Origin of the sequence: Massilia sp. YIM B02763, from assembly GCF_030412015.1 — a bacterium.
Taxonomy (GTDB): Bacteria; Pseudomonadota; Gammaproteobacteria; order Burkholderiales; family Burkholderiaceae_D; genus Telluria.
The window spans coordinates 114,919-171,394 of sequence record NZ_JASNRD010000010.1 but is presented as its reverse complement, the minus strand read 5'-3'; the positions used below and the strand labels follow the sequence as shown (position 1 = coordinate 171,394).

Genomic DNA, 56,476 nt, shown 5'->3' with positions numbered 1-56,476 from the left:
AGCAGGACGGCATCGCCGCCGCCAGCGTGCGCAGGGCGGCAGGCAAGCCGGCGGTGACGGTGGCCGCGTTCTTCCCCGGCCCGACGGGCGCCGAGGCGCTGGAAAAGGCGGGCAAGGAGCTGCACAGCGGGGACTACCGCTGCACGACGGTGCTGGCCGGCGGCGCCTACCAGTTCGTGACGGCCGAGGCGCCGAACGTCCCGCGCGAAGAACTCAAGACGGCGATGCGCTGGCGCCTGAAGGACCTCCTCGATTTTCCCGTCGCCGACGCGACGATCGACGTGCTCGAACTGCCGCCGGGCGAGAGCGCGGGCGCGCGCGCCCAGCAGAGCGTGTTCGCGATCGCCGCCCGCAACAGCACCATCGCGCCGCTGCAGCAGTTGTTCGCCGACGCCAAGGTCAAGCTGCGCTGCATCGACATTCCCGAGATGGCGCAGCGTAACGTGTCGGCCCTGCTGGAAGCGGATGGCCGCGGCGTCGCGATGCTGTCGTTCGGCGAGGACGGCGGCCTGCTGACCGTGTCCTGGCGCGGCGAGTTGTACCTGTCGCGCCGCATCGACGTGACGCTGGCGCAGCTGCTCGAGGCCGACCACGAGCGCAAGCACCAGAGCTTCGACAAGATCACGCTGGAGCTGCAACGCTCGCTCGACCATTTCGAGCGCCAGTTCTCCTTCATCAGCGTGGCCAAGCTGGTGCTGGCGCCGACGGGCGCGACGGGCCTCGAGGAATACCTGTCCAGCAATCTGTACACCCGCGTCGAATCGCTCGACCTGGGCGTCGTGTTCGACCTGCAGGCGGCGCCCGAGCTGCGCGAACCGGCCCGCCAGCAGCGCTTCTTCGTGGCGCTCGGCGCCGCGCTGCGCGACGAGAAGGCGGCCGCATGAGCCAGCAGATCAACCTGTTCAACCCGGCGTTCGAGCGGCAGAAGCACCTGCTGTCGGCGACCGGCATGGTGGCGGCCGCCGGCGCGGCCGTGCTGGTGCTGGCCGTGGCCGGCGCCGTCGTCCATGTGCAGACCGCGAACCTGCAGGTCGAGGCCGATGCGGGCGCCAAGCGTCTGGAGCAGGCGCAGCAACGCCTGGCGGCCGTCACCGCGGAATTCGCCCCGCGCGCCGCCGATCCGCTCGTCGCCACCCAGCTGGCGGACGCGGAAGGCCAGCGCGCGGCGCTGCAGCGCGTGCGCGGCCTGATCGAACACGGCGACCTTGGCAACACCCAGGGCTATGCCGAATATTTCCGCGCGCTGGCGCGCCAGCACGTCGAGGGCCTGTGGCTGACGGGCGTGCGCGTCAAAGGCGCGGGGCTGGACCTGGGCGTGCAGGGCAGGGCGCTTGATCCGGCCCTGGTGCCCGGTTTCCTCGCGCGCCTGCGCAACGAGCCCGTCATGCAGGGCAAGCCCGTGGGCAGCCTGCAGATCGGCCAGGCGGCCGACCTGAAAGGCGTCGACAAGGACGGCAAGGAGACGACGCTGCCCGCGCCCTACGTCGAATTCAGCCTGCAATCGGCGGGCGCCGTGGAGTCCAAGCCATGACGATGAAGCGGCGCTGGCTGGCCTTTTCCGCGCGCGTGGACGCCTTGGCGCCGCGCGAGCGCATCATGGTGCTCGGCGCCGTGATCGCCGTGCTGGCGGCGCTGGGCTGGACGACGACGCTGGGGCCGGCGCTGCACAAGCAGGAAGTGCTGCGCCGCCAGATCGCCCAGCAGCGCGACGCGCTGGCGGGCATCGAGGCCGAGACGGCGCACAAGGTCGCCGCCGGCCGCGACGACCCGGACGCGCCGCTGCGCGAGCGCCTCGCCACCACGCGCAACGACAGTGCGCGCATCGCCGACCAGCTGCGCGCCATGCAGAAAGGCCTGGTGGCGCCCGAGCGCGTCGCGCCGCTGCTGGAAGCGATCCTGCGCGCCAACGGCAAGCTGAAGCTCGTTTCGATGAAGACGCTGCCGGTTGGGTCGCTCAGCGACATCGCCGCGCAAGCCGACGATGCGGCCGCCGACGATGCGAAGGCGAATGCGCCGGTGGCCAAGCCCGAGGCCAAGCCGGCCCCCAGGGCACCCGACCTGCTGTACCGCCATGGCGTCGAACTGACGGTGCGCGGCAGCTACCTCGACATGGTCGACTACATGACGACGCTGGAGGCGCTGCCGACCCAGCTGTTCTGGGGGCGTGCCCAGCTCGACGCCGAGCAGTATCCGAACGTGCGCCTCACCCTTACCCTGTACACCCTGAGCCTGGACCCGAAATGGATGAAGCTGTGAAGCCGACGAACACCGTGACGCGCCGCGTGCTCGTAGCCGGACTTGCCTGGCTGCTGTGTGGCGGCGCGGCCGCCCAGGCGCTGCAGGATCCGACCCGGCCGCCGGCCGGCGCCATGGCCGTGGCTTCCGCCCCGTCGGCGGCGGCCAGCGGCCCCCAGCTGCAGACCATCCTGATCGGGCGCGGTCCCGGAGGCCGCCACCTGGCCGTCATCGACGGCGAGACCGTGCGTCCCGGCGACACCTTCCGCGGGGCGCGCGTGGCGCGCATCGCCGAGAACGAGGTCGAGCTGGCGAACGGGCGCGAACGCCGCGTGCTGCGCCTGTACGCGCCGGAGGCCGCCAAGGGCGGCATGACGCCGGTTGCGCGGCCCGGCGCGCTGGCCCAGGCCACCACCCGTTGAACGAGCAAGAACGCGAGCAAGACCGATGAAGACGATGCGACCCTCCCGCCCCCATGCCTCGATCGGCGCGCTGCTGGCCGCCGCCATCGCCATGGGCGGCTGCCAGACCCCGCCCGCGAACACCACCTACGACAACATCCGCAAGGAAGTCGAGGAGGCCGCGAAGCGCCCCGTCGCCGCGCCCGCGGCGCTTGCGGACAACGCGGCCGTGGCCGACGCGCTGCTGCCCCCGGCCGCGGCGCTGGCGAACCAGCTGCCGAAGGCGCGTCCGGCGCTGGAGGAGCGCTTCAATGTCTCCTTCAACAACGTGCCGGCGCAGCAGTTCTTCCGTTCGATCGTGGCCGGCACGCGCTACAACATCCTCGTGCATCCGGACGTTTCCGGCACCATCACGGCCAACCTGAAGGACGTGACACTGCCCGAGACGCTCGATGCCGTGCGCGAGATGTACGGCTACGACTACAAGATCGAAGGCACGCGCATCTCGATCAAGCCGCTCACCATGCAGACCCGGATGTTCCGCGTGAACTACCTGGTCGGCAAGCGCCAGGGCGCGTCGAACACGCGCGTGACGTCGACGTCGGTGGCCAACGCCGTGGGCCAGAACGGCAACAACGGCTACCAGAACAACGGCTTCGGCAATCAGAACGGCCAGGCGAACAATAACGGCAACAACGGCAACAATCCGAACAACCCGAACGGCCAGAACGCCTACCAGCTGGAGAGCACGGACGTCAGCACCTCGTCCGAGAACGACTTCTGGGGCGACCTGAAGAAATCCATCGAAGCGATCGTCGGCTCGAAGGAGGGCGGGCGCAGCGTGGTCGTCAGCCCGCAGTCGGGCGTGCTCGTGATCCGCGCGATGCCGGACGAGCTGCGCAACGTGGACGCCTACCTGAAGGCGACGCAGCTGGCCGTCGACCGCCAGGTGATCCTGGAAGCGAAGATCCTCGAGGTGGAGTTGAACGACAGCTTCCAGAGCGGCGTGAACTGGGCCTCGTTCGCCTCGATCAGGAGCAGCCACGACAACCGCGTCTCGGGCGGCATCGTCGCCCCGGGCGCCACGCTGACGCCGCTGCCGTTCGGCGGCGGCCAGCCGGCCGTCATCACCGATCCGTCCACAGGCCTGTCGGCCAGCAGCGGCTTCTCGCTGTCGAACGCGGCCACGACGGCGGGCTCCATGTTCGGCCTGGCCGTCCAGACCAGCAATTTCGCCGCGCTGATCTCGTTCCTGGAAACCCAGGGCAACGTGCACGTGCTGTCCAGCCCGCGCGTGGCGGCCGTCAACAACCAGAAGGCCGTGCTCAAGATCGGCACCGACGAATTCTTCGTCACCGGCGTGCAGACGACGACCAACACGACCACCACCGGCAACACGACGTCGCCGAGCGTCACGCTGCAGCCGTTCTTCTCGGGCGTCGTGCTGGACGTGACGCCGCAGATCGACGAGCGCGGCAACATCCTGCTGCACGTGCACCCGTCGGTGAGCCAGGTCTCCACCGTCACCAAGCTGATCGACCTGGGCACGGCGGGCAGCCTGAAACTGCCGCTGGCGGCATCGGCGACGTCGGAGCTGGACAGCATCGTGCGCGGCGCGAACGGGCAGGTGGTCGCCATCGGCGGCCTGATGCGCCAGTCCTCGACCAACGACGTCTCCGCCGTGCCGGGCACCACCAGCGTGCCCGTCCTCAGCACCCTGTTCGGCCAGAAGAAGCGCGTGAACCAGAAGCGCGAGCTCGTGGTGCTGATCAAGCCGACCATCGTCGAAGGCATGGGCAACTGGAACGACGACCTGCTCGACACGGGCCGCCGCATCGAGCAGCTCGATCCGCGCCAGCGGGGAGCGCGCTGATGTACACGGCGCACTTCGGCCTGCGCGAGCTGCCGTTCGGGATCACCCCGGACACCAGCTTCTTCTTCGGCAGCCCGGGCTCGCAGGAAGCCTTGAACACGCTGCTGGTGGCGGCGCGCAGCGGCGAGGGCTTCATCAAGATCACCGGAGAAGTCGGCACCGGCAAGACGCTGTTGTGCCGCAAGTTCCTGTCCACGCTGGGCCCGGAATTCGTCACCGCGTATATTCCGAACCCGTACCAGGAGCCGCGCGCGCTGATGCTGGCCCTGGCCGACGAGCTGGAAATCGCGCTGGAGCGCGACGTCGACCAGCATCGCCTGCTGAAGTCCATCACGGAGCGCCTGATGCAGCTGGCCGGCGACGGCCGCCAGGTCCTGCTGTGCATCGACGAGGCCCAGGCCATTCCCGTCGAGAGCCTGGAAGCGCTGCGCCTGCTGACGAACCTGGAGACGGAAAAGCGCAAGCTGCTGCAGATCGTCCTGTTCGGCCAGCCGGAACTGAACCGCAAGCTGGAACTGCAGTCGATCCGCCAGCTCGCCCAGCGCATCACCTTCCACTACCACCTCGGCCCGCTGTCGCGCGACGACCTCGACTTCTACCTGGCGCACCGCCTGCGCGTGGCCGGCTTCGGCGGCGCGCGCCTGTTCTCGCGCGCGGCCGTGGCGCGCCTGTACCGCGCCAGCGGCGGCGTGCCGCGCCTCGTGAACATCCTGGCGCACAAGGCGCTGATGTTGTGCTACGGCCAGGGACGCCAGCAGGTCGAGCGCCTGCACGTGAACGCGGCCGCCAGCGACACCATCGCCACCAGCCGGCGCGTTCCGCGCTTCGCCGCCTGGCGCCAGGCGGCGGCGGGTGCGCTGCTGGCCGGCGTGGTCGCCGGCATCACATGGGTGTGGATGCGATGAGCCTCATTAACAAGATGCTGCAGGACCTGGACGCACGCGGCACCCCCGCGGGCGAGGCGTATCCGATGCCGGCCCGGCCGGTGGCGCGCGAGGAGCGGGCCGTGCCGCTGCGCGCGGTGGCCGTTGCGGCGGGCATCGCCGTGGCCGGCGCGGGCGGATGGTTCGGGTGGCAGCAGTACGCATCGCGGCCTGCCGGCGTGCCGGCAATCGCCGCGCAGCCGGCCGTCGTCGCGCAGCCGACGCCGGTCGTGCCCGCGGTGCAGGCCGTGCCGGAGCCCGCGCCGTTACCGCCTGTCGCGCACGAGGCAGCGGCACCGGCGCGCGAGGAAGCCGCGCCTGCGGCCGCAACGTCAGCGGTACCCGCGACGCCGGAGGCCCCGCGCGGAAAAACCGTCGAGCCGATGGAGCCGGACGGCCCCGAAGCGCGCGAGGCGCGGCGCGTCATGACGGCCCTGCTGGCGGCGCGCCAGGCCGCGCCGGCAGCGATGCCCAAGGCGGTCGCGCGTGCCGCCGCTGCCCCGCGGCCGGCCGCCAAGGACCAGCGCGCCGCCGAACCGCACAGGCAGCAGGCGGGCGCGTCCCGTCTCGCCGAGGCGGCCTACCGCCGCGCGCTGGACCGGTTGCAGGACGGCCGCATCGGCGAGTCGGTCGCCGCCCTGGAAGAGGCGCTGCGCATCGAGCCGGGCCACGACGCGGCGCGCCAGACGCTGGTGGGATTGCTGATCGAGGACGGCCGGCCGGACGAGGCGATGCGCCAGCTGGAACTGGGCCTCGCGCGCGATCCGCGCCAGCCGGCGCTGGCGATGCTGCTGGCACGCCTGCAGATCGAGCGCGGCGGCAGCGGCATCGACACCTTGATGCGCACGCTGCCGCATGCCGGCAGCGACGCGGACTACCACGCCTTCCTGGGTGGCGCGCTGGAGCACCAGCAGCGCCACCGCGAAGCCGCCGAACAGTACCAGGTGGCCGTGCGCGGCATGCCCGCCAACGGCGTGTGGTGGATGGGCCTGGGCATCGCCCTGCAGGGCGACAAGCGCAATGCCGATGCGCTGGACGCGTTCCGCAAGGCGCGCGCCAGCGGCAGCCTGAGCGCCGAACTGGCGGCCTTCGTCGACCGCCGCATCCAGCAGCTGGGCGGCTAAGGCCCGCTCAGATCTTCGCCAGACGCTCGAGCGCCAGGTTCAGCGTCTCGTCCTTTTTCGCGAAGCAGAAGCGCACGATGCCCGACTCCGTCGGCCGGCTGTAGAAGGCCGACACGGGGATCGCCGCCACCTTGACCTCGCTGGTCAGCCACTGCGCGAATTCCGCTTCCGGCAAATCCGAGATCGCGTCGTAGCGCACGCACTGGAAGTAGGTGCCGTCGGCCGGCAGCAGCGTGAAGCGCGTGTCCGCGAGAGCGTCGCGGAACAGGTCGCGCTTCTTCTGGTAGAACGCGGGCAGCTCCAGGTAGGGTGCCGGATCGGCCATGTAGGCGGCGATCCCGTGCTGCATCGGCGTGTTCACGCTGAACACATTGTACTGGTGGACCTTGCGGAATTCCGCGCTCAAGGCTTTCGGCGCGGCGACGTAGCCGATCTTCCAGCCCGTCGTGTGGTAGGTCTTGCCGAAGCTGGAGACGACGAAGGCGCGTTCGGCCAGCACCGGATGGCGGCTGACGGACGCGTGTTCCTGGCCGTCATAGACCATGTGCTCGTAGACCTCGTCGGACAGCACGAGGATGCGCGTATCCGCCACGATCGCGGCGAGCGCGTCCAGGTCGGCGCGGCGCAGGATGCTGCCGGTCGGGTTGTGCGGCGTGTTCACGACGATCATGCGGGTGCGCGGCGTGACGGCGGCGGCGACCTCGTCCCAGGGCACGCTGTAGCCGTTTGCTCCCAGGCGCATCGATACGGGCACCGGCACGCCGCCGGCCAGCGCGATCGACGGCTGGTAGCTGTCGTAGCAGGGTTCGATGACGATGACCTCGTCGCCCGGATGCACGGCGCACAGGATCGCGGTGATGATCCCCTGCGTGGCGCCGGCCGTCACGGTGATCTCGCTGTTGGCGTCGTAGGCATGGCCGTACAGCGCGGCGATCTTGGCGGCGATGGCATCGCGCAGGGGCTGGATGCCCGTCATGAACGGATACTGGTTGTGGCCCGCGCGCATGGCGGCGGCGACGGCGTCGACCAGGCGCGGGTCGCAGTCGAAGTCGGGGAAGCCCTGGCCGAGGTTGACGGCGCCGTGCTGGTTGGCCAATGCCGACATCAGGGTGAAGATGGTGGTGCCGACGGCCGGCAGGCGCGATTGCAGGTCGGGTGTGGTCATGGCGGAAAGTGGGGCAAATGGATGTTCGCACCGTCGTCCCTGCGCAGGCAGGGACCCAAGTACTGCGTGCTTTACGGCGGCATCAGCAACATTGGGTCCCTGCCTGCGCAGGGACGACGCGGTGATGGTTCAGACCTTATATTCTGCCACGGCCGCGGCATCCAACTTGACCCACGCCTCGGGCGTCATGATGCGGAACAGGTTCTCGCGCGCGGCGCGGCGCGCCAGTTTCAACAAGGCCTTGTCCTTGGTGACGAGCACGGTGGCGTTGGCGTCGCGCGCGATCTCGAGGAATTTCTGGTCGTCGCGGTCGGTGCAGACGGGCAGGCGGATGGCGCGCGAGTCCGGCGCCACGACCTCGACCAGCGCATCGAAGCGCGCGGCCGCACGCGGGCGGCTGGCCTCGTCCAGCGGCAGGTGCGGGTAGTTCAGGACGAACAGGTATTCGTCGCGGCAGTCGGCGCGCGTGACGGCTTTCACGCGGCCGGAGGAGAGCGCGTCCAGCAGGGGCGACCAGCGCGGGTCCTCGAACACGAACAGGTCGAGACAGACATTGGTATCGATGACGATGTGTTGCACGGAAGAGAGTATCATGGAGGCAATTTTACCCGCTGCATCGTATTTTCCCGCCTTTCTTTTTATGTTGATCGTCCTCTCTCCCGCCAAATCGCTCGACCTTGACTCGCCCCCGACCACCGACAAGCACACGACGCCCCGGTTCATCGACCAGGCCGCAGAACTGATCAAGGTACTGAAACCGTATTCGCCCGCGCAGGTTGGCGCGCTGATGTCGATTTCCGACCAGCTGGCCGTGCTGAACGTGACCCGCTACGCCGACTGGCATCCGGACCACGCGACGGCGCGCCAGGCGGTGATGTCCTTCGACGGCGACGTCTACACGGGGCTCGATGCGCGCTCGCTCGATGCGAAAGGGCTCGACTACCTGCAGCGCCACGTGCGCATCCTGTCCGGCCTGTATGGCCTGCTGCGTCCGCTGGACGGCATGCACCCGTACCGCCTGGAGATGGGCACGAAGCTCGCGAACCCGCGCGGCAAGGATTTGTACGCGTTCTGGGGCGAGACCGTCACGCAGGCGCTGAACGCGGACCTGGGGGAGGCCAAGGCGACCGCGCTGGTCAACCTGGCGTCCGAGGAGTACTTCAAGTCGGTGAAGCCGAAGCTGCTCGACGTGCCGGTCGTTGCACCCGTGTTCGAGGACTGGAAGAACGGCAAGTACAAGATCATTTCCTTCTTCGCCAAGCGCGCGCGCGGCATGATGGCGCGCTACGCGGCCGACCACCGCATCACGGATCCGCAGCAGTTGAAGGAGTTCGATGTCGACGGCTATGCGTACGACGCGAGCGTGTCGACGGAGAAGGAGTGGGTGTTCAGGCGGCGGATCGAAGCATGATCAGCTTGTGACGACGTTGTCCCTGCGCAGGCAGGGACCCAATTTTTACGTGGCCTGATGGCGTGCCGTACTTGGGTTCCCGCCTCCGCGGGAACGAAGGTCATAAAAAATGCCCGCATCGCGCGGGCATTTTCTTGTTACTTCACGGCGTCCTTCGGACCCGGTTGCGAGCCCCACTTGGCCCAGAACTTCCACCACGGCGCATCGCCCGTGCCCTTGCCGCCCATGAAGCGGCTGTCCGGGTAGTTCTGGTTGAACACGCGCTGCGTGTCGTCGCGCAGTTCCGGCATGCCCAGCTTGTCGTAGCAGCGGATCATGATGAACAGCGCTTCCTCGCGCGCCGGCGACTGGGTGAACTGGGTGATCGCGCCTTGCGCGCGGTTCAGCGCGGCCAGGTAGGCGCCGCGGCGATAGTAATAGTTCGCGACGTGGACTTCGTACTTGGCCATCGCGTCGACCAGGTAGTTCATGCGCTCGCGCGAGTCCGGCGCGTATTTGCTGTTCGGGAACTTGTCGACCAGTTCCTTGAAGGCGGCGAAGGCTTCGCGCGTCGCCTTCGGATCGCGCTCGGACGGGTCCTGCGAATAGATGAAGCTCAGGAAGCCGATCTGGTCGTTGAAGTTGATCAGGCCGCGCAGGTAGTACATATAGTCCACGTTCGGGTGGTTCGGGTGCAGCTTGATGAAGCGCTCCACGGCCGCCAGCGCCTCGGCCGGATCCTGGGCCTTGTAGTGGGCGTAGGCGATTTCCATCTGCGCCTGGGCGGCGTAGGTGCCGAACGGGTAGTTCGATTCGAGGCGTTCGAACAGCTTGATGGCGGCTTCGTAGTGGCCGCCGGCCATTTCCTCTTGCGCGTCAGCGTATAATTTCGATGCTGACACGTTCTTGTTTTCGTCGGTTCTCTCCGGTAACAAACCGCAAGCGGACAAACCTAGCAGGGCGCCAGTCACTACCAATACAGACAATTTTTTTTGCATAAGCGTTTTGCAAGAGAATTTTACCGAGAGGGCGTCGACCGATTCCGGCGCGCCCTGAGCATCAACGAACGGCTGATTATAGCCGATGGAACTGACGTGATATTACCTGCTGCGCCGAATTCGGCGGAAATGCCTTTTGATACCGACCTGGACGATGATCTGGACACCGAGCTGGACACCGGCTCGGGCGCGCCCGACTATTCCCCGATCACCCTCGCGCTGGAACCCGCGCACTGCGGCCAGCGCCTGGACAAGGTCGTGGCCGGCCTGGTGCCCCAATTCTCGCGCAGCCGCCTGCAGCAATGGTTCGACGAAGGCCACATCACCGTCGACGGCAAGCCGGCCAAGGGCAAGGGGACGGCCTACGGCGACGAGACCGTCGTCGTGACGCCGCAGCCGGCGCCGGAAGACACGGCCTTCGCGCCGGAAGCGATGGCGCTGGACATCGTCTACGAGGACGACGCGATCATGGTGATCAACAAGCCGGCCGGCCTGGTCGTGCACCCCGGTTCGGGCAACTGGTCGGGCACGCTGCTCAACGGCCTGCTCGCGCATTGCCCGCAACTGGTGTCGGTGCCGCGCGCCGGCATCGTGCACCGACTGGACAAGGACACGAGCGGCCTGATGGTGGTCGGCAAGACGCTGGAAGCGCAGACGGACCTCGTGCGCCAGCTGCAGGCGCGCACCGTCAAGCGCGAATACCTGGCGCTGGTGTGGGGCACGCCGCGCCCCTACGGCACCATCGATTCGCCGATCAGCCGCGATCCGAAGGACCGTGTCAAGATGGCCGTGTCGAACGCCCCGATGGCCAAGCCCGCGATCACGCACTACGAGCTGCTGGAGTCGGGCGAGCTCGATCGCCGTCCCGTCAGCCTGGTGCAGTGCCGCCTGGAGACGGGCCGCACCCACCAGATCCGCGTGCACATGCAGTCGCTGGGCTACAGCCTGGTCGGCGATACCGTCTACGGCAAGCAGCACCTGCGTTCCTTCTTCCACCGCCAGGCGCTGCAGGCGCGCCGCCTGGGCCTGACGCATCCGGTCACGGGGGAGCACGTCGAATGGGTCGTGCCCCTGGCGGCCGACTTCGCCGAGCTGCTGGAACAGGCCGGCATCGCGGAACCGGAAGCCGCCTGATGGACAGCCTCTTCGCCGCCGGCGGCGTGCTGGTGCCCGACTGGCCCGATGCGCCGGCCACGATCGGCGCGCTGGCCACCACGCGGCGCGGCGGCACGAGCGCCGCGCCCTGGGACGACGGCCGCGGAGGCGGCGGCCTGAACCTGGGCCGCCACGTGGGGGACGACCTGCAGGCGGTCGAGGCGAACCGCGCCCGTGTGGGGGCGCTGCTGCCGGGCCGGCCCGCCTGGATCGCCCAGGTGCACGGCTGCGACGTCGTCGACGCCGCACTGGTCGGGCCGGACGCGCCCGTGCAGACGGGCGACGCCAGCATCGCCACGCGGGCCGGCATCGTGTGCGCCATCCTGACGGCCGACTGCCTGCCGGTGTTGTTCGCCGACCTGGACGGCAAGGTGGTCGGCGCCGCCCACGCGGGCTGGCGCGGCCTCGCGGGCGGCGTGCTGGGAACGACGGTGGCGGCCATGCGCCGCGCCGGCGCCGGCGAGATCACGGCCTGGCTCGGGCCCGCGATCGGGCCGGACGCCTTCGAGGTCGGGCCGGACGTGCTGGCCGCGTTCGAGGTGGCCTTGCCCGGCGAGGCGGCGCAGGCCTTCCGTCCCTATCCGGGGCGCGAGGGCAAATATCTCGCCGACATGAACGCGCTGGCGCGGCGCATGCTGGCGCGCGATGGCGTGAGCCGCGTGCACGGCGGCGGGCGCTGTACGGCCAGCGAGACGGACACCTTCTATTCCTACCGCCGCGACGGGGTTACCGGCCGCCAGGCCAGCCTGATCTGGATCAAATGATCCGCTTGCGGACGCTCATTCCTTCGGGCGTTCGCCGCTATGCTGCGAGTCTTTGTCCGCCGGCCGGCGCCGGGTGCGCCGCCCCGCGCCCATGAGGTAGAGCACGAGCGATAATGGCAAGACACCGTAGCCGAAAAAAGTCATAATGCCCCCAACAACAGTGGGCTCAGTCGCCGCCATCAGGGTTACGACGTACATCCATCCTATGGCCACGATCCACATGCGATTCTCCTGCTGCTTGATCAACCGATTCTACACAATGGATGCCCGATGAATTCGACCGACGCTTCGCAGATGTTCGCCGCACCCTGGATGTTGCAGTTCGCGCAGTTCAGCGATCCCGCCGCCTGGCAGGCGTGGATGCAGCTGCCGCAGGGCGGCAACGGCGCAGGCCAGGCGGCGGGAGCGATGCCGGCGCCGATGCTGCGCATGCTGGGCGATATTGGCGCCAGCCTGTCGCCGGCCAAGCTGGAAGCGCTGCGCGACGACTACCTGAAGAAGGCGATGCAGCTGTGGCAGGATTTTATCTCCGGCAAGCTGCCCGAACTGCACGACCGCCGCTTTGCCGCGTCCGAGTGGACGGCGAACCCCATGTCGGCCTACAGCGCCGCCACCTACCTGCTGAATTCGACCTTCATGCTGGCGCTGGCCGACGCCGTCGAGGCGCCGCCCAAGGAGAAACAGAAGATCCGTTTTGCGGTGCAGCAGATCGTCGATGCGCTGTCGCCCGCGAACTTCCTGGCGACGAATCCGGAAGCCCAGCAGAAGATGCTGGAGACGAAGGGCGAGAGCCTGACCAAGGGCCTGCAGAACATGCTGGCGGACATGCAGAAGGGCCGCATCTCGCAATCCGACGAATCGGCGTTCGAAGTGGGGCGCAACGTCGGCGTCACGCCGGGCACGGTCGTGTTCGAGAATGCGCTGTTCCAGCTGATCCAGTACACGCCAAGCACGCCGACCGTGCACGCCGTGCCGCTGCTGATGATTCCGCCCTGCATCAACAAGTACTACATCCTCGACCTGCAGCCGGAAAACTCGCTGGTGCGCTATCTCGTCGAGCAGGGCAATACCGTGTTCATGATGTCGTGGCGGAACCCGGACCAGGGCCTGGCCGGCACCACCTGGGACGACTACGTCGAGCAGGGGGCGATCCGCGCGCTGGACGTGGTGCAGGGCATTTCCGGCCAGGAGAAGGTGAACGTGTTCGGCTTCTGCGTGGGCGGCACCATCGCCGCGACGGCGCTGGCAGTGCAGGCGGCGCGCGGACGCCACCCGGCCGCCAGCCTGTCGCTGTTCACCACGCTGCTGGACTTTGCCGACACGGGCGTGCTCGACGTGTTCGTCGACGATACCCAGGTCATGCTGCGCGAACAGCAGCTGGCGCGCGGCGGCCTGATGCCGGGGCGCGACCTCGCCACCACGTTCTCGTCGCTGCGTCCGAACGACCTAGTGTGGAACTATGTCCAGCAGAACTACCTGAAGGGCAAGACGCCTCCGGCCTTCGACCTGCTGTACTGGAACGCCGACAGCACCAATTTGCCTGGGCCCATGTACTGCTGGTACCTGCGCAATACCTACCTGGAAAACAAGCTGAAGGTGCCGGGCGCGCTGACGGTGGCCGGCGTGCCCGTCGACCTGGGCAGCATCGATTGCCCGACCTTCATCTACGGCTCGCGCGAAGACCATATCGTGCCCTGGGAGGCGGCGTTCGCCTCGATGGGCTTGCTGAACCCGAAGAAGGGGCGGGCGGCAGGCAAGCCCAACCGCTTCGTCCTGGGCGCCTCCGGCCACATCGCCGGCGTGATCAATCCTGCATCCAAGAACAAGCGCAGCTACTGGGTGAACGAGGCCGGCGGCAAGAACCGCCCGAAGACGGCGGCCGAATGGCTGGCCGGCGCCGAGGAAAAGAAGGGCAGCTGGTGGCCGGAATGGGCGCGCTTCCTGGCCGAATACGGCGGCGCGGACGTGGCGCCGCCGGCCCGGCCGGGCAGCGCGGATTACGCGGCCATCGAGCCGGCGCCAGGCCGCTACGTCAAGGAACGCGCGGATTGATCGCCACGCATTGGAGATTGATAAAAAAATAACGGACTTGCACGCGATACAATGCGGAATATGCTGCGTCGCAGTGCACAACGTGGTATTTTTAGGAATATCCTCTTGGAATCGGAGACGCCACGAACCCGTTTCGTGGATGCCAGATAATAAATGCGCCTCGGCGCTGTACATGGAAACGAGATGAGCAGTACGAAAAAAAGCACCGACCGCCTGATCAAGAAATACCCGAACCGCCGGCTCTACGATACGCAGACGAGCTCCTACATCACGCTGTCCGACGTCAAGCAGCTGGTCCTGGACGCCGATGAATTCACCGTGGTAGACGCCAAGACCAACGAAGACCTGACCCGCAGCATCCTGCTGCAGATCATCCTGGAAGAAGAAGCGCACGGCGTGCCGATGTTCTCCAGCAATGTGCTGGCCCAGATCATCCGCTACTACGGCCATGCGATGCAGGGCATGATGGGCTCCTACCTGGAAAAGAACGTCCAGGCCTTCACCGACATCCAGAGCAAATTCGTCAACGCCTCTACCGGCGCGCTGGAAGGCAAGCCCTTCAATACCGAGATGTGGACCCAGTTCATGAACATCCAGGGCCCGATGATGCAGGGCATGATGAACAGCTATATCGACCAGAGCAAGAATCTGTTCCTGCAGATGCAGGAACAGATGCAGAACCAGAGCAAGGCCATGTTCGGCGCGGCGTTTCCATTCGTGCCGCCGGGGCAGGACAAGAAGTAAGCGTCACTTCCGTCGCCCCTGCCTGCGCAGGGGCGACGTGCTGATGGTCGCTTTTTAGCACCAGCATCCCTCTCTGATCCCCACTTGCTGTAAAATCGCGGATTGCCCAAAATTTTTTGCCGCACTCCGACAATGCAAGAACTCCGCCGCAATCCCCTCCCCACGACCCTGGACGCCACCGGTCATGCCGTCCCGCCGAAGGTCGGCTTCGTCTCGCTCGGCTGCCCGAAGGCGCTGGTCGACTCCGAGCAGATCCTGACGCAGCTGCGCGCCGAAGGCTACGAGACCGCCAAGTCCTACGCCGGCGCCGACCTGGTGATCGTCAACACCTGCGGCTTCATCGACGCCGCCGTGCAGGAATCGCTGGATGCGATCGGGGAAGCATTGGCCGAGAACGGCAAGGTCATCGTCACCGGCTGCCTGGGCGCGAAGAAGGATGCGGTGGGCGACGATATCATCACCAAGGTGCACCCGAAGGTGCTGGCCGTGACGGGCCCGCACGCCGTCGCCGAGGTGATGGAGTCCGTGCATACGCACCTGCCCAAGCCGCACGATCCTTTCATCGACCTGGTGCCGGACCACGGCGTCAAGCTCACGCCGAAGCACTACGCCTACCTGAAGATTTCCGAAGGCTGCAACCACCGCTGCAGCTTCTGCATCATTCCGTCGATGCGCGGCGACCTGGTGTCGCGCCCGATCCACGAGGTGCTGCAGGAAGCCGAGAACCTGTTCAAGGCCGGCGTGAAGGAACTGCTCGTCATTTCGCAGGACACCAGCGCCTACGGCGTCGACGTCAAGTTCCGCACCGGCTTCTGGAACGGCCGCCCCGTCAAGACGCACATGACGCAGCTGGCCGAGGCGCTGGGCGTAATGGCGAAGCAGTACGGCGCCTGGGTGCGCATGCACTACGTCTATCCGTACCCGCACGTCGACCAGGTGATCCCGATGATGGGCGAGCACGTCCTGCCTTACCTGGACATCCCGCTTCAGCACGCCCACCCGGACGTCCTGAAGCGCATGAAGCGCCCGGCCAGCGGCGAGAAGAACCTGGACCGCATCCTCGCCTGGCGCAAGATGAACCCGGACCTCGTGATCCGCTCGACCTTCATCGCCGGCTTCCCGGGCGAGACGGAAGAGGAATTTGAATACCTGCTGGACTTCCTGCGCGAAGCGCAGATCGACCGCCTGGGCTGCTTCGCCTATTCGCCGGTGGAAGGCGCCACGGCGAACGAGATCGCCAACCCGGTGCCGGAAGCGGTGCGCGAGGAACGCCGCGCGCGCGTGATGCTGCTGCAGGAAGAGATCTCCCTCAAGCGCCAGCAGGCCAAGGTCGGCAAGACCCTGCGCGTGCTCGTCGACGAAGTGGGCCCGCGCGAAGCGATCGGCCGCACGGCCGCGGACGCGCCGGAAATCGACGGCGTCGTCCACATCAAGCGCGCGCTCGCGCCGGGCAAGGCCAAGCCGGCCGTGGGCGAGTTCATCGACGTCGTGGTGACGAAGGCGGACGCGCACGACCTCTGGGCGACGGTAGCCTAACCCCTCCGTCGTCCCTGCGCAGGCAGGGACCCAAGTTCTGCTCGCGTTGCGACTGCACACGCAACATTGGGTCCCCGCCTTCGCGGGGACGACGTCTACTTCTGCGGAGCACAAGACGTGACCAAGAAATCCATCCAGACCCAGCTCGTCCGCAGCGACTACACCCCGCCGGCCGGCTTCGCCGCCTATCCCACCGCCATCCACCACGCGTCCACGGTCCTGTTCGAGGACGTGGCCAGCATGCGCTCGGGCGACTGGAAGGACAAGAGCGGCTATACCTACGGCCTGCACGGCACGCCGACCACCTTCACCCTGGAAGCGCGCCTGGCCGCCATCGAAGGCGGCAAGCACTGCCTGCTGGCGCCGTCGGGCCTGGCCGCCATCGCGATGATCGACCTGGCGCTCCTGAAGGCGGGCGATGACGTCCTGCTGCCCGATAACGTGTACAACCCCAACCGCGAGCTGGGACGCTGGCTGACGGGCGACTTCGGCATCACGGCGCGTTTCTACGACCCGCTGGTCGGTGCCGGCATCGCCGACCTGATCCAGCCGAACACGAAGCTGATCTGGACCGAGGCGCCCGGCTCCGTCTCGATGGAAGTGCCGGACCTGCGCGCGATCTGCACGGCGGCGAAGGAGAAGGGCGTGCTGGTCGCCCTCGACAACACCTGGGCCGCGGGCCTGGCGCTGCGCGGTTTCGACGTCGGCGCGGACATCGTCATGCAGGCGCTGACCAAGTACCAGTCGGGCGGCTCGGACGTGCTGATGGGCGCCGTGATCACACAGGACGAGGCGCTCAACGCCCGCCTGGCCGCATCGCACATGCGCCTCGGCATGGGCGTGGGCGCGGACGACGCCTATCTCGTGCTGCGCGGCCTGGAAACGATGAAGCTGCGCTTCGATGCGCACGACGCCGCCGCGCGCAAGGTCGCCACGTGGCTGAGGGGCCGTCCGGAAATCGTCAAGGTGCTGCACCCGATGTTCGAGGAATGCCCGGGCCACGCCAACTGGCTGCGCGACTTTTCCGGCGCCGCCGGCCTGTTTTCCGTGATCTTCGACGAACGCTATACGGAAGCGCAGACCGACCGCTTCGTGGACAGCCTGACCCTGTTCGGCATCGGCTTCAGCTGGGGCGGCACGCACAGCCTGGCGGTGCCGTACCGGATGCAGGGCATGCGCCGCAACTGGACGGATGCGGGCACGCTCGTGCGTTTCAATATCGGACTGGAAGATCCGGACGACCTGATTGCCGACATCGAGCGGGCGTTCGCGGTGTTGTAAAAGCATGGTGGGCACCATGTGCCCACCGCTCTGACTAAACCGGCATCGGCCGATTATTGTTCAAGTCCACGAAGCCGCGGATGATGCGGTAGGCCATCCACAGCCACACGACCGGCGTGACGATCCACACGACGAGGATGCCGATGATGCTGGCCCACAGCAGGCCGATCACGATCCACCACACGAGGTACCACCAGAACGAGCGGATCATCCACGTGTGATGGCTGTACACGATGGTGCCCGCCGTCGCCGGCCGCTTGATGTAGTTGGCGATCAGCGGCAGGATCGACAGGGTGCCGAGCGAGAAGAAGAACGTGATCGCATGGATCACGTACATGATGCGCGCGAACTGCTTGGCGTCCTCGGCGCTGCGTTCGTAGACGACTTCCTGGTTCATCGGTTCCTCCCGTTTCGTTGTTGTTGCCTCAATGGTAACAGAGTCGTTCCTTCACGCCTCAGGCCGCGCGTGCGCTTCGCTGCACCCACGCGACCAGGCTGCCCGCGTCCATCGCCCCGGCCTGGCGCGCGATCTCGCGTCCGCCCTGGAACAGCGCGATGGTCGGGATGCTGCGGATCGCATGGCGGGCCGCGAGGTCCTGCGACGCTTCCGTGTCCACCTTCAGGAGGCGCGCATGCGGCTCCAGGCGGGTCGCGGCCTGGGCGTAGGCGGGCGCCATCATGCGGCACGGTCCGCACCAGGCGGCCCAGAAGTCCACCAGCACCGGGATGTCGTTGCGGCCCACGTGGCGGTCGAAACGGGCGCTATTGACGTCCAGCGGCTTGCCGACGAAGAGTTCCTGGGCGCACTTGCCGCAGACGGGCTTGTCGGCCAGGCGCTCGGCGGCGACGCGGTTGACGGCGTCGCAATGCGGACAGACGATGTGGAACGGATCGGCCATGCTTGTTCTCCTGCTGGTTCGGTTGTCTAGAGTAAGGGTGCGCCATCGAAGGGCGCGCCGGCATATCATCGGGTGCCGGGCATCTGCCCCCTAGATGGGATCCAATGAGCAAATTGCAATCCACCGGTCCGGGCCGGCGCCTGGTCGGCTGCGCCGGCTGGAGCATTCCGAAGGACGCGGCGGCCGCGTTCCCGGCCGACGGCAGCCACCTGGAGCGCTACGCGGCCGTGTTCCCGGCCGTCGAGATCAACTCCTCGTTCTACCGCCCGCACCAGCCCAAGACCTATGCGCGCTGGGCCGATAGCGTGCCCGAGGCTTTCCGTTTTTCCGTCAAGCTGCCCAAGGCGATCACCCACGAGGCGCGCCTGCGCGACGCCGACGACCTGCTGGACCGCTTCGTGCGCGAGGCAGGCGAACTCGGATCCAAGCTCGGCTGCGTGCTGGTGCAGCTGCCGCCCAGCGGGGTCTTCGACGAAGCCGTCGTGCGCGACTTCCTCCCGCGCCTGCGCGAGCGCTTTCCCTGCATGTTGGCGCTGGAAGGGCGCCACCCGACCTGGTTCGGCGATGCGGCCACCGCGGTGCTGCGCGAGCATGGGGTGACGCGCGTCCTGGCCGACCCTGCCGCCGGACAGCCGGGCGAGCACGTGCCCACCGCCGCCGCCAGCTATATCCGCCTGCACGGCACGCCGCACGTCTACTATTCCAGCTACCCGCGCGACGCGTTGCGCCGCTTCGCGCATCAGGTCGACGCGGCCGCGCAGCAGGGAGACGTCTGGTGCGTCTTCGATAACACCGCGGAAGGGCACTCGGTGCCGAACGCGCTGGACGTGCTGCGGGGCGTGGCCGAGGAATGAAGGACACACCATGGCCTGCGCCACCTTCCGCTTCTACGCCGAACTGAACGACTTCCTCGCACCCGCCCGGCGCGGCGCCGCGTTCACGGTGCCGTGCGCGGAAAACGCCACCACCAAGCACATGATCGAGGCGCTCGGCGTGCCGCACACGGAGGTCGAGGTCATCCTCGTCAACGACCGCCCGGCCGGTCTGGACGCGCTGCTGGAAGAGGGCGACCGCGTGGCCGTCTATCCGCGCTTCGCGACCTTCGACGTGGCCGAACTGGTGCGCATCGACACGATGCCGGCGGGGCGGCTGCGCTTCGTCGCCGATGCCCACCTGGGCGGCCTCGCAAGGCTGTTGAGAATGGCGGGCTTCGACACCATCTACCGCAATACGCTGCGGGCCGGCGAGGTCGAGGCGATCGCGCTGGAAGAAGGACGCGTCGTGCTGACGCGCGACCGCGAACTGCTGAAGCGCCGCGGCATCGACCACGGCGCCTGCGTGCGCGCCCACAAGCCCCGGCAGCAACTGGCCGAGGTGTTCGCCCGTTTCGGCCTGGCCGAGCGCGCGCGGCCCTTCACGCTGTGCCTGCACTGCAATGCGCCGCTGCACGTCGTCGCCAAGGCCGACGTGCTCGACCTGCTGCCGCCGCTGGTGCGCGCGGGCCAGGACGAATTTCGCCGCTGCGACTGCTGCGGGCGGGTGTTCTGGAAGGGCACGCACTGGCAGCGCATGCGCGCGGCGCTCGATGCCGCCGGCGCCGGCCTTGATATACACTATTTCCCGAACGAGTCGCAATGATAGACAGCGTGTCCCCGACCACTGATTCCATGTTGCAAAGAGCATCGATTCCCATCATGCGCGCCGAATGCCCGCCCGGCGCCTGCGTCTGCGAGCGCGACCAGCTGCTGGACGATCCGGCGGCCGACCTGCGTCCGCTGCAGCTGACCCGCGCCGAAGAGGCGCGCCTCGTCGCGCGCATCGAGCGCGTGGAAAGCTACGAGGAGCTGCAGCGCGTGCAGAAGGCGATCCGCCGCAACCTGGGCACCGTGCTCACCATCGAACCCGGTCCGAACGAGGTGCGCACGCTGCGCGGCATCGTGATCCGCCTGGAAGACCGTCCTGGCCTGTGCCGCAAGGTGCGCCAGTCGGTGCCGGCGGCGGTGCGCCGGGTGCTGGACCAGCGGCCGGAGATCGCGTGGGCGATCCTGGATGCCGGGGGATTGTTCGGCGCCCAGTAGGCGAGGCCGGAGGGCATGCCGCCAGCCTTACAGCACGGGCGGCGGAGCGGGAGGCGATGTGCAAGCCCGCGCGGCCTGGTCGCGGAAGATGCCCACGGGGATCTCGTCCGGTCCGCCGTCCGTCCTGCGCGCCTGCACGTATTTCAGGGCGGCGTTGCAGTCCCCGAGCTGCGCACCCTGGAAGTACACCGCCGTCGCCAGCTTGTCGTCGCCGCGCTGCTCCAGCAGCAGGCCGTAGCGGTAGAACGCGGCCGGATAGCGCGCCTGCATGGCTTTGCGGTACAAGGCGGCCGCTTGCTCCTGGTCGGCGGGGCCCGCGCGTCCGGCCTCGACCAGCATGCCGAGCGCCGTGTCGGCGCGGCCGTCGGTCCTGTCGGCGGCCTTGCGGTACAGTGCCGCAGCCCGCGCGTCGTCCTGGACGTTGCCGAGACCGAGCTCGAAGCTGCGGCCCAGGTAATATTCCGCAACCGCCAGGTGCTGGTCCGCGGCGCGTGCGAGCCATGCCGCGGCCGCACTGCGCTCCGCGTCGGAGGTGGCGCGCTGCATCAGCAGGAAGCCGAGCCCGAGCTGGGCGAAGGGAAGGCCGCCTTCGGCGGATTTTCGCATCCAGTACAGTGCCTTCTCGTGGTCCGGTTTCCGGTCCTCTTGCCCCGCCATCCCCGTCTCGTACAGGCCGGCGAGATTCGCCTGCGCCCAGCCATGTCCTTGCTCGGCCGCCTTCGTGTACCACTCGGCAGCCTGTGTCAAGTCGCGCGGCACGCCCGCGCCGCGGCTGTACAGCACGCCGAGGTTGTTCTGGGCGACGGCATTGCCGCTCTCCGCCGCCTGCCGGTACCAGCCGGCCGCCTGCGCGAGATCCGTGGTGCCATAGGTGCCGCGCTCGAGCCAGGCGCCCAGCTGGTTCTGCGCCGCGGCATCCCCGGCCATGGCGCGCTCCGACGTGCCGGCGTAGAGCGCCTGGTCGGGAATTTCCTTTTTCTTCGTCGCGCCCGGGATCCAGACATACTGCGTCTTGAGCCAGCCCGTCGGCACCTGGCCGTTGGCGAGCACCGCGGGGAAGGGGCATGCCCGGATCCCCGCCAGTGCGGCCTCGTCGAGATCCGTCCTGCCGCTGGACGCGGCGATGCGCGCCTCGGCGACGCGGCCGTCGGCGCCGATCCTGACCTCGACCGTCGTCTTGCCGCCCGCACCGGATGCGAGGGCGGCTGCCGGGTAGGCGGGGCGGTAGCAGGCATTCAGGTCGATCACCATGACGTCCTGCGGATCCTGGAGGCGGGCGGCGCCGGCATGGGCGGGGAGGAGGGTGGCCACGGCGGCCAGCAGGGCGAAGGCGGTTTTCATACCGGCTAATGTACGCTGCAATACCGGGCCACAAATGCGCGGATTGTCACTGGTACGACCGCAGGCTTCCATATTGCCGGTGGCATGCGGAGTAGCGCGCGCCGATACCACCGGTGCCGCGATGCCGTACGATCGCATGGATCGTCGACGTCCGGAACATGGTTGGCCAGAATGGGCCGTCGTCATCCTGTATCGGCCTTGACATGAGACTATCCGCCGCAGCCTTGTTTCTTGCCGTCCTGTTTCGCTGCACCACAGCCGAAGCCGTAACCGTCCCCGTCATCGAGCAGGGGATTTATCGACCGGCGCCCCCTTTCGTCGACCTGAAGCAATCGATCTATGTACGCGAACGCGAACGGCCGGTATTGGGCCTGGTGACGGACGCGAGCACTTCCATCGTCCGCTACCTGCTGGAAGTCTTCGCCTCGACCGTGGTACATCCGGGTGCCCCGATGCCGCACGTGCTTCCCGATGCGCGCGCTGCGATGCGCTTGCCGCCGCTTGTCAGTACCGGCGGCTCCGGCAGGTACGTGGCGATGACCTTGTATTGCTGGACAAGCGACGCCGACAACCAGTTGAGCTTCCTGATCGAGTGGGCCGACATCACGACGCATGCGCGCTACACGGATTCCTACGTGTTTGAACGGCGTGGCCAGACATGGTATTTCGCGGGACACGGGAATATACGCCCTTGGCACTGGACGCAGACCGAACGGTACTTCCAGCGCGCGTGTCCGGTGGAGGCCGGCAATCTTCACACCGATGTGCCGTGAGTCGGGCACCCGCGCGGCTCACCGTATCGGCGGCTCAGGACGACTCGCCCAGCAGCGCCGACACGTACAACAGCAGCCGGTCCTCGCTCCTGCCCAGGTCCAGCCCCGTCAATTCCTCGATGCGGCGCAGCCGGTAGTCGAGCGTATTGCGGTGGATGTGCAGGGCGGCCGCCGTCGCCGTGGCGCTTTCGCCGTTGGCGAACCAGGCGTCCAGCGTGCGGCGCAGCTGGCTGCCGCTGCGCTCGCGGGACAGGCGCGCCAGCGGCTCGCGCAGGCGCTCGGCCTGCCAGCCGGCGGCCAGGCCGGACAGCAGCACGGGCAGCGCCAGGTCGTAATAGCTGGTGTGGTGGCGGTCGGTCGCGCCCAGCTGGATGTCGCGGCGGCGCCCGATGCGGGCGGCGCTGCGGGCGCTCTGGCAGGAGATGGCGGCCGCGTCGATGCCGGACAGCGCCAGCCCCATCGTCAGCCGGAACGGGGTGCTGCACAGTTCCTGCAGCAGGGCGCCCAGTGCCTGGTGGCGGCGGCGCGCCTGTTGCTCGATGACGGCCGGCTCGGCATCCAGCACGTCCAGCAGCACCAGTTCGTCCGGGCCCGTGGCGGCGCTCAGCAGGGCCGGCTCGCGTCCCAGCAGCGCCAGTTGCAGGCTTTGCAGCTTGGCCAGCGCGTCGTCGCCGTCGCTGTCGTCCAGCTCGACGAGGAAGACGACCTGCACGCGGCCGAAGTCCAGGCCCAGGCGCCGGCCCCAGGCCTGCAGGTCGGGGCGCTCGCCCGGTTCGTCGCGGATCAGGTTCAGCACGAAGGCTTCGCGGTGGCGGCTGTCGCGCTGCAGCTCGCCGGCCAGGCTGGCCTGTTCCAGGATCATCTCGGCGGTCAGGCGCACCAGCTCGCCGAACTGGCGCACGGCATCCGGTTCGCCCGACAGGCCGACGGCCCCGCACAGCTGGCCGCCGACGACCAGCGGCAGATTGATCCCCGGCTTGGCGCCGTGCATGCGCGCGGCGGCGGCGCTGTCCACTTCCACCGTGGCCTGGCGGCCCAGCGCCAGCAGGGCGCCGTCGTGCAGCGCGCCGACGCGGCTTTCGTCGCCGCTGGCCAGGATGACGCCATGCGCGTCCATCACGTTGACGTTGAACGGGATGATGCGCATCGTGCGGGTGACGATGTCGTGGGCGAGGTGCGGGCTGATGTCGATCATGCGGTAAGGCGGCGAGGAGAATGATCCGGTCACTGTAACGGATCGCGTCACTTGTGCCAAGTGCCGAGCCGCCAGGACGGCATCGCCGCAAACCCGCCAGCGCTTTGTGCATTTGCCCGAGAGCGCTGCTTGAGTATCCTGCAACAATCGTGCCGTGCTCCGAGGCTTTGGGAGCGCGGGCGGAGGATAATGCCGGTATCGTCCGCCGTGATGGCGGATATATCGGAGACTCATATTATGAGCAACAGCATGAGCGCGGGCGCGCCGCGCCAGGCCGCCGCGGCCGACCCCGGCATCCTCGAACGGGGCTACCGCAAGGCCACCTTGCGCCTGATCCCCTTCATCTTCGTCTGCTACCTGTTCAACTACCTGGACCGGGTCAACGTGGGCTTCGCCAAGCTGGAAATGCTCGATGCGCTCAAGCTGAGCGAAACCGTGTACGGCCTGGGCGCGGGCATCTTCTTCATCGGCTACGTGCTGAGCGGCGTGCCGAGCAACCTGATCCTGCACAAGCTGGGCGCGCGGCGCTGGATCGCCGTCATGATGGTGCTGTGGGGCGCGCTGTCGGCGGCGATGATGACCGTCAGCAGTCCCGCCTCGTTCTATGTGCTGCGCTTCCTGACCGGCGTCGCCGAGGCCGGCTTCTTCCCCGGCATCGTGTTCTACCTCACCAACTGGTTCCCGTCGCAGAAGCGCGGCCAGGTGATGGCGCTGTTCATGTCGGCGATCCCCGTGTCGGGCGTCGTCGGCGGCCCCCTGTCCGGCTGGATGCTGGCCCATTTCTCGGCGGGCCAGGGCGGCCTGGCCGGCTGGCAGTGGCTGTTCCTGCTGCAGGGCCTGCCGACCGTGCTGCTCGGGATCGCCGTGCTGTTCATGCTGTCCGACGGCTTGCGCCAGGCGCCCTGGCTGAAGCCCGAGGAAAAGGCGGCGATGCTCGCCGAGCTGGAAGCCGACGAGGCATCGCGCCGCGCCAGTGCCCACGCCGTGCACTCGTTCTCCGCCGTGCTGCGCAACGGCCACGTGTGGATGATGGGCCTGATCTATTTCAGCATCCAGATGGGCGTGTACGCCATCAACTTCTGGCTGCCGTCGATCATCAAGGGCCTGGGCGTGGCCAATGCCACGACCGTGGGCTGGCTGTCCGCCATTCCCTACCTCTTCGCCGGCGTGTTCATGGTCGTCGTCGGGCGCTCGGCGGATGCGCGCCGCGAGCGCCGCTGGCACGTGTCCGGCCCCATGTTCGTGGCGCTGGGCGGCCTGCTGCTGGCCGCGAACTTCTCCAGCAATATCGCCGTCGTGATGGTCGGCCTCGTGCTCGCGACGATGGGCGCGCTGTCGGCCTTGTCGATGTTCTGGCCGCTGCCGGCCGCCTTCCTGGGCAGTGCCGCCGCCGCCGGCGGCCTGGCCCTGATCAACTCGCTGGGCCAGGTGGCGGGCTTCGTCAGCCCCTTCCTGGTCGGCTGGATCAAGGACGCGACGGGCAGCACGGATACCGCCTTGTACATCCTGTCGACGGTGATGCTGGTGGGCGCCTTCCTGGTGCTGCGCATCCCCGCACGCCTGGTCAACCGCTGAGGAGACAGCCATGAAGATCGTGATCGCGCCGGATTCGTTCAAGGAGAGCCTGACCGCGCTGCAGGTGGCCGGCGCCATCGAGGCCGGCTTTCGCGAGGTATTCCCGCACGCGGACTACGTCAAGGTGCCCGTCGCCGACGGCGGCGAAGGCACCGTGCAGGCCATGATCGACGCCACCGGTGGGCGCCGCGTCGCGCACACGGTGACGGGGCCGCTGGGCGAACCGCTCGCCGCCTTCTACGGCCAGAGCGACGGCCTGGCCGTGATCGAGATGGCCGCCGCCAGCGGGCTCGAGGCGGTGCCCCGCGAGCGGCGCAATCCCTTGACGGCGACCAGCCGCGGCACCGGGGAACTCATACGCCTGGCGCTGGACGCCGGCGCGCGCCGTTTCGTGCTGGGCGTGGGCGGCAGCGCCACCAACGACGGCGGCGCCGGCATGCTGCAGGCCCTCGGCGTGCGCCTGCTGGACGACGCGGACCGCGAACTCGGTCCCGGCGGCGCCGAACTGGCGCGCCTGGCCCGCATCGACGTGTCGCAGCTGGACCCGCGCGTGCGCGACGCCGAGTTCCACATCGCCTGCGACGTCAGCAATCCGCTGGTCGGCCCGCGCGGGGCGTCCGCCATCTTCGGGCCGCAGAAGGGCGCCACGCCCGAGATGGTCGTCCGGCTCGACGCCGCGCTGCGCCACTACGCCGCCATCGTCCGGCGCGACCTGGGCCAGGACATCGCCGACCTGCCGGGTGCGGGAGCGGGCGGCGGCATCGCGGCGGCGATGGTCGTGTTCCTGGGTGGGCGCCTGCGTCCCGGGATCGAGATCGTCACCGAAGCCGTCGGGCTGGACGCGGCCGTGCGCGACGCCGACCTCGTCGTCACGGGAGAAGGACGCATCGACGGCCAGACGGTGAGCGGCAAGACGCCGATGGGCGTGGCGAACGTGGCGGCGCGCCATGGCAAGCCGGTGCTGGCCATCGGCGGCTCCCTGGCGCCGGATGCGGATGCCGTCCATGCGCACGGCATCGCCGCCGTGTTCGCGGCGGTGGCGCGTCCGTGCACGCTGGCCGAGGCGCTGGCCGCGGCCGACGTCAATGTGCGCCATGCCGCGCGCAACGCGGCTGCCGCGCTGGCGCTGGGGGCGCGGATGGGCGCGGCGATGGGAACGGAAGCGAACAGCCGGGCGGCGGCAAGCGCCGCCTTCACGCCTTCCTTGCAGTCAGCGTGACCCAGGCGACGCCGCCCAGCGTCGCCAGTCCCGACAGGGCGCTCCTGGCCGTGACGTGCTCGCCCAGCAGCAGCACGCCCAGCAGCGCGCTGATCACCGGCACCGACAACTGCACGGCGCCGGCGCCGATCGCCGTCATGCGCGTGCGCACCCAGTACCAGACGGCATAGCCGAGTCCTGACGTGACGCTGCCCGAGACCAGGGCATAGACGGCGCCCGCCGGGTCCGGATGCAGGCCGCCCGGGTGCGCGGCGCCGGTCACGAGCACCAGCACGGCCGCCGGCGGCACGGCCCACAGGAAGCTCGTCGCCGTGTTGGCGATGGGCGAGCCGCTCGCCTTGCCCAGCAGGGAAAAGCCGCCCCAGGCGAAGCCGGCCAGCGCCATCATGGCGGCCGGCAGCAGCGGCGGCGCCGAGGCCGACGGCGCCAGGAACACGGCCAGCCCGCCCAGCGCCAGCAGCAGTCCCCAGGGGCTGGCGCGCTCGCCCTTCGACAGTCCATACGAAATCATCAGCAGTTGCGCGCAGGCGAACAGCACGAGCGCGCCGGCGCCCGTGCCGATGCCGCGGTAGGCGAAGGTGAACGCCGCCACGTAGGCGAACAGCAGCAGCGCGGACAGCCAGCCCGTGCGCGTGCGCTCCAGCCGGCCGCCCTGCAGGCGCAGGACGATCAGCAGCGTCGCTGCGCCGCCGGCCACGCGGATCGCCGTGAACGAGGCCGCGTCGATGCCCGTCGTCTGCAGCGCGGCGCGCGTGAGCAGGGAATTGGCCGCGAACGCGACCATCGTCAGGCAGGTCAGCAGCAGGATGGTGAGCGATGCGCGGAGCGCGCGCGGAGCGGCTTCAGCGTGCATGGCTACCCGCGATACCGGGACTGGCGGGGAGGGCTGGCGTGATGACGACCGGTCGGCCACGAAGCACGGCCGTCGCGAATGCCTTCATTCTGCCATCCATTGCTGTCTCCCTTGTTTTTGTACGGTGGCCGCCGGCGGGCCGCGAAGTAGCGGATCGTATCGATTGTAGGATGGCGACCCGGCGACGGCAACGCCTTGTCGTGGCGCGGCGCAGCATGCCCGGCCTCCGCCAAGCTGCATCCGGCCGGCAAGAGCGTGCCGGCGTGCGCCGGGGCGAAAAAAAAGCCGCGCCGAGGCGCAGCCCTTGTCGCGATGCGACCGGACGGTCAGCGATGGCCGCGCGGACCGCCGTGCCAACCGCCGCGGTGGCCGCCGTGCCAACCGCCGCGCGGGCCGCCGTAGTGGTGGCCGTGGCCCCAGTTGCTCCAGCTGAAGCCCAGGCCGATCGAGATCGGCGGGTACCAGAACGGATCGGCATAGATCGGGGCCGGGGCATACACGGGCGGCGCCACGTACACCGGCGCGGCGCCGTAGGCGACGGCGGGCGCCTGGCTGTAGGTGGTGATGGGCATCGAGGTCACGACGCCGCCGTTGGCGGAACTCGCCCCGGTACCGACGGGAACGGGGGTGACCGAGACGACCTGCCAGCCGTCGGCATCCGGCTGGGCGGCGGGGACGTAGGCGCGCGAACCGTAGTTGGCCGGGCCCGGGTAGGTGGTGGCACAGCCGCTCAGGGCGGCGAGCGAAAGAATGATGGTTAGCGTTTTCATGGCGGTTCTCCTCACCTGCTAGTCTACGGATTTTCGCCCCCCGTGCGCGCGGAATTACAGGCTGTTACACCTGCGGGATCAACGGAAACGTCCGAACGGGCGCTATCCCGTCGTTCCCGCGGAGGCGGGAACGCATACCGAGCAACCGGATTCCGTACGTTGGACACGCCGCGACGTCATTGACGCACCGGNGGCGCTATCCCGTCGTTCCCGCGGAGGCGGGAACGCATACCGAGCAACCGGATTCCGTACGTTGGACACGCCGCGACGTCATTGACGCACCGGCTTCGGAGCTTCAGCATGGGTTCCCGCCTGCGCGGGAACGACGGGTTGAGTGCGTCCACTTACGTCACAGCGTCACATCCACCCGCGCATACCACGACCTGCCGTTGATCCCGAACGGGCACGTCTCCCAGCAATACGTGAAGCCCATCTGCGGGAACGGCGCCGCCCGCACGGGATCCCAGCGGGTCGGGAAGGTATTGAAGATGTTGTTCGACCCCACCGTCAGGCTCGCGTTCTTGTTGAACGCATAGCGCAGCGTGGCGTCGGCGATCCACTTGCCTTCCCAGGTCTGCACGAACGGCGCCGTGAAGCCCTGGCCCTGGACTTCGCCGTACCAGTTCGCGCGCACGGTGCCGTTCCAGGCGCCGCGGGTGTAGTCGGCCGACAGCACGTGGTGCTGGCGCGGCTGGCCCCGTTCGATCAGCGTGACCTGGGCGTCGTCGAACAGCTGGGCGCCGGTCAGCACGGGCGAGAGCGAGTGACGGTCCTTGACCTCGGTGCGGTTGAAGTCGAACTGGCCGGACAGCACCAGCGTCGACCCGGTCCACTTCGTCGTGTGCTCGGCCACGATGTCCAGGCCGCGGGTGCGCGTGTCGATGGCGTTCGTGAAGAACTGGGCCTGGCCCACCTTCAGCGGGTCCAGGATCGCGCGGATCGGGCAGGCGGCCGGCGTCGGGCAGGCGCCGGATTCGGGCGCGATATTGGACGAGAACACGATGCGGTCGTCGATGTCGATGCCCCACACGTCGGCCGTCAGCGAGAAGTTCTGTGCCGGGCGCAGCACGATGCCGACGCTGGCGTTCTTCGACGTCTCTTCCTTCAGGTTCGGGATCCCGAAGGCGCGCGTGACGGCGCTGCCTTCGCGCGCCGTCAGCGTCTCGGTCAGGACGCCGGCCCCGTTCAGGTTGGTGGACACGGAGCTGTAGAACTTCTGCTGCACGCTGGGGGCGCGGAAGCCCGTCGACACGGTGCCGCGCAGGCCCACGGTGCGGTTCGGGTCCCAGCGCAGGCTCAGCTTGCCCGTCGTCGTGCTGCCGAAGTCCGAGTATTTTTCCCAGCGCGCGGCGGCGCCCAGCAGCAGCTGCGGCGTCAGGTTGTGCTCGACGTCGGCGTACAGCGCGACGTTGTGGCGGCTGTCGTCGACGACCGTGGCGGGCGTCCAGCCGGGGAAGCCCTGGGTGCCGGACGCCGCCACGCCGCCCGCCTGGTCGCGGATGACGACGGCCGGATTGTTGGTGCGGCCGTACTGGTAGGAGACGGGGTCGCCGGCCTCGATCGCATAGCCGTCGCGCCGGTATTCGAAGCCGGTGGCGAACGACAGCTTCCGGCCGAACAGCTCGACGGGGCCGCGCACGTCGGCGTTCACCGTCGTCTGGCGGAATTTCAGGGCGCCCGTATCCGCTTCCAGCGGCGACTCGGCGTAGATGCCGCCGCCCGGCTTCGGTTCGTACCAGTAGCTGACGTTGATCGTGTTCCCTTCGCGGAAATCGAGCTCGCTGCGGCCGTGGTTGACGGACAGGTCGAGTTTCCAGTCCCGGGCCAGGTCGCGCCGCCAGCCGAAGGCGGCCGACGCGTCCTTGACCGTGGTGCGGATGGCGGGCAGGAAGCCGTCCGGATACACGGCCGGCACGTTGCGGCCGTCCTCGGCGGGGCGGAAGAAGCCGGCCGAGTCGCCCGTGCGGTGCGAGACGCCGCCGAAGGCATAGAATTCGCCGCCGCTGCCGCCCGCCAGGGGCAGGCCGGCGTTCCACCAGAAGTACTTGTCCTTGGCCAGGCTGTCGCCGATGCGCTGGGTCACGCGCGGCGGGTCGACGCGCAGCGTGTCGAGGCCCGCGCGGTTGGTCTCGCCGCGGCGCCGGCCCTCGGCGGTCAGGTTCACGAAGCCGCCGTCGCCGATCGCCCATCCCGTATTGGCGCTGCCCGCGGCGAGGTGGCCGCCGCCCTCCGTGGTGCCGCCGGCGCTGGCCGACAGTTGCGTGGCCGTGCTGTCCTTCAGCACGATGTTGATTACGCCGGCGATGGCGTCCGACCCGTACTGGGCCGCCGCGCCGTCGCGCAGCACCTCGATGCGCTGGATCGCGGCCATCGGGATCGCATTGATGTCGGTGCCGGCCGAGCCGCGCCCGATGGTCTGCTGCACGTTGACGAGGGCCTGCTGGTGGCGGCGCTTGCCGTTTACCAGCACCAGCAACTGGTCCGGGCCCAGCGAGCGCAGCGTGGCCGGGCGGATGATGTCGGTGCCGTCGCTGATGAAGGTCGTCGAAAAATTGAACGACGGGTCCAGCGTCTGCAGCAGCTTGCCCAGTTCCTGCGGACCGGCCATCTGCATGTCCTTGGCGCCGATCAGGCCCACGGGCGCGGCCGAGTCGAGGGCCGTGCGGGCCGCCGAGCGCGAGCCGAGCACGACGACGGAGGCCATATTGCCTTCGGCTGCCGTTGCCGGCTGGGTGGCGGAGGGGGCCTGCGCCGCGGGGGCGGCGGGCGCTTCCTGGGCGCGGGCGGGCCCGAAGGCCAGCAGCAGGGCGGTCGCGAGGACGGTACGGTGCAGCATGGGCATGGCGCGGTGATCGAGCATCCTGTCTCTCCTTGTCGTTGTTGTCCGCCGTCCGCACCACCACGGTGCAGGCCGGCGCGCGATCCAGCATAGCCATACTGGACAGGTATGCACAATTGTGAATTTATTGACTGTTGTTAAATTGATGACAAGCGCTCAATGTTGCTTGTCACGCTAGACGGCGCTGGGCTATGCTGGAGACGATTGCGGGCCGTGCGGCCGCGGTGGGGCCAGGCGCCATGTCACAAAATTGTTGGAAGGTTATGTGCTGGCCGAGCAAGACGGACCCGGGCCGGTGCCCGCGCCGGTCGCGTGGCGCTTCCGGCCGCATCGCGCGGGCGATGGCCGGCAGCCGGCATCGAGCCATCGGGTGGCCGCGCCGGCAGGCATGCGGGCCGATGCGGCTCGACCTGCCACGCCGTGTTCCGCCAAGGAAGGCGGTTCAGCCCAGGACGGTCAGCAAGCCATCCAGTCCGCTGAAGTTGAGCGCCACGTCCGCCTGGGCACGCACGACGGGCTTGGCGCGGAACGCCACCGACAGGCCGGCGATGCCCATCATCTGCAGGTCGTTGGCGCCGTCGCCCATGACGATGGCGCGGCGGGTGTCGATGCCGAGCTCCGCGCACACGCGTTGCACGGTGCGCATCTTTTCGGCGGCGTCGACGATGCCGCCCGCGACCCGGCCCGACAGGACGTCGCCATCCGCTTCCAGGACGTTCGCATGCGCGTAGTCCAGGCCCAGGCGCGCCTTCAGGCGTTCGGTGAAGAAGGTGAAGCCGCCCGAGACCAGCAGCGTCTTCAGGCCGGCCGCCTGCACGGCATGCAGCATCGCTTCGCCGCCCGCCGAGATGCGCAGGCGCTCGTCGTAGACGCGGCCCAGCGCCTCGGTCGGCAGGCCGGCGAGCAGGGCCACGCGGCGCTTGAGGCTTTCCGAGAAATCCAGTTCGCCGCGCATCGCCGCTTCCGTGATGGCCGACACCTGCGGCTTCAGGCCCTGCATGTCGGCGATCTCGTCGATGCATTCGATGGTGATCAGCGTGGAATCCATGTCCATCGCCACCAGGCCGAAGTCGGCCAGGGTCAGGTGCGCGTCGACGAAGCTGGCGTCGATGCCGGCCGCGAACGCGGCGTCGTCGACCTGGCGCTTCAGTTCCGGCGTGAAGTCGATGCCATCGCAGCGCAGGGCGTGCGCGTGCAGGTCGGTGATGCGGGCGGGGGCGGCGAGGGCGGCAACGCGCGCGAGGACGGCCTGGTCCGCGCCGGGACCTTGCAGGATCAGTTTCTTGGACATGGCGTTGGCGGCCTTCTCGTTCAGGCTAATAATTGTTTGATGGTCTGCTTGACCTGGTTCACGCGGCTGGCCAGGTCCGGCATGGCCGCCGTGATGCGCAGCTTGTCCTGGCCGGCCAGCTTGACGTGGCGGTTCTTCTGGATCAGCGTGATGATCCTGATCGGGTCGATCGGCGGCTTTTCCATGAACTGCAGGCTGGCGGCCTCGCCGTGGGCGTCGATCTTGACGATGCCGACCTGCCTGGCCGCGATGCGCAGGCGGTGCGTCTCGATCAGCGCCTTGACGGCGTCCGGCATCTTGCCGAAGCGGTCGATCAGCTCTTCCTGCATGTCGTCGATGCGGTCCTGGGTCTCGCAATTGGCCAGGCGCTTGTAGATCGACAGGCGTTCGTGCACGTCGCCGCAATAGTCGGCCGGCAGCAGCGCCGGCGTGTGCAGGTTGATTTCCGTCGTCGACGACAGCGGCGCGCTCATGTCCGGCTCGCGGCCCGCCTTGAGGGCCTTGACGGCTTCGTTCAGCATGTCGGAATACAGCTGGAAGCCGATCTCCAGCATCTCGCCCGACTGGTTCTCGCCCAGCACCTCGCCGGCGCCGCGGATTTCCAGGTCGTGCATGGCCAGGTAGAAGCCGCTGCCCAGTTCCTCCATCTGCTGGATCGCGTCCAGGCGGCGCTGCGCCTGCTTGGACAGGCCCAGCACGTCGTTCACGAGCAGGTAGGCATAGGCCTGGTGGTGCGAGCGGCCCACGCGGCCGCGCAGCTGGTGCAGCTGGGCCAGGCCGAACTTGTCGGCGCGGTGCATGATGATGGTGTTCGCCGTCGGCACGTCGATGCCCGTCTCGATGATCGTCGTGCACAGCAGGATGTTGTAGCGCTGGGCCACGAAGTCCCGCATCACCTTTTCCAGGTCGCGCTCGTGCATCTGGCCGTGGGCCACGCCGATCCGCGCCTCCGGCAGCAGCTCGCGCAGCATGGCCAGGCGGTTCTCGATGGTCTCGACCTCGTTGTGCAGGAAGTAGATCTGGCCGCCACGCTTCAGTTCGCGCAGGCAGGCTTCGCGGATCACCGAGCCGTCCTCGCTGCGCACGAAGGTCTTGATCGCGAGGCGCTTCTGCGGCGCGGTGGCGATGACGGAGAAGTCGCGCAGGCCTTCCAGCGCCATGCCCAGCGTGCGCGGGATCGGCGTGGCCGTCAGCGTCAGCACGTCGACCTCGGCGCGCAAGGCCTTCAGCGCTTCCTTCTGGCGCACGCCGAAGCGGTGTTCCTCGTCGATGATGACGAGGCCCAGGCGCGTGAACTTCACGTCCGGCGACAGCAGTTTATGCGTGCCGATCACGATGTCGACGGTGCCGTCGGCCATGCCCTTGATCGCATTGTTGATTTCCTTGCCGGTCCGGAAGCGCGACAGTTCCGCGATCCTGACGGGCCAGTCGGCGAAGCGGTCGGAGAAGGTCTGCGCGTGCTGCTCGGCGAGCAGCGTGGTCGGCGCCAGGATCGCCACCTGCTTGCCGCCCATGACGGCGATGAAGGCGGCGCGCAGCGCGACCTCCGTCTTGCCGAAGCCGACGTCGCCGCACACGAGGCGGTCCATCGGGCGGCCCGAGGTCATGTCCTGCATCACGGCGGCGATGGCGGCGCGCTGGTCCGGCGTCTCGTCGAAGCCGAAGCTCTGGGCAAAGTTCTCGTAGTCGACGTTCGAGTATTCGAACGCGTGGCCCTGGCGCGCGGCGCGGCGCGCGTACAGGTTCAGCAGCTCGGCGGCGGTGTCGCGCACCTGCTCGGCGGCCTTGCGCTTGGCCTTGTCCCACTGGCCGGAACCGAGCGTGTGCAGCGGCGCATCCTCGGGCGAGGCGCCGGAATAGCGCGAGATGACGTGCAGCTGGGAGACGGGCACGTACAGTTTCGACTCCTTGGCGTATTCCAGGTGCAGGAACTCCGTCTCGCCTTCGCCCAGGTCCATGCTCATCAGCCCCATGTAGCGGCCGATGCCGTGGTTGATGTGCACGACGGGATCGCCGACCTTGAGTTCGGACAGGTCGCGCACCATCGATTCGACCTGGGTGCCCGCTTCCTGCTTCTTCTTGCCGGCGCGGCGGCCGCTGCCCGCGTACAGTTCCGTCTCCGTGATGAACACGAGACGCCCGCAGGCGGTATCCATCAGCTCGAAGCCCGCCTGCAGGGGCGCCACGCCCAGCACCACGCCGGCGTCGGTCGCGCACAGGCCGGCGTAGCCCTCGACGAGGGCCAGGTCGAACTTGTATTCGTTGAAGTACTGCTGCAGCGTTTCGCGCCGGCCCGCCGATTCGGCGCAGATCATGACCTTGGTGCCGGGTTCGTTCGCCGTGTGCGCGAGATAGCCGCGCAGGTTGGCCAGCGGGTCGTCCAGGCGGCGGTTCACCGCGATGTCGGGGATGGGCGCCGACAGTTCCGACGCGCCGGCGTCCGGGTTGCGGGCGATGGCCCAGCGGCCGTACTGCTTGGCGTTCGAGAAGAACTGCTCGGCGCCGAGGAAGATTTCCTTCGGCTCCAGCACCGGGCGTTCGCGGTCGCTCTTGAGGAATTTGTAGCGCGATTCCGTGTCGACCCAGAAGCGCTGGATCGCTTCGTCGATGTCGCCGACGAGGGCCAGGCTGGCGTCGGCGGGCAGGTAGTCGAACAGCGTCGCCGTGTCGTCGAAGAACAGCGGCAGGTAGTATTCGATGCCGGCCGAGGCGATGCCGTTGCCGATGTCCTTGTAGATCGTCGAGCGGGTCGGGTCGCCCTCGAAGCGCTCGCGCCAGCGGCTGCGGAACGCCGTCCTGGCCTGCTCGTCCATCGGGAACTCGCGGCCCGGCAGCATGCGCACGTCCTTCACCGGATACAGCGAGCGCTGGGTATCGGCGTCGAAGGTGCGGATGGTCTCGATCTCGTCGCCGAACAGGTCGAGGCGGTAGGGCAGCGCGGACCCCATCGGGAACAGGTCGATCAGGCCGCCGCGCACCGAGTATTCGCCCGGCGACATCACCTGCGACACGTGGGTATAGCCGGCCAGCGTGAGCTGGGCCTTCAGCCTCGCCTCGTCCAGGCGCTCGCCCTGGCGGAAGAAGAAGGTGTAGGCGGCCAGGAAGGACGGCGGCGCCAGGCGCACGAGGGCCGTCGTCGCCGGCACCACCAGCACGTCGCAGCGGCCGTTCTGGATTTCGTGCAGCGTGGCCAGGCGCTCGGACACGAGGTCCTGGTGCGGCGAGAAGGCGTCGTAGGGCAGCGTTTCCCAGTCGGGCAGCAGGTGGCAGGCGAGCTTGCCGTCGGCGAACCAGGGAATCTCGTCGAGCAGGCGCTGGCCGTCGCTGGCGTTCGCGACGACCACGGTCAGCATCTTTTTCTGGTCTTTGAGCACGAGGGCGGCCTGGGCGAGCGCGTAGGCGTCGCTGGAGCCGTGCAGGTGCGGCAGGGCGAAACGGGTTCCGGTTTTCGGTAGGTGCTTTTTGAGATCGAAAGGCATTGACGCGTGCTATCCAGGATCGGAAAAACGAGCGTCCATTATAGTCGAACGGCGCCGTCCGGCCGCCTGCTGCGCGCGCCTACGCTTCCTCCGCGTCGAGGCGTTCGAGGACGCGCGACGCCGCCGCGCCCAGGCCGGCAAGCGTCGGGTCGCCAGGGACCAGCAGCCCCGCGTCGAGCAGCAGGCGCAGCCTGGCCACGCGGTCGGCCTCGCCGAGCGCCTCGCCCAGCGGCTGGGTGGCGCTGCGGCCGGCGCGGAAGATGGCGGCTGCCACCGGCGGCGGCAGTTCCCAGTGCAGCGCGATGCGCGCCGACAGTGCGCGCGCGCCGTCCAGCACGGCCGTGGCAAACGCCTCGTCCTGGGGCACGAACGGGCCCTCCAGGATGCGGTCGGCCAGGCGGAAGGCGACCACCAGGCCCATGTCGTGCATCAGGCCGGCGAGGTAGGCCTCGAACGGGTCGGCGCCCAGGCCGGGGGCCAGCAGCGCGCCGGCGCGGGCGCAGTGTTCGGCGTGGCGCCACAGCCGCGGCGCGGCCTGGCGCGCGCAGCTGCCGGCGGCCAGGCCGATCACGGGGCGGAAGGCGACGCGCGCCAGCAGCATGCGCAAGCCGTTCTGGCCCAGCACCATCACGGCCGCGTCGACGGTGCGTACCGGCTTGGCGGGGCGGTAGCAGGCGCTGTTGGCTTCGCGGATGGTTTCCGCCACCATGACGGGGTCGCGTCCCACCTGGCGCGCCAGCTCGGCGCCGGAGACGGCATCGTCGCGCAGGCTGCGCAGCAGGCGCGGGATCACCTCGGGCATGCGCGGCACCAGCTCGGCGGCGTCGCCCGGATGCTCGCCCAGCCGTTCCAGTTCGTCCAGCAGGCGCCGCTGCGCGGCATCCGGCGATTCGCCGGCGATGGGATCGGTCAGCCAGCGCCAGAACGCCGCGTCCAGGGACAGGGGCGCGCCGGCGTCGGGCGCGGCGCCCGCCGGGCCGGCGACGCCGGGAGCCCGCCCAGCCGCACCGGCGGGGCGGGCCGCGACGGCAGTCGTGCCGAACAGTCGGGCAATCCAGTTTTTCATCGGTGCGTGGCGGGCGCGGTGGCGGGAGGGCTATTGTAGCCGGACGATGGCGGCGGCGCGGACACGGAAGCGGAAACGACAAGGCCCGCCGGACGCCGCGTGGCGCCGGGCAGGCCATTTCCCCCGAGGGAACGATGCCGACTTACTGGGTCTGCGTCGTGGTCGGCGGCGTGGTCGGGGTGGTGGAACCGGCGTTGCCGTTGTTGTTCCAGTTCTGCGAGCTGCCCTGGCCGCTGCCAGTGGTGCCGATCGAGCTGCCTTCCGACACGCCGCTCGAGGTGGCGCCGGCCGACGAGCTGCCGCTCATGTCGCTGCCGCTGGTGCCGGTCGAGCTGCAGGCCGACAGGGCGAATGCCATCATGCCGGCGACGAGAATGCCTTGATATTTTTTCATGATGCTCTCCTGGTTGGGTGGGTGCTTTCATCATGGATGGGTTGGTCCGCACGCGAAATAGGATGGTTGCCGTCATCCATGTAGGATGACGCGTACATACTGTCTTGCGGACCCCAAAGCGGCGACGGCCGCGCAGGGCGGCCGTCGGGATGGGAAACGCGGGTCGTCAGAACAGGCTGTTGACCGGTTGCGCCGGCTGGGGCGGCGGCGTGCCCGGCGCCGGCGGCGCACCCGGCGCACCCGGCACCGCCGTGCCGTCGGCGGGCGGCGCGTTCGGATCGACCGGCTGCTGTTCCAGGTCGATGCCGCTGAAGGTCTGCGCATCCGCGTATTCGGCGTAGACCCAGTCGTCGTTCTCGCGCACCAAGCCTTCCGGTTCCTCGCGCACCGTCTCCGGGCGCTTGGCCACGGCGACCTTCATGTAGTCGATCCAGATCGGCAGCGCCAGCGTGGCGCCGAATTCGCGGCCGCCCAGCGAGCGCGGATCGTCGTAGCCCATCCAGGCGACGGCGACGACGTTGCCGGCATAGCCGGAGAACCAGCCGTCGACGGCGTCCGACGTGGTGCCGGTCTTGCCGGCGACGTCGCCGCGGCCGAGCGCCTTGGTGGCGGCGGCGCCGGTGCCGAAGCGGGCCACGTCGCGCAGCATGCTGTCGGTGACGAAGGCGTTGCGCGCATCCAGCACGCGCTGCTCCTCGGTGCGCACGGGCGGCTTCACTTCCTGCAGCACCTTGCCGTCGGCGTCCTCGATCTTCGCGATCAGGTAGGGCTGCACCTGGTAGCCGCCGTTGGCGAACACGGCGTAGGCGCCGGCCATCTGCAACGGGGTGACGGCGCCGGTGCCCAGGGCCAGCGTGTAGTTCTTCGGCTGACGCGCCAGGTCGAAGCCGAAGTGGCCGAGGAATTCGTGGGCGAACGGCACCGTGACGGCGCGCAGCAGGCGCACCGACGGCACGTTCTTCGATTCCGCCAGGGCGCGGCGCATGGTGATCGGGCCGTCCCACTTGAAATCGTCGTTCTGCGGCGACCAGGTCTTGCCCGCGTCCTCGCCGGCCATGTCCAGCGGCGCGTCCAGGATCTTGGTGGCCGGCGAATAGCCCTTTTCGATGGCCGCCGAATAGATGAACGGCTTCATGCCGGAGCCGGGCTGGCGCCAGGCCTGCGTCACGTGGTTGAATTTCTGGAAGTTGTAGTCGAAGCCGCCGACCAGCGCGTGGTAGGCGCCCGTATCGGCATCGATGGCGACAAAGGCGGCGGCCACTTGCGGCACCTGGGTGACGGACCAGTTGTCCTTGGCATCCTTGGCCACGCGGATGATGGCGCCCGGCGACAGGCGCAGGGTTTCCCTGGCGCTGGACGACAGGCCCGCCTGCGCGAACTTCAGGCCGGCGCCGGACAGGTCGACGACGTCGCCGTCGATGGTCTCGACCTTGATCGACTTGGCCGTGGTGGACAGCACGACGGCCGGCAGCAGGCCGTCGCTGACGGGGCGCCTGGCCAGCGCGTCGTTGATGGCGTCCTCGCGCTCGACCGGGTCGGACGGCAAATCGATGCGGCCTTCCGGGCCGCGCCAGCCGTGGCGCTGGTCGTAGGCGATCACGTTGCGGCGCACCGAGGCGTAGGCGGCGTCCTGCTCGTTCTTCAGGATCGTCGTGGTGACCTTGATGCCCCGGGTATAGGCTTCGTCCTTGAACTGGCTGTAGACGACCTGGCGTGCCAGCTCGGCCACGTATTCCGCGTGCGAATCGAATTCCTGCCCGCGCGTGTTCACCCGCAGCGGCTCGCTCATCGCCTGTTCGTATTCCGCGTCCGTGATGTAGTTGAGCGCGTGCATCCGGCCCAGCACCTGGTGCTGGCGCTCGCGCGCCTTCTTCGGGTTGACGGCCGGGTTGTGGCGCGACGGGTTCTGCGGCAGGCCGGCCAGCATCGCCATCTCGGCGACCGTGAGCTTGTCGAGCGGCTTGCCGAAGTAGGTGCGGGCGGCGCTGGAAAAGCCGTAGGCGCGCTGGCCCAGGTAGATCTGGTTCATGTACAGCTCGAGGATCTCGTCCTTCGACAGCGCGGCCTCGATCTTGTAGGCGAGCGCGATCTCGTTGATCTTGCGCGACAGGCGCTTTTCGCGCGACAGGAAGAAGTTGCGCGCCACCTGCATCGTGATCGTGGACGCGCCGCCCGAGCCGAAGCCGCCGCGCAGGTTGGCGCCGACGGCGCCCAGCATGCGGCGGTAGTCGATGGCGCCGTGCTCGTAGAAGCGCGCGTCCTCGATCGCCAGCAGCGATTTCTTCATCAGCGGCGGGATCTTGTCGATGGGGACGAAGTCGCGGTGTTCCTCGCCGAATTCGCCGATCAGGACGTTGTCCGCGCTGTAGATGCGCAGCGGGATCTTGGGCCGGTAGTCGGTTACCGCGTCGAGCGCGGGAACGTTCGGCAGCACGCGGAACACGACGTAGGCGGCGGCCGCTGCGCCGGCCAGGGCGATGATCGCAAGGACGATGCCGAGGCCCAGGAGGAGGAATCCGCGGTCGCCGCGGTGGCGCAGTCGCGCCGGCTTGCTGGTATATGCCAAAACTGAACTCTCTCGATGCGGTCCACGGGACCAGGGAGGCGGGCGGCATCAGGGCGATGCGGCCCGTTGCGGCGCATTATAATCCGCTTTTCTTCCACTACGGCACGTGAAACCGTGCGCTTTCCGGGACGCGGGGCGCAGCCCGTGCGGTACCGCGAGACGATACCGGACGGAGCGCGGACGGCAGGCGCGCCGTCAGACGAACGCCAGGTCGTGCTGCCTGATCGTGTCGTCGATCCAGTCGTCCACGTGGCCGAAGCGGTAGCCCAGCGCCCTGGCGCGCCCGGTGTCGAGCACCATCGGCGCTGGCAGGTCGAACGGAGAAAGCCGGCCCGGGGCGGGCGGCGGCTGCACGCGGGACAGGCGTACGCGGGTGTCCAGCACGCCGCCCACGCGTTCGTGCAGGTCGGCGGCCGACAGCGCGCCGTCGCTGGCCGCATTCACGGCGCCGCTGAAGTCCTGCATGCCGGTCCAGAGCAGGAAATCGGCGGCGGCCTGCAGCGGCATGAAGGACTGCACGGCGTTGCGGTCCGCGTATTCCAGCGTGCCGCCAAGGCGCGCGAGCTCGACGTAGTGGGCCAGGCGGCCCGTGAAGTCTTCCGGGCCGGCCAGCACGTGGGCCAGGCGCGGCACGGCGAGGGGCAAGGAGCCGTCGCGCACCAGGTAGGCCTCGGCCTGGACCTTGCCGGCCACGTAGCATTCGGTGGCGCGGCACGGGTCGTGCCACGGATACGCCGTGTCGATCGGCTGGCTCTCGATGGCCAGGTCGGCTTCGCCCAGCGGCTGGGTGCGATCGAAGCCGAGCGCGCGGTAGGCGTCGATGGTGGACGTCATCACGTAGCGCCGCGTGCGGCCGGCGAAGGTGCGCACGGCGATCGCGGCGTCGAGCGGGTTGTAGCACATCTGGTCGAAGACGATGTCCCACGGTGCGCGGCCGGCGAAGGCGTTGCGCATCGCCGTCTCGTGGCGGCGGTCGACGCGGATGCGTTCGATGCGCTGGCCGAAGGGATCGGGCGCATAGCCGCGGCTGGCGATCGTCACGCGATGGCCGGCATGCAGGAGGCGCTGTACGAGCAGCTTGCCGATGAAACGGGTACCGCCGATCACCAGGATATTCTTGGACATGAGTTTTCCTTAAGCTCGGCCCCCTGCATCCTCGCAAGACAGGCGAGTGCATGGCGGGGCCTCGGTGAATGGGATATATTCTCCATGCACGTTGGCAATCCTTCAAACAAGAAAAATATGGGCTAATGAATAAGAAAAACTTATGCAAGGTGGGCCGATGAAGCCCCTGCGCAGCCTGTCGGGCCTCGTCGACTTCGAGGCGGCCGCACGCTGGGGCAGTTTCAAGCTGGCGGCGCAGGAGCTGCACAAGACGCCGGCCGCCGTCAGCCTGCAAGTGAAACAGCTCGAGGAAGCGCTCGATTTCGCGCTGTTCGTGCGGCATCCGCGCCACATCGCGCTCACCGCCAAGGGCCAGGAGCTGGCCATTGCCGTCGGCCGCATGCTGGGCGAGCTGCGCGCCAAGGTCGCGGCCCTGCAGCGCGGCGACGACGAAGCCGTGCTGCGCATCTCGACCACGCACTCGTTCGCGATCAAGTGGCTGGTGCCGCGCATGCCCCGCTTTACCAAGCTGCACCCGGAGCTTGACCTGCGCATCGATTCGAACGATATCCCCGTCGACATCGAGGACGACGCCGTCGACGTGGCGATCCGCTTCGGCCCCGTGCGCGACGGCGACCCGGCGCTGCTGTTCCATGAACGGCTGGTGCCCGTCTACAGCCCGGACCTGCTGGCGCCGGGCGAGGCGGAGCTGGGCCTGGCGGACCTGGCGCGCTTTCCGCTGCTGTGCGAGCGCAGTCCGGAAGGCTGGTTGCAGCTGCTGCAGGAAAACCGCGCGCTGAAGGGCAAGTACGACAAGGGCAGGTACGATTTCTCGCGCGTCTTCACGCACTGGGGCGTGCTGGCCCAGGCCGCCGTGGCGGGGCAGGGCATCGCGCTGGTGCCGTACGGGATCGCGTTCCAGGACATCCTGGCCGGCAGCCTGCGCGTGCTGCCCTGCCGCAGCGCGCCATTCGGCAGCGGCTACAAGCTGCTCGTCAATCCGCACAAGGAGGCGATGACGAAGGTGCGTTATTTCCGCGAATGGATCGTCGGCGAAATGGACGAGATGAGGAAGACGCTGGACCAATGAACAACGGCAGCCCGCGGGCTGCCGTTGTCGTCTGCCGAAGCGAGGAAGTTACTTCACGCCGTGCATCAGCTTCTGGATCAGCGGCGCGATCAGGAACAGGATCACGCCCGAGCCGATCAGGGCCCAGAAGCCGAAGGTGTAGCCCGACAGCGCGGACGCCGTGGTCATGCCCGATTCGCCCGAGACGTGGCTGGCGAAGATGCCGGACAGGTTGTTGCCGATGCCGGTCGACAGGAACCAGCCGCCCATGCCCAGGCCGACCAGGCGCGTCGGCGCCAGCTTGGTCACCATCGACAGGCCGATCGGCGACAGGCACAGTTCGCCGATCGACTGGATCACGTAGACCATGAACAGGGTCCAGAACGGGATCTTGCTGTCCGGGCCCACGAGGCTCGTCAGCGCGAACATCAGCAGCAGGAAGGCCAGGCCGTTGAACAGCAGGCCCAGGCCGAACTTGCGCGGGATCGACGGATTCTTGCGGCCCATCGCGACCCAGACGGCGGCGACGATCGGCGCGCACACGATGATGGCGATCGAGTTCACGGACTGGAACCAGCCGGTCGGGAAGACCCAGCCGCCGAAGTCGCGGCGCACGATGTTCTCGGCCAGGAAGGTGAACGAGCTGCCCGCCTGCTCGAAGAAGCACCAGAACATCACGTTGAAGAAGAAGATGATCAGCATCGCGATGGTCTTGTCGCGCGCGACCTTGCCGTTGCGGATGCCTTCGACCAGCAGCATCAGCGCCAGGCCGATGAACAGCACGGTCAGGATGCCCTGCAGCGTGTTGGCGCCGAGTTTCAGCAGGAAGTACACGACGGGGATCACGACCAGCGAGCCGATCACGACGCCGGCCAGGCGCGCCGGGCTGGCCAGCTCGCCGACGGGAGCGCCGATGCCCTTCAGGCCGCGGCGGCCGATCTGGAACCATACCAGCGACAGGATCATGCCGATGCCGGCGGCGAAGAACACGGCCTTGTAGGCCGGCACGCCGGTGCTGCCGGCCATGCTCTCGGCCAGCCAGCCGGTCAGGATCGGCGCGAAGAAGGCGCCCGTGTTGATGCCCATGTAGAAGATGGTGAACCCGGAATCGCGGCGCTGGTCGTTGATGCCGTACAGCTGGCCGACCATGGTCGAGATGTTCGGCTTGAACATGCCGTTGCCGACGATGATCGTGGCGAGGCCGAGCTTGAAGACGTCCGGGTTCGGCACCGTGATGGCGAACAGGCCGGCCGCCATGAACACGGCGCCGACGAGGATCGCGCGCTGGTAGCCGATCACGCGGTCGGCGATGTAGCCGCCGAAGACGGCGCCGGCGTACACCAGCGCGAGGTAGGAACCGTAGGTCAGGTTGGCGTCGGCCTGGCCCACGCCGCTGCCGCCGTAGAACTGGGCGACGATGTAGAGCACGAGGGCCCAGCGGATGCCGTAGAAGGCGAAACGTTCCCAGAACTCCGTCATGAACAGCATCCACAGGGGCGCCGGATGGCCCATGATCTGCTTGAATTCCGGGATCGCCTTTTCCCCGGCGGTTGTCGTAGCTGCACCGCTCATGCGGTTCCTCCCCAAATCGTTTTATAAGAATGGTCTCGCCGGCTCGCCCGTCCCGGGTAGGGGCGGCTTGCCGATAGCGACGCATTTTAGTGGAAATCACTCAACAGAAGGCAAGTTTTTCCTGCCCGGCCGTATGCGTGCACGCCATGTCCCAAAAGGGGACGCAAACTCGGGCGACTTGTCGTATATTGGTGCGGTAGTTGCTTCTATAGACAGTAGAGAAAGGTACGCAAACCATGAATTACGACGTCGTCGACACCTTGATATCTCCGGAAGGACGCCTCGAGATCCTGTCCAAGGCCGAGGTGGCGAAACTGCTGGACACGAGCCAGGGCGGCCTGTATCAGATCTTCCGCAAGTGCGCGCTGGCCGTGCTGAATTCGGGCAGCTCGATCGACGACGGCAAGGAACTGCTGGAGCGCTACAAGGATTTCGAGATCCGCGTGATCCAGCGCGAACGAGGCATCAAGCTCGACATCCGCAGCGCGCCGGCGCACGCCTTCGTCGACGGCAAGATGATCAAGGGTATCCACGAGCACCTGTTCGCCGTCCTGCGCGACATCGTCTACGTGAACTTCGAGGTCACCGACAATCCGCGCTTCGACCTGTCCCGTCCCGAAGGCATCACCGACGCCGTCTTCCACATCCTGCGCAACGCCAACGTGATCCGGCCGCAGAACAACCCGAACCTGGTCGTGTGCTGGGGCGGCCACTCGATCAATTCCGTCGAATACGACTACTCGAAGAAGGTCGGCTACCAGCTCGGCCTGCGCGAGTTCGATATCTGCACGGGCTGCGGTCCGGGCGCGATGAAGGGGCCGATGAAGGGCGCCAACATCGGCCACGCCAAGCAGCGCCTGCAGAACGGCCGCTACCTGGGCATCTCGGAGCCGGGCATCATCGCGGCCGAGTCGCCGAACCCGATCGTCAACGACCTCGTGATCATGCCGGACATCGAGAAGCGCCTGGAAGCCTTCGTGCGCGTGGGCCACGGCATCGTCGTGTTCCCCGGCGGCGCCGGCACTGCCGAGGAGATCCTGTACATCCTCGGCATCCTGCTCCACCCGGACAATGCCGAGCTGCCGTTCCCGCTCGTGTTCACGGGCCCGTCGACGTCGCGCGAATACTTCGAGCGCATCGACGGCTTCATCCGCGCCACGCTGGGCGAGGCGGCGACCAAGCGCTACCAGATCATCGTCGACGACCCGGCCGAGGTGGCGAAGGTGATGCACACGGGGATCCGCCAGGTGCGCGAATTCCGCAAGTCGCGCAGCGACGCGTATTACTTCAACTGGGGCCTGCGCATCGATCCGGAATTCCAGCGCCCGTTCAAGCCGACCCACGAGAACATGCGCGGCCTGTCGCTGCACAAGGAACAGCCGGTGCACCTGCTGGCGGCCCAGCTGCGGCGCGCGTTCTCCGGGATCGTGGCCGGCAACGTGAAGGAAGAGGGCATCCGCGCGATCGAACAGCACGGCAAGTTCGAGATCCATGGCGAGAGCGAGATGATGGCGCACCTCGATGCGCTGCTGCAGTCCTTCGTCGAGCAGAGCCGCATGAAGTTGCCGGGCAAGGTGTACGTTCCCTGCTACCGGGTGGTTCGATAAACCACCACGTCGCGCGTAGGGTGGACGGGTTCCCCTTCCACGCGTTCAACCATCGTTGAAATGGCCGCGCCGTCAAGCATGGGCCGCTTGGACGCGTGGACGGCGAGCCGTCCACCCTACGGTAATTGACGTGACGGATCACAAAAAAGGGGCGCCATCGGCGCCCCTTCTTCGTAGGGTGGGCACCCCGTGCCCACCATAGCCTGCCGATCAATCTTCCTTGCGCAGGTGCGGGAACAGCAGCACGTCGCGGATGTTCGGCGAGTCGGTGATGATCATCATCAGGCGGTCGATGCCGATGCCGCAGCCGCCGGCCGGCGGCATGCCGTATTCCAGCGCGCGGATGTAGTCGGCGTCGTAGTACATCGCCTCGTCGTCGCCGGCTTCCTTGGCATCGACCTGGGCCAGGAAGCGGGCCGACTGGTCTTCCGGATCGTTCAGCTCGGAGAAGCCGTTGGCGATCTCGCGGCCGACCATGAACAGCTCGAAGCGCTCGGTGATGCCTTCGCGGGTGTCCGAGGCGCGGGCCAGCGGCGACACTTCGACCGGGTAGTCGATGATGAAGGTCGGTTCCCACAGCTGGGCTTCGGCCGTCTCTTCGAACAGGGCCAGCTGCAGCGCGCCGAGGCCGACGTGGGCCAGCGGCTTGACGCCGAACTTCAGCAGTTCCTCGCGCAGGAAGGTGGCGTCGTTCAGCTGCGCTTCCGTGTAGCCCGGGGCGTACTTGTCGATCGCCTGGACGATGGTCAGGCGCTGGAACGGTTTGCCCAGGTCCAGCGCGCGGCCGCCGTAGGTCAGCTCGGCGGTGCCGTGGGCGTCCACGGCGGCCTGGCGGATCACGGCTTCCGTGAAGTCCATGATCCACTTGTAGTCCGTATAGGCCGCGTAGAACTCCATCATCGTGAATTCCGGATTGTGGCGGATCGACACGCCCTCGTTGCGGAAGTTGCGGTTGATCTCGAACACGCGGTCGAAGCCGCCCACGACGAGGCGCTTCAGGTACAGTTCCGGCGCGATGCGCAGGTACATCTGCATGTCGAGCGCGTTGTGGTGCGTGATGAAGGGCTTGGCCGCGGCGCCGCCCGGGATCGGGTGCAGCATCGGGGTCTCGACTTCCATGAACTGGTGGTCCTGCATGAAGCGGCGGATCGAGGCCATGGCGGCGGTGCGCGCCTTGAAGGTGCGGCGCGTCTCTTCGCTGACGATCAGGTCGACGTATCGCTGGCGGTACTTGGTTTCCTGGTCGGCCAGGCCGTGGAACTTGTCCGGCAGCGGGCGCAGCGACTTGGTGACGAGGCGCAGCTTCGTCACCTTGACGGTCAGCTCGTCCGTCTTGGTCTTGAACAGGGTGCCTTCCACGCCCAGGATGTCGCCCAGGTCGTAGGTGCGCAGCGCTTCCATCGTCTCCTCGCCCGTGTTGTCGAGGGTGACGTAGATCTGGATGCGGCCGTCGGCGCGCGGGCCCGACGAGTCCTGCAGCGTGGCGAAGACGGCCTTCTTGCCCGCCTCGCGGCGCAGCATCATGCGGCCGGCGACGACGACGGCCTGCGGCTCGGCTTCCAGCTGCTCGCGGGTCCAGCCGTTGAACTGCTCGGCCAGGTCGGCCGCCTTGTGCTGCGGGACGAAGTCGTTCGGGAACGGCTGGCCCTTTTCGCGCAGGGCCGCCAGCTTGGCGCGGCGCTCGGCGATGATCTTGTTGTCGTCGGCGACGAGGTTGGCGTGCTCTTGCTGGGTGTTACCCTGTTCTTGGTTGTCGGTGCTCATGGTATCTATTTCAGGTTTATTCTATTTACAAGCTGGCGCAGAGGTCATCAACGGATAGATCGGCATAATCGTTGACCACGCGGATCACGTTGTCGTACTCGGCGAACGCTTCGGCGGGCAGCGTGGTGGTGATGACGACGGCACGCATGCCGGCGCGGCGCGCCGCTTCCACGCCCATCGGCGCGTCCTCGAACACGATGCAGTCGGCCGGATCGACGCCGAGGCGCTCCGCCGCCTTCAGGAACACGTCCGGATGCGGCTTGCCGTGGGCCACGTCGGCGGCGCCCACGACCGTGTCGAAGCGCGCGCGCAGGTCCAGCTCGTCGAGGGTGAACACGATGTTCAGCGGCGGCGCCGAGGTGGCCACGGCCAGCTTGACGCCGCGGTTGCGCGCGCCCGTGACCAGTTGGTCCAGGCCCTCGATGGCACGGCGGTAGGGACCGTACATCTCGCGGTACAGCGCATCCTTTTCCAGCGCCAGCGCGCGGATATCCTCGTCCGATACCTCGGGGCCGAGGCGCGCGCGCAGGATCTCGCGGCCCTGGGCACCGGCCGTTTCGCGGAAGAACGCATCCGCTTCGTACAGCTTGCCGCGGCGGGCGAAGAATTCCAGCCACGACCTGGTGTGGTAGGCCATGTTGTCGACGATGGTACCGTCCATGTCGAAGATGAATGCGCGCGCGTTCGTGGTCATCGTAGGTGCTTTCCTCGGTTGCGTTTACACGCCCTGTTTCAAGGACGCGGAAATGAAGTCGTCGAGGTCGCCATCCAGCACGTTCTTGGTGTTGCCCGTCTCGAAGCCGGTGCGCAAGTCCTTGATGCGCGACTGGTCCAGGACGTAGGAACGGATCTGGTGGCCCCAGCCGACGTCGGTCTTGGAGTCTTCCAGCTTCTGCTGCTCGCTCATGCGTTTGCGCAGCTCCAGCTCGTACAGCTTGGCGCGCAGCATGTCGAAGGCCTCGGCCTTGTTGCGGTGCTGCGAGCGGTCGTTCTGGCACTGCACCACGATACCCGAAGGCGCGTGCGTCAGGCGCACGGCGGAGTCGGTCTTGTTGATGTGCTGGCCGCCGGCGCCCGACGCGCGGTAGGTGTCGATGCGCACGTCGGCCGGGTTGATCTCGATTTCGATCGATTCGTCGACCTCGGGGTACACGAACAGCGACGTGAACGAGGTGTGGCGGCCGTTGGCCGAGTCGAACGGCGACTTGCGCACCAGGCGGTGCACGCCGGTCTCGGTGCGCAGGTGGCCGTAGGCGTACTCGCCCTCGACCTTGATGGTCGCGGTCTTGATGCCGGCGACCTCGCCCTCGGACACTTCCATGACCTCGGCCTTGAAGCCCTTGCGTTCGCAGTAGCGCAGGTACTGGCGCATCAGCATCGAGGCCCAGTCCTGGGCTTCGGTGCCGCCGGCGCCGGCCTGGATGTCGATGAAGCAGTTCGCATGGTCCATCGGGTTGCTGAACATGCGGCGGAATTCCATCGCCTCGATGACCTTCTTGATCTCCTCGGCATCGCCCTCGACGGCCTCGATGGTGGCGTCGTCGCCTTCCTCGCGGGCCATCTCGAACAGGTCCGATGCGTCGGTCAGGTCCGCGCGCGCCTTTTCCAGCGTCAGCACGACGCCTTCGAGGGCTTTCTTTTCGCGGCCCATGTCTTGCGCCCGCTTCTGGTCGTTCCAGATCGCGGGGTCTTCCATTTCCTGGTTGACCTGCTCTAGTTTCTCCGACTTCTTATCGAAGTCAAAGATACCTCCGAAGTTCGGCTTCACGGCTGCTCAGGTCATTCAGCAGGGCGGAGAGGGCGTTGATGCGTTCAGCTTCCATGGTCTCTAGCGTATTGTCAGTGGTTGAATCGAACCCTCGATTATACCCGAGAGCGCCCGATCGCCCCATGAAAGCGTGATCGTCTCGCCCGAATCTTGCTTGATAACATGCTGCTCCCTTATGATCGATCCTCGTTCCCTCCATTTCTAGCCATCTTTACAGCCCATGAAGCCCATCTTCCCGTCGTTCCGCCTTGCTCTCCTTCCCGCCGCGCTGCTGGCCGCCGGTGGCCACGCGGCCGCCCAGCAAGCGGGCAGCACGGCCACGCTCGCGCTGCTGGAAACGACGGACGTGCACCAGAACGTGCTCGGCTACGATTACTTCAAGCTGGCCGACGACGCATCGCTGGGCCTGGACCGCACGGCGACGCTGATCGCCCAGGCGCGGCGCGATTTTCCGAACACCATGCTGTTCGATAACGGCGACACGATCCAGGGCACGGCCCTGGGCGACTACCAGGCCCAGGTCGAGCCGGTCGCCTGCGGCGAACTGCTGGGCATCTACAAGGTGATGCAACGGCTGGGCTACGACGGCGCCGGCATCGGCAACCACGATTTCAACTACGGCCTGCAATTCCTCGGCCAGGTCAGCGGCAACGACTTCGGCGCCGACGGCACGAAGACGGGCAAGCATTGCGCCGGGCCCGCCTTCCCGCAGGTGCTGGCGAACGTCTACAGCGTCAAGACGAAGCAGCCCCTCTTCGCGCCTTACCGCATCCTCGACAAGAAGATCGCGGCCGTCGGCGCCGACGGCAAGCCGGTCGAGGCCACCGTCAAGGTGGGCATCATCGGCTTCACGCCGCCCACGATCCTCTCGTGGGACAAGCGCTGGCTCGAAGGGAAGGTCTATACGGAAGGGCTGGTGGAGACGGCCAAGCGCTATATTCCGGAAATGCGGGCCAAGGGCGCCGACGTCGTCGTCGTGATCTCGCACGGCGGCCTGGACGACAGGCCCTACCGGCGGGACATGGAGAACGGCAACTGGCACCTGGCCCAGGTGCCCGGCATCGACGCCATGCTGCTGGGCCATTCGCACCAGCTGTTCCCGAACCCTGCCAGCACGGTCCCGCAATTCAACCTGCCGCACGTCGACAAGGCGAAGGGCACGGTGTTCGGCGTGCCGACCGTGATGGCCAACCTGTGGGGCAAGAACCTGGGCGTGGTCAAGCTGGCCCTGCGCTACGACGGCAAGCGCTGGGTGTCGCAGCCGCAGGCGAGCAGCGTCGAAACCCGCTCGACGCAGCGGGCCGACAAATCCTTCGTCGCGGCCGACCCGCAAGTGGCGGCCCTGGTGCGCGCCGAGCACGAGGCCACGATCCGCTACGTGAAGACGCCGGTGGGCAGCACCTCGTTCCGCATGTCGACGTATTTCGCCGACGTGGGCGACGTCTCGGCGCTGCAGGTCGTGAACGCGGCGCAGACGGATTACGTGCGCAAGTACGTGGCCGCCAACCTGCCGCAGTATGCGAGCCTGCCCGTGCTGTCGATGACGGCCCCGTTCAAGACGGGCTTCGGCGGCGCGGCCGACTATACGGACGTGGCGCCGGGCAGCCTGGCGCTGAACAACGCGGCCGACCTGTACCTGTACCCGAATGCGCTGTACGTCGTGAAGGTCGACGGCAAGGGCCTCAAGGCCTGGCTGGAAAAATCGGCCGCGCGTTTCAATACGATCGATCCGGCGCGCACGGAAGCGCAGGAGCTGGTCAACCCGCAGTACCCGGCCTTCAACTTCGACACCCCGACGTCGGCCGAACTGCAGTACGAGATCGACGTGACGAAGGCGCCGGGCCAGCGCGTGGCCAAGCTTCGGCTGAACGGCAAGCCGGTGGCGGACGGCCAGGAATTCCTCGTCGCCACCAATAACTACCGCGCCAGCGGCGGCGGCAACTTCCCCGGCCTGGACGGCAGCAAGACCGTGTTCGCGTCGCCCGACACCAACCGCGACGTGCTGATCTCCTTCATCCGCGCGCGCAAGGCATTGTCCCTGAAGGCGGACGGCGCCCAGCGCAGCTGGCGCTTCTCCGCCGTCAAGACGGCCGGCCCCGTGGTGTTCCATTCCGCTCCCGGCAAGATCGACCTGGCGCGCGCGGCGGGCCTGGACGATGTGTCGGAGCTGCGCGCCGACGACGGCCAGGGCAAGGGTTTCGCGCTGTACGCGATCGACCTGGCCAAATGAGACGCGGCTTGCTGGCGGCGACCCTGCTCGCCGCTACCGTGCTGGGGCATGCGGCCGACGGCTTGCCGCCGCGGGCGCTGGCCGACTGGGAACTGGGACTGAAGCAGCGCAATGGCCTCGGCATGGCGCCCGACGCCGCCGCGGCGCGCGCCGCGTTCGCGCGTGCCGCCGCCGGCGGGGTGCCGGCCGCCATGTTCACGCTGGCCCAGATGCAGATGGCAGGCGAGGGCGGGCCGCGCGACGAGGCGGCCGCGCGGCGCTGGCTCGCGCTGGCGGCGCAGCTCGAGTATCCGGAAGCCTTGCAGGAGCTGGCGATGCGCGAACCGGATCCCGTGCGTGCGGGGGAATGGATGCGCGAAGCGGCGCATGCCTTGCAGCACCGGGTGCGCGAAGGGCGCGGTCCGGGTTATTGATGCGGTGGTCGGCAGCGGCCTGGCGGGCATGCGATGCCGACCCTGCGTCGCGCATCATGCACCGGGCGCGACATTTTTATCGCCGATCGTAGGGTGGGCACCACGTGCCCACCATGCACGCCGAGATTAATGACGCTGCTTGCCGGCGCCCGCGGCGATCTCCGCCGCCGCGATGTCGGCCAGGTCCATCAGGCTCTGGACTTCGGCCGCGCGCAGGCGGCGCGGTTCGCGGTCGATCACGCACAGGCTGCCCAGCGGCTGGCCGGACTTGTCGCGCAGCGGAATGCCCGCGTAGAAGCGGATGTGCGGCTCCTGCAGCACGAGCGGGTTGTTGCGGAAGCGCTCGTCCTCGAGCGCGTCTTCCACGACGAACAGTTCGTTCTTCAGGATCGTGTGCGAGCAGAACGCCCAGTCGCGCGGCGTCTCGCGCGCCGAAAGCCCGACGCGGGCCTTGAACCACTGGCGCGTGGAGGTCAGCAGGGAGATCAGCGCGATCGGCGAACCGGTCACCATGGCGGCCAGGCGCACCACGCGGTCGAAGCGCGGCTCGTCTTCCGTGTCGACCAGGCCCGATGCGGCCAGCGCCGCCAGGCGGGTGCGCTCGTTGCCCGGTACCGGATAGTTCGGCAGCGGGGCAGGCTGGTATTCCTTGTCGGTGCTCGGGTTCGGGGTGGCGCGCGCCTGGTCGTCGCCATGCATGAGGCCTTGTACCAGGCTCAGGCGCGTACGGCGGTGTCCTCCCGGGGTTTTCCAGGATTCGATGGCGCCGCTTTCCATCCAGATCTGCACCGTGCTCGTCGCCACGCCGAGCAGGCGGGCCACTTCGCTCGTGGTCAGAATCGGATCGTCGTCTTTTAAGTTGCTCAACATAAACTTCCTCGTATTCCGCCAGTATAACGGATTTACGGGACCAGATTCTCTCCAACTATTACATCATCGAAGATAGTTGCTACTTAAACATTCTCACGAATTGTTACAAATTCGCACACTGAAATGCCGTCTTTTCAATTGTGCTTCCCTTAAGAAATTTCTGTGGCACAATTTCATCAATAATGCCATTTCTGGGGAAATGCTGAAATTTTCCCTAATTAAACGAGGAAAAAGTGAGCAAACAATCCAAAGGTCCGGGAATTGCCGCCAGGCTGACGCTGGCATTCGCACTGGTCGTCGGCGTGACGCTCGTGCTGGCGCTGTTCGCCGTGCTGCGTGTCAACGACATCGAGCGGGCGCTGGCCGGCGCCGATCGCCTGCGCGCGACCCAGCTCGAGCCGCTGTACGAAGTGCGCGAGGCGCTCGACCAGACCGGCATCTCGGCCCGCAACGCCTATGTCTTCAAGGACGGCGCCGAGGTGGCGCGGGAACTGGACCTGATCGACCACCATGTCGCCGCCTACATGGCGGCGCTCGGACGGCTGGACGCCGTCATGGGCGCCGACCCGCAATACCGCAAGACCCGCGAGGAGCTGGAGGCCATGGCGCGCGAGCTACGCCGCCCGCGTGGCTACCGGACGTCGGGCGACATGGACGGCTACAGCGCCTTCCTGGCGAACGAATGCACGCCGCTGCGCCGCCGCATCGTCGCCGACATCGACGTCCTGCTGAAGGACCTGCAGGCGGGCAGCACCAGGGCCAGCGCGGCCGCCGGAGCCACCGCATCGTCGGCGCGCCTGACGATCGGCGTGCTGGCCGTGCTGTGCGTGCTGCTGGCCGCCGGCGTCGGCATCGCCATCGTGCGCCAGCTGGTGCGCCAGCTCGGCGGCGAGCCCGCCTATGCGGCCGGCGTCGCCCAGGCGATCGCGCACGGACAGCTGCACGTCGACGTCGACACGCGCCGCGCGGCGCCGGCCAGCCTGCTGGCGGCCATGAGCGAGATGCGCAACAGCCTGTCCGGCATCGTCGGCCGGGTGCGCACGGGTACCGAGGCGATCGCCGCGGCGTCGAGCGAGATCGCCACCGGCAACGTCGACCTGTCGCAGCGCACCGAGAGCCAGGCCGCCGAACTGGCGCGCGTGGCCGGCACGATGAAGGACCTGATCGAGTCGGTACGCCGCAACGCCGACTATGCGCAGGAAGCGAGCAAGCTGGCCGCGGACGCGTCGAGCGTGTCGCGCCAGGGTGGCGCCACCGTCGACGACGTGGTCGCCACGATGACCCTCATCAGCGAGGCGTCGACACGCATCGTGGACATCATTTCCGTCATCGACGGCATCGCCTTCCAGACCAATATCCTGGCCCTCAACGCCGCCGTCGAGGCGGCGCGCGCGGGCGAGCAGGGGCGCGGCTTCGCCGTGGTCGCCGCCGAGGTGCGTGGCCTGGCCCAGCGTTCGGCGGCCGCGGCCAAGGAAATCAAGGCGTTGATCGAGGATTCCGTCGGCAAGGTCGGCGCCGGCACCCAACTCGTCGGCCAGGCCGGCGAGACGATGCGCGCCGTGGTCGAACGGATCGGCCGCGTCACGGCCATCATGGCCGAGATCTCGGCCGCCACCCAGGCCCAGAGCGCCGACATCGAGCAGGTCGACGGCGCCATCGTCAAGCTGGACGAGATGACGATCCAGAACGCGGCCCTGGTCGAGGAAGCGGCGGCGGCGGCGCAGTCGCTGCAGCAGCAGGCCGGCGAGCTGGCGGGACTGGTGAACGTGTTCCAGCTCGAGGAGGCGGGGCAGGCGGTGCGGCTCCCCGCAGCGGGTCAGCCGCGACTGGCGTACGCGGCCTGAATCCCTCGTCGTCCCTGCGAAGGCAGGGACCCAATGTTGCATGCGCGACGACTCGGCCGACATTGGGCCCCTGCCTGCGCAGGGGCGACGGTGGGCGTGTTTGCTCTTAATGCAGCTGCTTCTTCTCCGGCTGCACCAGCACGAAGGGGCTCACCACGGACGCCCACAGCTGGGCGTCGGCCGCCTGCCAGGTCTGGGCCTGCAGGTCGGAGACCTTGGCCAGCTTGCCTTCGCTCATCCAGCGGCTGACGCTGGCCTTGTCGTCGTGCGCCACGCGCAGCGCCACCTCGACCAGGTCGAGGTCCTCGCTCACGTACACCACCACGCCGTGGGCGAAGTGGCGTTCCAGTTCGGACCAGGCGATGCGCGCGGTCTCGCGGTTGATCTTGTCGTGCAGCTCGCTGTCTTTCAGCGGATCCAGTTTCAGTGATTCGTTTGTCATGCTCGTCTATCGGATGGGTTCGACCTGCGGAATCGGCGAACCCGCCCATGTTAACCGATACGCGTGCCCCTTGCGGACATTACCCACGAGTGCGGGCCGGAAGCAGGCCAGGTTCGTGCCCCCGGCGTGGCGCACGCTGGGGTAGATCACGCCCATCGAGCCCGCATCCAGCAGCCGCGCAGCCAGCCCTTGCGACGCCACGTAGCTGCCCGGATCGAGGCAGGGCGCCCAGGCGTCGTCGTCGCGCAGGTCGTGGAAGCCGGCGCTGAAGTCCGCCAGCAGCGCCTGGTAGGAGACGCTGTCGTCGAAGCGGCCGATTTCCTGGTACTCGACGGTCTTGTGGAACGCGACCTCGGCCAGCGCCGTCTCCGCCTCGAAGGCGCAATACCAGGCACCGCGCTCGCCGTCGTTGAAGCGGCTGCCTTCCGGCCTGGCATACGTATAGGCCGCGTTGATGATGCGGAAATTGGGCACGCCGAACACCAGCTCGTCCACGCCGATGCCCGGCAGGAGGCCGGACTCGCCGCGCAGGCGGTCGTTGGTGGCGTTGTCGAGGTCGAACAGGTCGCGCAGCAGCGCATCGTCGCCGCCGGCCAGCGGGGCCAGCACGGAATCCTCGGCATCGGCGAAGCGCGACGGAATCAGGCGGCAGGTGTCGAAGCGGCGCAGCGCGGTCAGGCGCGGGATGGCGCGCGGGACGCCCATCTACAGCCCTCCGCGCCGGGCGTCGAGCAGCCGGCGCACGGTCTGCATGGCCAGCAGGCCGCCGCCCAGCATCGTCGCCAGCGGCGTGCGGCCCTGGAACACGGGGTTCGTGTTCGGCAGGTGCACCCACTCGTCGGCGAGCTTGTCGCCATACAAAATGTGCAGGGATTTATAGATGCCCAGCAGGTAGGATACGCGGGTGATGCGGTCGACCTCGAGCACCCGCTGCGGCTTCTTCTTCCATTCGTAGAACGAGGACGAGGACAGGCCGCCCAGCAATTCGCGCGCATCCTCGTCGCGCACGCGCCAGGCCTCCATCAGGCGGAAGAAACCGGCGAGGGCGGAGGCCGACAGGCGTTCCCGTTCGGCGCGGGCGTTCAGGTCGACGAGCTGGATGGGTTCGAAGCGGCTTTTGGGATACGCGTAGGCAAGATTCATGGATTCCTCCAGTTCTGGTCTTTTTATACTCCGGTTCCGGATAAAGTGCAAGCGGCCCATGGTGCGCGGGCGCGAATATCCCGCGTCCTGCAGCGCCCGCCGCGGTTCTATACAATCGAACAAGCAATCACAGCACATGAGATGCCGTGACACGATCAATACGCGCCGGTAAATACTTCCCAGCGACGTCACGACGCAACAAGAACAGGAGTGTTCCATGACCCAGGCCCACCAGGCGCCATCGCCGCTCGCGACCGTCATTCGCGTCACCAGCGGCAACTTCCTCGAAATGTTCGACTTCTTCCTGTACGGCTTCTACGCGACCTATATCGCCAGCACCTTCTTCCCCTCGGGGAACGAGTACGTGTCGCTAATGGCGACCTTCGTGGCGTTCGGCGCCGGCTTCCTGATGCGTCCCCTGGGCGCCGTCGTGCTGGGCGGGGTGATCGACCGCATCGGCCGCCGCAAGGGCCTGATCCTGACGCTGCTCATCATGTCCTGCGGCACCATCCTGATCGCCTTCGTCCCCGGCTATGCGACCATCGGCATCTTCGCGCCCATCCTCGTCGTGCTCGGGCGCCTGCTGCAGGGCTTCTCGGCCGGCGTCGAACTGGGCGGCGTGTCCGTGTACCTGGCCGAGATGGCGCCGCCGGGCCGCAAGGGCTTCTACG

51 protein-coding genes (2 of these 51 running past the window's edge) are annotated in these 56,476 nt (G+C 67.9%); 26 read left to right on the top strand and 25 right to left on the bottom strand.

The window, feature by feature from the left end:
* The 7 genes in view from QPK32_RS14875 to QPK32_RS14845 are tightly spaced (at most 34 nt apart) and all read left to right on the top strand, a layout consistent with a single transcriptional unit that may run on beyond the window.
* Positions 1 to 884, top strand: partial view of an agglutinin biogenesis protein MshI gene (locus QPK32_RS14875; protein ID WP_290413565.1) — the 3' portion only. Its footprint begins 55 nt before the window's first position; only the last 884 of its 939 coding nucleotides appear in the window; its start codon lies off the left edge, out of view; it ends in the stop codon at positions 882 to 884.
* Positions 881 to 1,531, top strand: a complete 651-nt coding sequence (locus QPK32_RS14870; protein ID WP_290413564.1) for a PilN domain-containing protein — start codon at positions 881 to 883, stop codon at positions 1,529 to 1,531. Before QPK32_RS14875 ends, QPK32_RS14870 begins: the two co-directional genes overlap by 4 nt.
* Positions 1,528 to 2,256, top strand: coding sequence for a type II secretion system protein GspM (gspM, locus tag QPK32_RS14865; RefSeq protein WP_290413563.1), 729 nt, complete (start codon positions 1,528 to 1,530; stop codon positions 2,254 to 2,256). Before QPK32_RS14870 ends, gspM begins: the two co-directional genes overlap by 4 nt.
* On the top strand, positions 2,253 to 2,657 hold the full coding sequence (locus QPK32_RS14860) for a hypothetical protein (protein ID WP_290413562.1): 405 nt from the start codon (positions 2,253 to 2,255) through the stop codon (positions 2,655 to 2,657). The genes gspM and QPK32_RS14860 overlap by 4 nt, the downstream gene beginning before the upstream one ends.
* Before the next feature lie 34 nt (positions 2,658 to 2,691).
* Positions 2,692 to 4,509, top strand: coding sequence for a pilus (MSHA type) biogenesis protein MshL (mshL, locus tag QPK32_RS14855; RefSeq protein ID WP_290413561.1), 1,818 nt, complete (start codon positions 2,692 to 2,694; stop codon positions 4,507 to 4,509).
* Complete coding sequence (locus QPK32_RS14850; protein ID WP_290413560.1) at positions 4,509 to 5,414, top strand: ExeA family protein; 906 nt, start codon at positions 4,509 to 4,511, stop codon at positions 5,412 to 5,414. Before mshL ends, QPK32_RS14850 begins: the two co-directional genes overlap by 1 nt.
* A complete protein-coding gene (locus QPK32_RS14845) occupies positions 5,411 to 6,556 on the top strand; it encodes a tetratricopeptide repeat protein (protein ID WP_290413559.1) in 1,146 nt (381 codons plus the stop codon). The genes QPK32_RS14850 and QPK32_RS14845 overlap by 4 nt, the downstream gene beginning before the upstream one ends.
* A 7-nt stretch (positions 6,557 to 6,563) precedes the next feature.
* Here the strand turns inward: QPK32_RS14845 and QPK32_RS14840 are convergent, their stop codons facing one another.
* Both QPK32_RS14840 and QPK32_RS14835 read right to left on the bottom strand, forming a co-directional pair.
* Entirely contained in the window at positions 6,564 to 7,721 is a 1,158-nt protein-coding gene (locus QPK32_RS14840) for a pyridoxal phosphate-dependent aminotransferase (protein ID WP_290413558.1), read from the bottom strand.
* 129 nt (positions 7,722 to 7,850) lie between these two features.
* Positions 7,851 to 8,300, bottom strand: a complete 450-nt coding sequence (locus QPK32_RS14835) for a putative toxin-antitoxin system toxin component, PIN family (protein WP_374046750.1) — start codon at positions 8,298 to 8,300, stop codon at positions 7,851 to 7,853.
* 61 nt (positions 8,301 to 8,361) lie between these two features.
* On the opposite strand from QPK32_RS14835, the gene yaaA reads away from it, so the two are divergent.
* On the top strand, positions 8,362 to 9,132 hold the full coding sequence (gene yaaA / locus QPK32_RS14830; RefSeq protein ID WP_290413556.1) for a peroxide stress protein YaaA: 771 nt from the start codon (positions 8,362 to 8,364) through the stop codon (positions 9,130 to 9,132).
* Positions 9,133 to 9,269: 137 nt separating this feature from the next.
* On the opposite strand, the gene QPK32_RS14825 is transcribed toward yaaA, so the two are convergent.
* Positions 9,270 to 10,109 (bottom strand): outer membrane protein assembly factor BamD, encoded by an 840-nt coding sequence (locus QPK32_RS14825; protein ID WP_290413555.1) that lies wholly within the window; start codon positions 10,107 to 10,109, stop codon positions 9,270 to 9,272.
* A gap of 129 nt (positions 10,110 to 10,238) precedes the next feature.
* On the opposite strand from QPK32_RS14825, the gene QPK32_RS14820 reads away from it, so the two are divergent.
* Positions 10,239 to 11,243, top strand: a complete 1,005-nt coding sequence (locus QPK32_RS14820) for an RluA family pseudouridine synthase (RefSeq protein ID WP_290413554.1) — start codon at positions 10,239 to 10,241, stop codon at positions 11,241 to 11,243.
* A complete protein-coding gene (pgeF, locus tag QPK32_RS14815) occupies positions 11,243 to 12,028 on the top strand; it encodes a peptidoglycan editing factor PgeF (RefSeq protein WP_290413553.1) in 786 nt (261 codons plus the stop codon). The genes QPK32_RS14820 and pgeF overlap by 1 nt, the downstream gene beginning before the upstream one ends.
* Positions 12,029 to 12,043: 15 nt before the next feature.
* On the opposite strand, the gene QPK32_RS14810 is transcribed toward pgeF, so the two are convergent.
* Positions 12,044 to 12,250 carry a hypothetical protein gene (locus QPK32_RS14810; protein WP_290413552.1) on the bottom strand — a complete coding sequence of 69 codons (207 nt, stop codon included), beginning with the start codon at positions 12,248 to 12,250 and terminating at the stop codon, positions 12,044 to 12,046.
* A gap of 48 nt (positions 12,251 to 12,298) precedes the next feature.
* On the opposite strand from QPK32_RS14810, the gene phaC reads away from it, so the two are divergent.
* The 4 genes from phaC to QPK32_RS14790 all read left to right on the top strand — a co-directional run bounded on the left by phaC (position 12,299) and on the right by QPK32_RS14790 (position 17,641).
* Entirely contained in the window at positions 12,299 to 14,080 is a 1,782-nt protein-coding gene (gene phaC / locus QPK32_RS14805) for a class I poly(R)-hydroxyalkanoic acid synthase (RefSeq protein WP_290413551.1), read from the top strand.
* A 183-nt stretch (positions 14,081 to 14,263) separates the two neighbouring features.
* Positions 14,264 to 14,824 (top strand): polyhydroxyalkanoate synthesis repressor PhaR, encoded by a 561-nt coding sequence (phaR, locus tag QPK32_RS14800; RefSeq protein ID WP_290413550.1) that lies wholly within the window; start codon positions 14,264 to 14,266, stop codon positions 14,822 to 14,824.
* A 132-nt stretch (positions 14,825 to 14,956) separates the two neighbouring features.
* A complete protein-coding gene (gene rimO / locus QPK32_RS14795) occupies positions 14,957 to 16,360 on the top strand; it encodes a 30S ribosomal protein S12 methylthiotransferase RimO (protein ID WP_290413549.1) in 1,404 nt (467 codons plus the stop codon).
* 117 nt (positions 16,361 to 16,477) lie between these two features.
* Entirely contained in the window at positions 16,478 to 17,641 is a 1,164-nt protein-coding gene (locus tag QPK32_RS14790) for a cystathionine beta-lyase (protein ID WP_290413548.1), read from the top strand.
* A gap of 34 nt (positions 17,642 to 17,675) precedes the next feature.
* Here QPK32_RS14790 and QPK32_RS14785 read toward each other — a convergent pair whose 3' ends face one another.
* Both QPK32_RS14785 and trxC read right to left on the bottom strand, forming a co-directional pair.
* A complete protein-coding gene (locus tag QPK32_RS14785; RefSeq protein WP_290413547.1) occupies positions 17,676 to 18,038 on the bottom strand; it encodes a hypothetical protein in 363 nt (120 codons plus the stop codon).
* Positions 18,039 to 18,096: 58 nt separating this feature from the next.
* Positions 18,097 to 18,540, bottom strand: a complete 444-nt coding sequence (gene trxC, locus QPK32_RS14780; RefSeq protein WP_290413546.1) for a thioredoxin TrxC — start codon at positions 18,538 to 18,540, stop codon at positions 18,097 to 18,099.
* A gap of 104 nt (positions 18,541 to 18,644) precedes the next feature.
* On the opposite strand from trxC, the gene QPK32_RS14775 reads away from it, so the two are divergent.
* From QPK32_RS14775 to QPK32_RS14765, 3 genes are read left to right on the top strand one after another with little or no spacing between them, the layout of a single operon-like run.
* Positions 18,645 to 19,394, top strand: a complete 750-nt coding sequence (locus QPK32_RS14775; protein ID WP_290413545.1) for a DUF72 domain-containing protein — start codon at positions 18,645 to 18,647, stop codon at positions 19,392 to 19,394.
* 10 nt (positions 19,395 to 19,404) lie between these two features.
* A complete protein-coding gene (locus QPK32_RS14770) occupies positions 19,405 to 20,178 on the top strand; it encodes a Mut7-C RNAse domain-containing protein (protein ID WP_290413544.1) in 774 nt (257 codons plus the stop codon).
* Between the two features lie 56 nt (positions 20,179 to 20,234).
* Complete coding sequence (locus tag QPK32_RS14765) at positions 20,235 to 20,618, top strand: hypothetical protein (protein ID WP_290413543.1); 384 nt, start codon at positions 20,235 to 20,237, stop codon at positions 20,616 to 20,618.
* A gap of 27 nt (positions 20,619 to 20,645) precedes the next feature.
* Here the strand turns inward: QPK32_RS14765 and QPK32_RS14760 are convergent, their stop codons facing one another.
* Positions 20,646 to 21,959, bottom strand: coding sequence for a TonB family protein (locus QPK32_RS14760; RefSeq protein WP_290413542.1), 1,314 nt, complete (start codon positions 21,957 to 21,959; stop codon positions 20,646 to 20,648).
* A gap of 203 nt (positions 21,960 to 22,162) precedes the next feature.
* Here QPK32_RS14760 and QPK32_RS14755 point away from each other — a divergent pair, with 203 nt between their 5' ends.
* A complete protein-coding gene (locus QPK32_RS14755) occupies positions 22,163 to 22,732 on the top strand; it encodes a hypothetical protein (protein ID WP_290413541.1) in 570 nt (189 codons plus the stop codon).
* Between the two features lie 34 nt (positions 22,733 to 22,766).
* On the opposite strand, the gene QPK32_RS14750 is transcribed toward QPK32_RS14755, so the two are convergent.
* Positions 22,767 to 23,927: a sugar diacid recognition domain-containing protein gene (locus QPK32_RS14750; protein ID WP_290413540.1), complete on the bottom strand. Its 1,161-nt coding sequence runs from the start codon at positions 23,925 to 23,927 to the stop codon at positions 22,767 to 22,769.
* A gap of 237 nt (positions 23,928 to 24,164) precedes the next feature.
* Here QPK32_RS14750 and QPK32_RS14745 point away from each other — a divergent pair, with 237 nt between their 5' ends.
* Together QPK32_RS14745 and QPK32_RS14740 are read left to right on the top strand one after the other, a co-directional pair.
* Positions 24,165 to 25,502, top strand: a complete 1,338-nt coding sequence (locus QPK32_RS14745) for an MFS transporter (RefSeq protein ID WP_290413539.1) — start codon at positions 24,165 to 24,167, stop codon at positions 25,500 to 25,502.
* A gap of 10 nt (positions 25,503 to 25,512) precedes the next feature.
* A complete protein-coding gene (locus QPK32_RS14740) occupies positions 25,513 to 26,721 on the top strand; it encodes a glycerate kinase (protein ID WP_290413538.1) in 1,209 nt (402 codons plus the stop codon).
* On the opposite strand, the gene QPK32_RS14735 is transcribed toward QPK32_RS14740, so the two are convergent.
* From QPK32_RS14735 to QPK32_RS14695, 9 genes are all read right to left on the bottom strand, one after another.
* Positions 26,696 to 27,574, bottom strand: a complete 879-nt coding sequence (locus QPK32_RS14735; RefSeq protein WP_290413537.1) for a DMT family transporter — start codon at positions 27,572 to 27,574, stop codon at positions 26,696 to 26,698. The two genes, QPK32_RS14740 and QPK32_RS14735, sit on opposite strands and share 26 nt — an antisense overlap.
* A 326-nt stretch (positions 27,575 to 27,900) precedes the next feature.
* The gene (locus QPK32_RS14730) at positions 27,901 to 28,344 is read right to left on the bottom strand and encodes a hypothetical protein (protein WP_290413536.1); all 444 of its coding nucleotides are present in this window, start codon (positions 28,342 to 28,344) and stop codon (positions 27,901 to 27,903) included.
* A 349-nt stretch (positions 28,345 to 28,693) separates the two neighbouring features.
* Complete coding sequence (locus tag QPK32_RS14725) at positions 28,694 to 31,204, bottom strand: TonB-dependent siderophore receptor (protein ID WP_290413535.1); 2,511 nt, start codon at positions 31,202 to 31,204, stop codon at positions 28,694 to 28,696.
* Between the two features lie 421 nt (positions 31,205 to 31,625).
* A complete protein-coding gene (gene serB, locus QPK32_RS14720) occupies positions 31,626 to 32,474 on the bottom strand; it encodes a phosphoserine phosphatase SerB (protein WP_290413534.1) in 849 nt (282 codons plus the stop codon).
* Between the two features lie 20 nt (positions 32,475 to 32,494).
* Entirely contained in the window at positions 32,495 to 35,953 is a 3,459-nt protein-coding gene (gene mfd / locus QPK32_RS14715; RefSeq protein WP_290413533.1) for a transcription-repair coupling factor, read from the bottom strand.
* Positions 35,954 to 36,032: 79 nt separating this feature from the next.
* Positions 36,033 to 37,019: an HDOD domain-containing protein gene (locus QPK32_RS14710; RefSeq protein WP_290413532.1), complete on the bottom strand. Its 987-nt coding sequence runs from the start codon at positions 37,017 to 37,019 to the stop codon at positions 36,033 to 36,035.
* Positions 37,020 to 37,161: 142 nt separating this feature from the next.
* Positions 37,162 to 37,413 carry a hypothetical protein gene (locus tag QPK32_RS14705; protein ID WP_290413531.1) on the bottom strand — a complete coding sequence of 84 codons (252 nt, stop codon included), beginning with the start codon at positions 37,411 to 37,413 and terminating at the stop codon, positions 37,162 to 37,164.
* Positions 37,414 to 37,579: 166 nt separating this feature from the next.
* Complete coding sequence (locus QPK32_RS14700; RefSeq protein ID WP_290413530.1) at positions 37,580 to 39,979, bottom strand: penicillin-binding protein 1A; 2,400 nt, start codon at positions 39,977 to 39,979, stop codon at positions 37,580 to 37,582.
* A 195-nt stretch (positions 39,980 to 40,174) separates the two neighbouring features.
* Positions 40,175 to 41,104, bottom strand: a complete 930-nt coding sequence (locus tag QPK32_RS14695) for an NAD-dependent epimerase/dehydratase family protein (protein ID WP_290413529.1) — start codon at positions 41,102 to 41,104, stop codon at positions 40,175 to 40,177.
* 157 nt (positions 41,105 to 41,261) lie between these two features.
* On the opposite strand from QPK32_RS14695, the gene QPK32_RS14690 reads away from it, so the two are divergent.
* Positions 41,262 to 42,173 carry a LysR substrate-binding domain-containing protein gene (locus QPK32_RS14690; protein WP_290413528.1) on the top strand — a complete coding sequence of 304 codons (912 nt, stop codon included), beginning with the start codon at positions 41,262 to 41,264 and terminating at the stop codon, positions 42,171 to 42,173.
* 48 nt (positions 42,174 to 42,221) lie between these two features.
* On the opposite strand, the gene QPK32_RS14685 is transcribed toward QPK32_RS14690, so the two are convergent.
* Positions 42,222 to 43,724 (bottom strand): peptide MFS transporter, encoded by a 1,503-nt coding sequence (locus QPK32_RS14685; RefSeq protein ID WP_290413527.1) that lies wholly within the window; start codon positions 43,722 to 43,724, stop codon positions 42,222 to 42,224.
* A gap of 236 nt (positions 43,725 to 43,960) precedes the next feature.
* Here QPK32_RS14685 and ppnN point away from each other — a divergent pair, with 236 nt between their 5' ends.
* Entirely contained in the window at positions 43,961 to 45,331 is a 1,371-nt protein-coding gene (gene ppnN, locus QPK32_RS14680; RefSeq protein WP_290413526.1) for a nucleotide 5'-monophosphate nucleosidase PpnN, read from the top strand.
* A 210-nt stretch (positions 45,332 to 45,541) separates the two neighbouring features.
* On the opposite strand, the gene lysS is transcribed toward ppnN, so the two are convergent.
* The 3 genes from lysS to prfB form a co-directional block, all read right to left on the bottom strand.
* A complete protein-coding gene (lysS, locus tag QPK32_RS14675) occupies positions 45,542 to 47,095 on the bottom strand; it encodes a lysine--tRNA ligase (protein WP_290413525.1) in 1,554 nt (517 codons plus the stop codon).
* 25 nt (positions 47,096 to 47,120) lie between these two features.
* The gene (locus QPK32_RS14670) at positions 47,121 to 47,789 is read right to left on the bottom strand and encodes an HAD family phosphatase (RefSeq protein WP_290413524.1); all 669 of its coding nucleotides are present in this window, start codon (positions 47,787 to 47,789) and stop codon (positions 47,121 to 47,123) included.
* A gap of 24 nt (positions 47,790 to 47,813) precedes the next feature.
* Positions 47,814 to 48,918, bottom strand: a protein-coding gene (gene prfB / locus QPK32_RS14665; protein WP_290413523.1) for a peptide chain release factor 2 whose coding sequence is annotated in 2 segments (ribosomal slippage) — positions 47,814 to 48,836 and positions 48,838 to 48,918 — 1,104 coding nt in all. Because the reading frame shifts where the segments join, the coding sequence is not laid out codon by codon here.
* 165 nt (positions 48,919 to 49,083) lie between these two features.
* Between prfB and QPK32_RS14660 the strand changes: the two genes are divergently transcribed.
* On the top strand, positions 49,084 to 51,093 hold the full coding sequence (locus tag QPK32_RS14660; protein ID WP_290413522.1) for a bifunctional 2',3'-cyclic-nucleotide 2'-phosphodiesterase/3'-nucleotidase: 2,010 nt from the start codon (positions 49,084 to 49,086) through the stop codon (positions 51,091 to 51,093).
* The gene (locus tag QPK32_RS14655) at positions 51,090 to 51,506 is read left to right on the top strand and encodes a hypothetical protein (protein ID WP_290413521.1); all 417 of its coding nucleotides are present in this window, start codon (positions 51,090 to 51,092) and stop codon (positions 51,504 to 51,506) included. Before QPK32_RS14660 ends, QPK32_RS14655 begins: the two co-directional genes overlap by 4 nt.
* Positions 51,507 to 51,632: 126 nt before the next feature.
* On the opposite strand, the gene QPK32_RS14650 is transcribed toward QPK32_RS14655, so the two are convergent.
* On the bottom strand, positions 51,633 to 52,376 hold the full coding sequence (locus tag QPK32_RS14650; protein WP_290413520.1) for a GAF domain-containing protein: 744 nt from the start codon (positions 52,374 to 52,376) through the stop codon (positions 51,633 to 51,635).
* Positions 52,377 to 52,609: 233 nt separating this feature from the next.
* Here QPK32_RS14650 and QPK32_RS14645 point away from each other — a divergent pair, with 233 nt between their 5' ends.
* A complete protein-coding gene (locus tag QPK32_RS14645; protein WP_290413519.1) occupies positions 52,610 to 54,220 on the top strand; it encodes a methyl-accepting chemotaxis protein in 1,611 nt (536 codons plus the stop codon).
* A gap of 106 nt (positions 54,221 to 54,326) precedes the next feature.
* Here QPK32_RS14645 and QPK32_RS14640 read toward each other — a convergent pair whose 3' ends face one another.
* The 3 genes from QPK32_RS14640 to QPK32_RS14630 are packed head-to-tail and all read right to left on the bottom strand — an operon-like array spanning position 54,327 to position 55,805.
* Entirely contained in the window at positions 54,327 to 54,662 is a 336-nt protein-coding gene (locus QPK32_RS14640; protein ID WP_290413518.1) for a DUF2288 domain-containing protein, read from the bottom strand.
* A gap of 6 nt (positions 54,663 to 54,668) precedes the next feature.
* The gene (locus QPK32_RS14635; RefSeq protein ID WP_290413517.1) at positions 54,669 to 55,367 is read right to left on the bottom strand and encodes an RES family NAD+ phosphorylase; all 699 of its coding nucleotides are present in this window, start codon (positions 55,365 to 55,367) and stop codon (positions 54,669 to 54,671) included.
* On the bottom strand, positions 55,368 to 55,805 hold the full coding sequence (locus QPK32_RS14630) for an antitoxin Xre/MbcA/ParS toxin-binding domain-containing protein (protein WP_290413516.1): 438 nt from the start codon (positions 55,803 to 55,805) through the stop codon (positions 55,368 to 55,370).
* Positions 55,806 to 56,022: 217 nt separating this feature from the next.
* Here QPK32_RS14630 and QPK32_RS14625 point away from each other — a divergent pair, with 217 nt between their 5' ends.
* Positions 56,023 to 56,476, top strand: the beginning of a protein-coding gene (locus QPK32_RS14625) for an MFS transporter (RefSeq protein ID WP_290413515.1). 839 nt of this gene lie beyond the right edge of the window; the window shows 454 of its 1,293 coding nt (coding positions 1-454); its start codon is at positions 56,023 to 56,025; its stop codon lies off the right edge, out of view.

Coding starts and splice junctions, on each gene's coding strand:
- QPK32_RS14760 (WP_290413542.1), bottom strand. CDS start 21,959: ATGAAAACCGCCTTCGCCCTGCTGGCCGCCGTGGCCACCCTCCTCCCC.
- ppnN (WP_290413526.1), top strand. CDS start 43,961: ATGAATTACGACGTCGTCGACACCTTGATATCTCCGGAAGGACGCCTC.
- mfd (WP_290413533.1), bottom strand. CDS start 35,953: ATGCCTTTCGATCTCAAAAAGCACCTACCGAAAACCGGAACCCGTTTC.
- QPK32_RS14765 (WP_290413543.1), top strand. CDS start 20,235: ATGCGCGCCGAATGCCCGCCCGGCGCCTGCGTCTGCGAGCGCGACCAG.
- QPK32_RS14840 (WP_290413558.1), bottom strand. CDS start 7,721: ATGACCACACCCGACCTGCAATCGCGCCTGCCGGCCGTCGGCACCACC.
- QPK32_RS14770 (WP_290413544.1), top strand. CDS start 19,405: ATGGCCTGCGCCACCTTCCGCTTCTACGCCGAACTGAACGACTTCCTC.
- QPK32_RS14730 (WP_290413536.1), bottom strand. CDS start 28,344: ATGAAAACGCTAACCATCATTCTTTCGCTCGCCGCCCTGAGCGGCTGT.
- lysS (WP_290413525.1), bottom strand. CDS start 47,095: ATGAGCACCGACAACCAAGAACAGGGTAACACCCAGCAAGAGCACGCC.
- trxC (WP_290413546.1), bottom strand. CDS start 18,540: ATGGCCGATCCGTTCCACATCGTCTGTCCGCATTGCGACGCCGTCAAC.
- QPK32_RS14725 (WP_290413535.1), bottom strand. CDS start 31,204: ATGCTCGATCACCGCGCCATGCCCATGCTGCACCGTACCGTCCTCGCG.
- QPK32_RS14825 (WP_290413555.1), bottom strand. CDS start 10,109: ATGCAAAAAAAATTGTCTGTATTGGTAGTGACTGGCGCCCTGCTAGGT.
- serB (WP_290413534.1), bottom strand. CDS start 32,474: ATGTCCAAGAAACTGATCCTGCAAGGTCCCGGCGCGGACCAGGCCGTC.
- QPK32_RS14810 (WP_290413552.1), bottom strand. CDS start 12,250: ATGTGGATCGTGGCCATAGGATGGATGTACGTCGTAACCCTGATGGCG.
- QPK32_RS14785 (WP_290413547.1), bottom strand. CDS start 18,038: ATGAACCAGGAAGTCGTCTACGAACGCAGCGCCGAGGACGCCAAGCAG.
- QPK32_RS14655 (WP_290413521.1), top strand. CDS start 51,090: ATGAGACGCGGCTTGCTGGCGGCGACCCTGCTCGCCGCTACCGTGCTG.
- pgeF (WP_290413553.1), top strand. CDS start 11,243: ATGGACAGCCTCTTCGCCGCCGGCGGCGTGCTGGTGCCCGACTGGCCC.
- QPK32_RS14750 (WP_290413540.1), bottom strand. CDS start 23,927: ATGATCGACATCAGCCCGCACCTCGCCCACGACATCGTCACCCGCACG.
- QPK32_RS14755 (WP_290413541.1), top strand. CDS start 22,163: ATGAGACTATCCGCCGCAGCCTTGTTTCTTGCCGTCCTGTTTCGCTGC.
- QPK32_RS14685 (WP_290413527.1), bottom strand. CDS start 43,724: ATGAGCGGTGCAGCTACGACAACCGCCGGGGAAAAGGCGATCCCGGAA.
- QPK32_RS14775 (WP_290413545.1), top strand. CDS start 18,645: ATGAGCAAATTGCAATCCACCGGTCCGGGCCGGCGCCTGGTCGGCTGC.
- QPK32_RS14740 (WP_290413538.1), top strand. CDS start 25,513: ATGAAGATCGTGATCGCGCCGGATTCGTTCAAGGAGAGCCTGACCGCG.
- QPK32_RS14695 (WP_290413529.1), bottom strand. CDS start 41,104: ATGTCCAAGAATATCCTGGTGATCGGCGGTACCCGTTTCATCGGCAAG.
- QPK32_RS14630 (WP_290413516.1), bottom strand. CDS start 55,805: ATGAATCTTGCCTACGCGTATCCCAAAAGCCGCTTCGAACCCATCCAG.
- QPK32_RS14690 (WP_290413528.1), top strand. CDS start 41,262: ATGAAGCCCCTGCGCAGCCTGTCGGGCCTCGTCGACTTCGAGGCGGCC.
- QPK32_RS14660 (WP_290413522.1), top strand. CDS start 49,084: ATGAAGCCCATCTTCCCGTCGTTCCGCCTTGCTCTCCTTCCCGCCGCG.
- phaC (WP_290413551.1), top strand. CDS start 12,299: ATGAATTCGACCGACGCTTCGCAGATGTTCGCCGCACCCTGGATGTTG.
- QPK32_RS14650 (WP_290413520.1), bottom strand. CDS start 52,376: ATGTTGAGCAACTTAAAAGACGACGATCCGATTCTGACCACGAGCGAA.
- QPK32_RS14820 (WP_290413554.1), top strand. CDS start 10,239: ATGCCTTTTGATACCGACCTGGACGATGATCTGGACACCGAGCTGGAC.
- QPK32_RS14710 (WP_290413532.1), bottom strand. CDS start 37,019: ATGAAAAACTGGATTGCCCGACTGTTCGGCACGACTGCCGTCGCGGCC.
- QPK32_RS14735 (WP_290413537.1), bottom strand. CDS start 27,574: ATGCACGCTGAAGCCGCTCCGCGCGCGCTCCGCGCATCGCTCACCATC.
- QPK32_RS14745 (WP_290413539.1), top strand. CDS start 24,165: ATGAGCAACAGCATGAGCGCGGGCGCGCCGCGCCAGGCCGCCGCGGCC.
- QPK32_RS14670 (WP_290413524.1), bottom strand. CDS start 47,789: ATGACCACGAACGCGCGCGCATTCATCTTCGACATGGACGGTACCATC.
- QPK32_RS14850 (WP_290413560.1), top strand. CDS start 4,509: ATGTACACGGCGCACTTCGGCCTGCGCGAGCTGCCGTTCGGGATCACC.
- QPK32_RS14635 (WP_290413517.1), bottom strand. CDS start 55,367: ATGGGCGTCCCGCGCGCCATCCCGCGCCTGACCGCGCTGCGCCGCTTC.
- QPK32_RS14640 (WP_290413518.1), bottom strand. CDS start 54,662: ATGACAAACGAATCACTGAAACTGGATCCGCTGAAAGACAGCGAGCTG.
- QPK32_RS14705 (WP_290413531.1), bottom strand. CDS start 37,413: ATGAAAAAATATCAAGGCATTCTCGTCGCCGGCATGATGGCATTCGCC.
- QPK32_RS14845 (WP_290413559.1), top strand. CDS start 5,411: ATGAGCCTCATTAACAAGATGCTGCAGGACCTGGACGCACGCGGCACC.
- mshL (WP_290413561.1), top strand. CDS start 2,692: ATGCGACCCTCCCGCCCCCATGCCTCGATCGGCGCGCTGCTGGCCGCC.
- gspM (WP_290413563.1), top strand. CDS start 1,528: ATGACGATGAAGCGGCGCTGGCTGGCCTTTTCCGCGCGCGTGGACGCC.
- QPK32_RS14870 (WP_290413564.1), top strand. CDS start 881: ATGAGCCAGCAGATCAACCTGTTCAACCCGGCGTTCGAGCGGCAGAAG.
- rimO (WP_290413549.1), top strand. CDS start 14,957: ATGCAAGAACTCCGCCGCAATCCCCTCCCCACGACCCTGGACGCCACC.
- phaR (WP_290413550.1), top strand. CDS start 14,264: ATGAGCAGTACGAAAAAAAGCACCGACCGCCTGATCAAGAAATACCCG.
- yaaA (WP_290413556.1), top strand. CDS start 8,362: ATGTTGATCGTCCTCTCTCCCGCCAAATCGCTCGACCTTGACTCGCCC.